General features: G+C 66.4%; 57 protein-coding genes and 1 riboswitch (2 of these 58 cut by a window edge). Of the genes, 22 read left to right on the top strand and 35 right to left on the bottom strand.

Annotated elements, in window-relative coordinates; all coding sequences use genetic code 11:
* The 3 genes in view from AC5RWO_RS07755 to AC5RWO_RS07745 are tightly spaced (each overlapping or abutting the next) and all read right to left on the bottom strand, a layout consistent with a single transcriptional unit that may run on beyond the window.
* Positions 1-1,415 carry the start of an ATP-binding protein gene (locus AC5RWO_RS07755; RefSeq protein ID WP_498730682.1) on the bottom strand. 1,891 nt of this gene lie to the left of the window's left edge, so only the first 1,415 of its 3,306 coding nucleotides appear in the window; it begins with the start codon at positions 1,413-1,415; the stop codon falls past the left edge of the window.
* Complete coding sequence (locus tag AC5RWO_RS07750; protein ID WP_498730680.1) at positions 1,412-2,188, bottom strand: DUF4194 domain-containing protein; 777 nt, start codon at positions 2,186-2,188, stop codon at positions 1,412-1,414. The genes AC5RWO_RS07755 and AC5RWO_RS07750 overlap by 4 nt, the downstream gene beginning before the upstream one ends.
* Positions 2,185-3,663: a DUF3375 domain-containing protein gene (locus AC5RWO_RS07745; RefSeq protein WP_498730678.1), complete on the bottom strand. Its 1,479-nt coding sequence runs from the start codon at positions 3,661-3,663 to the stop codon at positions 2,185-2,187. The genes AC5RWO_RS07750 and AC5RWO_RS07745 overlap by 4 nt, the downstream gene beginning before the upstream one ends.
* 82 nt (positions 3,664-3,745) lie before the next feature.
* Here AC5RWO_RS07745 and AC5RWO_RS07740 point away from each other — a divergent pair, with 82 nt between their 5' ends.
* A complete protein-coding gene (locus AC5RWO_RS07740) occupies positions 3,746-4,324 on the top strand; it encodes a dihydrofolate reductase family protein (RefSeq protein WP_498730676.1) in 579 nt (192 codons plus the stop codon).
* On the opposite strand, the gene AC5RWO_RS07735 is transcribed toward AC5RWO_RS07740, so the two are convergent.
* From AC5RWO_RS07735 to AC5RWO_RS07720, 4 genes are all read right to left on the bottom strand, one after another.
* Positions 4,311-5,156, bottom strand: a complete 846-nt coding sequence (locus AC5RWO_RS07735; protein WP_498730674.1) for an ABC transporter permease — start codon at positions 5,154-5,156, stop codon at positions 4,311-4,313. The genes AC5RWO_RS07740 and AC5RWO_RS07735 overlap by 14 nt on opposite strands.
* A complete protein-coding gene (locus AC5RWO_RS07730; RefSeq protein WP_498730672.1) occupies positions 5,153-6,184 on the bottom strand; it encodes an ATP-binding cassette domain-containing protein in 1,032 nt (343 codons plus the stop codon). The genes AC5RWO_RS07735 and AC5RWO_RS07730 overlap by 4 nt, the downstream gene beginning before the upstream one ends.
* Before the next feature lie 170 nt (positions 6,185-6,354).
* Positions 6,355-7,905 (bottom strand): MDR family MFS transporter, encoded by a 1,551-nt coding sequence (locus AC5RWO_RS07725; RefSeq protein WP_498730917.1) that lies wholly within the window; start codon positions 7,903-7,905, stop codon positions 6,355-6,357.
* A gap of 216 nt (positions 7,906-8,121) precedes the next feature.
* Positions 8,122-9,009, bottom strand: coding sequence for a C40 family peptidase (locus tag AC5RWO_RS07720; protein ID WP_498730671.1), 888 nt, complete (start codon positions 9,007-9,009; stop codon positions 8,122-8,124).
* A gap of 4 nt (positions 9,010-9,013) precedes the next feature.
* A riboswitch (cyclic di-AMP (ydaO/yuaA leader) is annotated at positions 9,014-9,189 on the bottom strand.
* Between the two features lie 233 nt (positions 9,190-9,422).
* Here AC5RWO_RS07720 and AC5RWO_RS07715 point away from each other — a divergent pair.
* Positions 9,423-9,779: a hypothetical protein gene (locus AC5RWO_RS07715; RefSeq protein WP_498730915.1), complete on the top strand. Its 357-nt coding sequence runs from the start codon at positions 9,423-9,425 to the stop codon at positions 9,777-9,779.
* A gap of 15 nt (positions 9,780-9,794) precedes the next feature.
* Here the strand turns inward: AC5RWO_RS07715 and bioD are convergent, their stop codons facing one another.
* The 7 genes from bioD to AC5RWO_RS07680 all read right to left on the bottom strand — a co-directional run bounded on the left by bioD (position 9,795) and on the right by AC5RWO_RS07680 (position 18,166).
* Entirely contained in the window at positions 9,795-10,577 is a 783-nt protein-coding gene (gene bioD, locus AC5RWO_RS07710) for a dethiobiotin synthase (protein ID WP_498730670.1), read from the bottom strand.
* Positions 10,574-11,692 (bottom strand): cytochrome P450 family protein, encoded by a 1,119-nt coding sequence (locus AC5RWO_RS07705; RefSeq protein ID WP_498730669.1) that lies wholly within the window; start codon positions 11,690-11,692, stop codon positions 10,574-10,576. Before AC5RWO_RS07705 ends, bioD begins: the two co-directional genes overlap by 4 nt.
* A complete protein-coding gene (locus tag AC5RWO_RS07700) occupies positions 11,689-12,864 on the bottom strand; it encodes an aminotransferase class I/II-fold pyridoxal phosphate-dependent enzyme (protein ID WP_498730667.1) in 1,176 nt (391 codons plus the stop codon). The genes AC5RWO_RS07705 and AC5RWO_RS07700 overlap by 4 nt, the downstream gene beginning before the upstream one ends.
* An 8-nt stretch (positions 12,865-12,872) precedes the next feature.
* Entirely contained in the window at positions 12,873-14,297 is a 1,425-nt protein-coding gene (locus AC5RWO_RS07695; protein WP_498730665.1) for an adenosylmethionine--8-amino-7-oxononanoate transaminase, read from the bottom strand.
* The gene (bioB, locus tag AC5RWO_RS07690; protein WP_498730663.1) at positions 14,290-15,429 is read right to left on the bottom strand and encodes a biotin synthase BioB; all 1,140 of its coding nucleotides are present in this window, start codon (positions 15,427-15,429) and stop codon (positions 14,290-14,292) included. The genes AC5RWO_RS07695 and bioB overlap by 8 nt, the downstream gene beginning before the upstream one ends.
* Before the next feature lie 134 nt (positions 15,430-15,563).
* On the bottom strand, positions 15,564-16,289 hold the full coding sequence (locus AC5RWO_RS07685; protein WP_498730661.1) for a FadR/GntR family transcriptional regulator: 726 nt from the start codon (positions 16,287-16,289) through the stop codon (positions 15,564-15,566).
* Positions 16,290-16,363: 74 nt separating this feature from the next.
* The gene (locus tag AC5RWO_RS07680; protein ID WP_498730659.1) at positions 16,364-18,166 is read right to left on the bottom strand and encodes an L-lactate permease; all 1,803 of its coding nucleotides are present in this window, start codon (positions 18,164-18,166) and stop codon (positions 16,364-16,366) included.
* A gap of 250 nt (positions 18,167-18,416) precedes the next feature.
* On the opposite strand from AC5RWO_RS07680, the gene AC5RWO_RS07675 reads away from it, so the two are divergent.
* Positions 18,417-18,977: a TetR/AcrR family transcriptional regulator C-terminal domain-containing protein gene (locus AC5RWO_RS07675; protein ID WP_498730658.1), complete on the top strand. Its 561-nt coding sequence runs from the start codon at positions 18,417-18,419 to the stop codon at positions 18,975-18,977.
* A 6-nt stretch (positions 18,978-18,983) separates the two neighbouring features.
* Here the strand turns inward: AC5RWO_RS07675 and glsA are convergent, their stop codons facing one another.
* From glsA to AC5RWO_RS07650, 5 genes are all read right to left on the bottom strand, one after another.
* Positions 18,984-20,798, bottom strand: a complete 1,815-nt coding sequence (glsA, locus tag AC5RWO_RS07670; protein ID WP_498730656.1) for a glutaminase A — start codon at positions 20,796-20,798, stop codon at positions 18,984-18,986.
* 181 nt (positions 20,799-20,979) lie between these two features.
* Positions 20,980-22,635, bottom strand: coding sequence for a BCCT family transporter (locus AC5RWO_RS07665; RefSeq protein ID WP_498730654.1), 1,656 nt, complete (start codon positions 22,633-22,635; stop codon positions 20,980-20,982).
* Complete coding sequence (locus AC5RWO_RS07660; RefSeq protein ID WP_498730652.1) at positions 22,616-23,419, bottom strand: creatininase; 804 nt, start codon at positions 23,417-23,419, stop codon at positions 22,616-22,618. Before AC5RWO_RS07660 ends, AC5RWO_RS07665 begins: the two co-directional genes overlap by 20 nt.
* 150 nt (positions 23,420-23,569) lie before the next feature.
* On the bottom strand, positions 23,570-24,826 hold the full coding sequence (locus AC5RWO_RS07655; protein WP_498730650.1) for an aminopeptidase P family protein: 1,257 nt from the start codon (positions 24,824-24,826) through the stop codon (positions 23,570-23,572).
* A gap of 233 nt (positions 24,827-25,059) precedes the next feature.
* Entirely contained in the window at positions 25,060-25,950 is an 891-nt protein-coding gene (locus AC5RWO_RS07650; protein ID WP_498730649.1) for a DMT family transporter, read from the bottom strand.
* 95 nt (positions 25,951-26,045) lie between these two features.
* Here AC5RWO_RS07650 and AC5RWO_RS07645 point away from each other — a divergent pair, with 95 nt between their 5' ends.
* Positions 26,046-26,813 (top strand): SDR family oxidoreductase, encoded by a 768-nt coding sequence (locus tag AC5RWO_RS07645; protein WP_498730648.1) that lies wholly within the window; start codon positions 26,046-26,048, stop codon positions 26,811-26,813.
* A 97-nt stretch (positions 26,814-26,910) separates the two neighbouring features.
* Positions 26,911-28,050, top strand: coding sequence for a zinc-dependent alcohol dehydrogenase family protein (locus AC5RWO_RS07640; RefSeq protein WP_498730913.1), 1,140 nt, complete (start codon positions 26,911-26,913; stop codon positions 28,048-28,050).
* Positions 28,051-28,057: 7 nt separating this feature from the next.
* Here AC5RWO_RS07640 and AC5RWO_RS07635 read toward each other — a convergent pair whose 3' ends face one another.
* Positions 28,058-29,254, bottom strand: coding sequence for a MinD/ParA family ATP-binding protein (locus tag AC5RWO_RS07635; RefSeq protein WP_498730647.1), 1,197 nt, complete (start codon positions 29,252-29,254; stop codon positions 28,058-28,060).
* A 139-nt stretch (positions 29,255-29,393) separates the two neighbouring features.
* Positions 29,394-30,161 (bottom strand): GNAT family N-acetyltransferase, encoded by a 768-nt coding sequence (locus AC5RWO_RS07630; protein ID WP_498730646.1) that lies wholly within the window; start codon positions 30,159-30,161, stop codon positions 29,394-29,396.
* A gap of 284 nt (positions 30,162-30,445) precedes the next feature.
* On the opposite strand from AC5RWO_RS07630, the gene AC5RWO_RS07625 reads away from it, so the two are divergent.
* Both AC5RWO_RS07625 and AC5RWO_RS07620 read left to right on the top strand, forming a co-directional pair.
* On the top strand, positions 30,446-30,838 hold the full coding sequence (locus tag AC5RWO_RS07625; RefSeq protein WP_498730645.1) for a VOC family protein: 393 nt from the start codon (positions 30,446-30,448) through the stop codon (positions 30,836-30,838).
* A gap of 35 nt (positions 30,839-30,873) precedes the next feature.
* Positions 30,874-31,449 (top strand): GNAT family N-acetyltransferase, encoded by a 576-nt coding sequence (locus tag AC5RWO_RS07620; protein WP_498730643.1) that lies wholly within the window; start codon positions 30,874-30,876, stop codon positions 31,447-31,449.
* On the opposite strand, the gene AC5RWO_RS07615 is transcribed toward AC5RWO_RS07620, so the two are convergent.
* Both AC5RWO_RS07615 and AC5RWO_RS07610 read right to left on the bottom strand, forming a co-directional pair.
* Complete coding sequence (locus tag AC5RWO_RS07615) at positions 31,446-31,889, bottom strand: hypothetical protein (protein WP_498730642.1); 444 nt, start codon at positions 31,887-31,889, stop codon at positions 31,446-31,448. The two genes, AC5RWO_RS07620 and AC5RWO_RS07615, sit on opposite strands and share 4 nt — an antisense overlap.
* 94 nt (positions 31,890-31,983) lie before the next feature.
* Positions 31,984-32,991 (bottom strand): ABC transporter substrate-binding protein, encoded by a 1,008-nt coding sequence (locus tag AC5RWO_RS07610; protein WP_498730640.1) that lies wholly within the window; start codon positions 32,989-32,991, stop codon positions 31,984-31,986.
* A gap of 135 nt (positions 32,992-33,126) precedes the next feature.
* On the opposite strand from AC5RWO_RS07610, the gene AC5RWO_RS07605 reads away from it, so the two are divergent.
* The 3 genes from AC5RWO_RS07605 to AC5RWO_RS07595 are packed head-to-tail and all read left to right on the top strand — an operon-like array spanning position 33,127 to position 36,085.
* Positions 33,127-34,197, top strand: a complete 1,071-nt coding sequence (locus tag AC5RWO_RS07605; protein WP_498730911.1) for a FecCD family ABC transporter permease — start codon at positions 33,127-33,129, stop codon at positions 34,195-34,197.
* A complete protein-coding gene (locus tag AC5RWO_RS07600) occupies positions 34,194-35,285 on the top strand; it encodes a FecCD family ABC transporter permease (RefSeq protein WP_498730639.1) in 1,092 nt (363 codons plus the stop codon). Before AC5RWO_RS07605 ends, AC5RWO_RS07600 begins: the two co-directional genes overlap by 4 nt.
* The gene (locus tag AC5RWO_RS07595; RefSeq protein WP_498730637.1) at positions 35,282-36,085 is read left to right on the top strand and encodes an ABC transporter ATP-binding protein; all 804 of its coding nucleotides are present in this window, start codon (positions 35,282-35,284) and stop codon (positions 36,083-36,085) included. Before AC5RWO_RS07600 ends, AC5RWO_RS07595 begins: the two co-directional genes overlap by 4 nt.
* A 58-nt stretch (positions 36,086-36,143) precedes the next feature.
* Here the strand turns inward: AC5RWO_RS07595 and AC5RWO_RS07590 are convergent, their stop codons facing one another.
* Positions 36,144-36,914: a GntR family transcriptional regulator gene (locus AC5RWO_RS07590; protein ID WP_498730636.1), complete on the bottom strand. Its 771-nt coding sequence runs from the start codon at positions 36,912-36,914 to the stop codon at positions 36,144-36,146.
* Positions 36,915-36,977: 63 nt separating this feature from the next.
* On the opposite strand from AC5RWO_RS07590, the gene AC5RWO_RS07585 reads away from it, so the two are divergent.
* The 4 genes from AC5RWO_RS07585 to AC5RWO_RS07570 are packed head-to-tail and all read left to right on the top strand — an operon-like array spanning position 36,978 to position 39,101.
* On the top strand, positions 36,978-37,736 hold the full coding sequence (locus tag AC5RWO_RS07585; protein ID WP_498730634.1) for a DsbA family protein: 759 nt from the start codon (positions 36,978-36,980) through the stop codon (positions 37,734-37,736).
* Positions 37,736-38,140: a cytochrome c biogenesis CcdA family protein gene (locus tag AC5RWO_RS07580; protein ID WP_498730925.1), complete on the top strand. Its 405-nt coding sequence runs from the start codon at positions 37,736-37,738 to the stop codon at positions 38,138-38,140. The genes AC5RWO_RS07585 and AC5RWO_RS07580 overlap by 1 nt, the downstream gene beginning before the upstream one ends.
* Entirely contained in the window at positions 38,032-38,604 is a 573-nt protein-coding gene (locus tag AC5RWO_RS07575) for a cytochrome c biogenesis CcdA family protein (protein WP_498730909.1), read from the top strand. Before AC5RWO_RS07580 ends, AC5RWO_RS07575 begins: the two co-directional genes overlap by 109 nt.
* Before the next feature lie 11 nt (positions 38,605-38,615).
* On the top strand, positions 38,616-39,101 hold the full coding sequence (locus AC5RWO_RS07570) for a hypothetical protein (RefSeq protein ID WP_498730633.1): 486 nt from the start codon (positions 38,616-38,618) through the stop codon (positions 39,099-39,101).
* Positions 39,102-39,118: 17 nt separating this feature from the next.
* Here the strand turns inward: AC5RWO_RS07570 and AC5RWO_RS07565 are convergent, their stop codons facing one another.
* A complete protein-coding gene (locus tag AC5RWO_RS07565; protein ID WP_498730632.1) occupies positions 39,119-39,301 on the bottom strand; it encodes a hypothetical protein in 183 nt (60 codons plus the stop codon).
* Between the two features lie 129 nt (positions 39,302-39,430).
* Between AC5RWO_RS07565 and AC5RWO_RS07560 the strand changes: the two genes are divergently transcribed.
* Positions 39,431-39,820, top strand: a complete 390-nt coding sequence (locus AC5RWO_RS07560; RefSeq protein ID WP_498730630.1) for a DsrE family protein — start codon at positions 39,431-39,433, stop codon at positions 39,818-39,820.
* Between the two features lie 7 nt (positions 39,821-39,827).
* On the opposite strand, the gene AC5RWO_RS07555 is transcribed toward AC5RWO_RS07560, so the two are convergent.
* The 3 genes from AC5RWO_RS07555 to AC5RWO_RS07545 form a co-directional block, all read right to left on the bottom strand.
* Positions 39,828-40,901, bottom strand: coding sequence for an alkene reductase (locus tag AC5RWO_RS07555; protein ID WP_498730629.1), 1,074 nt, complete (start codon positions 40,899-40,901; stop codon positions 39,828-39,830).
* A 74-nt stretch (positions 40,902-40,975) separates the two neighbouring features.
* Positions 40,976-41,683 (bottom strand): GAF and ANTAR domain-containing protein, encoded by a 708-nt coding sequence (locus tag AC5RWO_RS07550; protein WP_498730628.1) that lies wholly within the window; start codon positions 41,681-41,683, stop codon positions 40,976-40,978.
* Between the two features lie 200 nt (positions 41,684-41,883).
* Complete coding sequence (locus tag AC5RWO_RS07545) at positions 41,884-43,224, bottom strand: alpha-amylase family glycosyl hydrolase (RefSeq protein WP_498730627.1); 1,341 nt, start codon at positions 43,222-43,224, stop codon at positions 41,884-41,886.
* Positions 43,225-43,379: 155 nt separating this feature from the next.
* On the opposite strand from AC5RWO_RS07545, the gene AC5RWO_RS07540 reads away from it, so the two are divergent.
* The 3 genes from AC5RWO_RS07540 to AC5RWO_RS07530 all read left to right on the top strand — a co-directional run bounded on the left by AC5RWO_RS07540 (position 43,380) and on the right by AC5RWO_RS07530 (position 46,549).
* The gene (locus AC5RWO_RS07540; RefSeq protein WP_498730625.1) at positions 43,380-44,462 is read left to right on the top strand and encodes a ferredoxin reductase; all 1,083 of its coding nucleotides are present in this window, start codon (positions 43,380-43,382) and stop codon (positions 44,460-44,462) included.
* An 11-nt stretch (positions 44,463-44,473) separates the two neighbouring features.
* The gene (locus AC5RWO_RS07535; RefSeq protein ID WP_498730623.1) at positions 44,474-45,628 is read left to right on the top strand and encodes a fatty acid desaturase family protein; all 1,155 of its coding nucleotides are present in this window, start codon (positions 44,474-44,476) and stop codon (positions 45,626-45,628) included.
* Between the two features lie 231 nt (positions 45,629-45,859).
* A complete protein-coding gene (locus AC5RWO_RS07530) occupies positions 45,860-46,549 on the top strand; it encodes a DUF4386 domain-containing protein (protein ID WP_498730621.1) in 690 nt (229 codons plus the stop codon).
* 12 nt (positions 46,550-46,561) lie between these two features.
* Here AC5RWO_RS07530 and AC5RWO_RS07525 read toward each other — a convergent pair whose 3' ends face one another.
* Positions 46,562-47,137, bottom strand: coding sequence for a hemerythrin domain-containing protein (locus AC5RWO_RS07525; protein ID WP_498730620.1), 576 nt, complete (start codon positions 47,135-47,137; stop codon positions 46,562-46,564).
* 164 nt (positions 47,138-47,301) lie between these two features.
* Here AC5RWO_RS07525 and AC5RWO_RS07520 point away from each other — a divergent pair, with 164 nt between their 5' ends.
* On the top strand, positions 47,302-48,705 hold the full coding sequence (locus tag AC5RWO_RS07520) for a sugar porter family MFS transporter (RefSeq protein ID WP_498730619.1): 1,404 nt from the start codon (positions 47,302-47,304) through the stop codon (positions 48,703-48,705).
* 16 nt (positions 48,706-48,721) lie between these two features.
* On the opposite strand, the gene AC5RWO_RS07515 is transcribed toward AC5RWO_RS07520, so the two are convergent.
* Positions 48,722-50,518, bottom strand: a complete 1,797-nt coding sequence (locus tag AC5RWO_RS07515) for a DUF222 domain-containing protein (protein ID WP_498730618.1) — start codon at positions 50,516-50,518, stop codon at positions 48,722-48,724.
* Positions 50,519-50,655: 137 nt separating this feature from the next.
* Positions 50,656-50,958, bottom strand: coding sequence for a hypothetical protein (locus AC5RWO_RS07510; protein WP_208575718.1), 303 nt, complete (start codon positions 50,956-50,958; stop codon positions 50,656-50,658).
* A gap of 87 nt (positions 50,959-51,045) precedes the next feature.
* Between AC5RWO_RS07510 and AC5RWO_RS07505 the strand changes: the two genes are divergently transcribed.
* Complete coding sequence (locus AC5RWO_RS07505; RefSeq protein ID WP_498730608.1) at positions 51,046-51,369, top strand: hypothetical protein; 324 nt, start codon at positions 51,046-51,048, stop codon at positions 51,367-51,369.
* Positions 51,370-51,387: 18 nt separating this feature from the next.
* Here AC5RWO_RS07505 and AC5RWO_RS07500 read toward each other — a convergent pair whose 3' ends face one another.
* On the bottom strand, positions 51,388-51,948 hold the full coding sequence (locus AC5RWO_RS07500) for a DUF6328 family protein (RefSeq protein WP_498730607.1): 561 nt from the start codon (positions 51,946-51,948) through the stop codon (positions 51,388-51,390).
* A 67-nt stretch (positions 51,949-52,015) separates the two neighbouring features.
* On the opposite strand from AC5RWO_RS07500, the gene AC5RWO_RS07495 reads away from it, so the two are divergent.
* Positions 52,016-52,591, top strand: a complete 576-nt coding sequence (locus AC5RWO_RS07495; protein WP_498730605.1) for a MarR family winged helix-turn-helix transcriptional regulator — start codon at positions 52,016-52,018, stop codon at positions 52,589-52,591.
* On the opposite strand, the gene idi is transcribed toward AC5RWO_RS07495, so the two are convergent.
* The 3 genes from idi to AC5RWO_RS07480 are packed head-to-tail and all read right to left on the bottom strand — an operon-like array spanning position 52,543 to position 54,835.
* On the bottom strand, positions 52,543-53,106 hold the full coding sequence (gene idi / locus AC5RWO_RS07490) for an isopentenyl-diphosphate Delta-isomerase (protein ID WP_498730603.1): 564 nt from the start codon (positions 53,104-53,106) through the stop codon (positions 52,543-52,545). The two genes, AC5RWO_RS07495 and idi, sit on opposite strands and share 49 nt — an antisense overlap.
* Before the next feature lie 26 nt (positions 53,107-53,132).
* On the bottom strand, positions 53,133-54,641 hold the full coding sequence (locus tag AC5RWO_RS07485) for an SDR family oxidoreductase (protein ID WP_498730601.1): 1,509 nt from the start codon (positions 54,639-54,641) through the stop codon (positions 53,133-53,135).
* Between the two features lie 14 nt (positions 54,642-54,655).
* Positions 54,656-54,835 (bottom strand): hypothetical protein, encoded by a 180-nt coding sequence (locus AC5RWO_RS07480; protein ID WP_498730600.1) that lies wholly within the window; start codon positions 54,833-54,835, stop codon positions 54,656-54,658.
* Positions 54,836-54,926: 91 nt separating this feature from the next.
* Between AC5RWO_RS07480 and AC5RWO_RS07475 the strand changes: the two genes are divergently transcribed.
* Position 54,927, top strand: a 1-nt sliver of a protein-coding gene (locus tag AC5RWO_RS07475; RefSeq protein WP_498730598.1) for a cation:proton antiporter. Its footprint extends 1,301 nt past the window's final position; only 1 of the gene's 1,302 nt is visible here; the start codon is cut by the window's right edge — 1 of its three bases falls inside, at position 54,927; the stop codon falls past the right edge of the window.

Raw genomic sequence — 54,927 nt, 5'->3', positions numbered from 1 at the left:
ATGTCCTCAGGCGCGATGCCGGTTTCGGCGCTGATCTGCCGCCGGGCGGCTGCGCTGGCGCCGTCGATATTGTTGCCGCGCCGGGCATAGGACGCGATTTCGGCGCGGAGCTTCCTCTCCCGGTCCTTGGCGTTGATGCTTGCGGCCACGGCCTCGTATTCGAGGGTCTTGGCGGCAGCGGCCTCGGCGGTAAGTTCTTCGACGGCTGCGGCGGCCTGCAGACGGGCAGACTCCAGACCGTCGGCGGACCACTCGAGCTGCAACCCGGCGTCGTCAATGTCTTGCTGCACCTGGGTCCGGACGCGCTCGCGCTGCTCCAGTTCCACCGAGGCAGCGCGGATGTCCCGCTCCAAGGCTTCGATGGCGCGGCCGCCGTGGCTGGCATGCCGTTCGTCCAGCCGCTGGACCTGCGACTCAAGGCTCTCCTTCGCGGCGGCTTCCGCCTGGATCCTCAGGGTCTTGGTCTCGCGTTGACCGGCGAGCCTGGCCGTCTCGGTTTCGAGGAGCCCGGACGCCAGTTGCTGGCGAACCCGCGGCAGCTGCACCTCGGCCAGCTCCCGGTTCCGCTCCAATTGTTCGCGCAGTTCCCGGTAGCGCAGGTGCTGCGCCGGTACCTTCGCCAGCGCGTCGCGCTGGCCGGTGGCTTCTTCCAGCTGGCGGTAGATCCCGCGCAGGTGGCTGAAGTCCTCGATGGCTCCGGCGGCCGCCTTGAGCGTGGACGGGATGTCCAGCACCTCGTAGCGGAAGAACTTATTCACACCCTTGTCCAGACCCTTGCCGTTCTGCAGGGTGCGCAGCAGACTGAAGGCCTTGTCATTATCGATCCCCAGCCTGCGGCGGAAGCGCTCGGCGAAGGCCTTGTGCACGTCGAACGCCTCGCAGCCGGGCAGCGCGGCATGAAGGGAGGTGGGGGAGAAGCGCCGGCCGCCGTGGTTTTCCAGTGCCTCGGTGTCCAGCGGCTTGGTGTGGATGACGTAGTGCTTGCCCACCTGGCCTTCCAGCCCGTTGGCTGGCAGGTCGAAGAGAGCGGAGATGGTGACTTGGCGTCCGAGGCCGTCGTCGAAGACCAGCGCAATGGCGGACCAGGTGGCGCTGGGCCGCTGGTAGGTGGTGCCGGCAGCGGTTTTGGCCTTCCGCCCGCGCATGTAGCTGAAGGTGGTGCGGCGGTCCTTGCGGTTGCTGGCCTCGTTGGCGGACTCGTTCAGCCGGGGCGCGGCATAGAAGATGTGCTGGATGCCGTCGAAAAGCGTGGACTTGCCCACGCCGGGGTGGCCGGTGAGCAGCGTGCCGGCGCGGTCCACGTACATGGTGTGCCGGCCGTGGAACGTGCCCCAGTTGATCACCTGGATTTTGCTCAGCCGGTACTGGCCGGGGTTGATCTCCTCGCCGAGCGGGAGCGTCTGGGCAATGCTCACAGTTCCTCCTCGCTTGCGGCGGTGTTGTTAGGGACGGTGCTGCCGGAAGCGTGGCCTTCGGCATCCGGGGCGGGCGGCTCAGGATCCAGCACCTCCGGATCGAGTGCTTCAGCATCCAGCAGGTCGGGGTCCAGCAGTTCCTGGGCGTCGCTGCGGGACAACGCCTCGATGTAGGCCGGGATCTGGTCGATGCTGTCGAACGGCAGCGCCATGGCCAGCGCGTTGCTGACCCGGTACACGCCGGCCAGCTCGGTGGGCAGCAGCAGCTTCAACGCCAGCAGGCGGGAGATGGAGGCATCTGTCAGCTCTTCCAGCCGCTTGTCGTCCACCGTGCCCGGCTGCCGGTGTTCTTCGAGGATTTCCCGGGCGGCGGAGCGCGAAATGGTGGCGTCGGTACCTGAGCCGGCGTGCCGGTCCAGCAGCAGCCGCAGCCGCAGGGCCAGCAGCGTCTCCTCGCGCCGCAGCGGCTTGCGCGGCTGGATGGCGGTGGTGTGCGGGGCGTCTACTTCGGCCGGGGTGAGCATGGCGATTTTCCGGTCCGGATCCACGCTGAGGACCAGGAAGATCTCGCACAGGTAGTCGGCGATGACCTGCCGGTTGTCCAGCACGGTGGTCCACAGCCGGGGATCGGCAACGCCGTCGATGTACGGCCCGCGCAGCAGGCGCACAATCGTCTGGCGCAGCTGCAGCGGGAAGGTGCCGGTGTCGCCGTCGAACAGTTGCCGCTCCGCGCGGTACCCGCTTGCGGCGATGTCAGCCTCGGTCTCGGTCATTTGCTCTCATCCTTTAAACCCGTTGAATCTTTGGTGAACGTGACAAGCGGGAGGTAGGCGGTGCGCTCGACGCCGTCGATCTGTTTGTAGGTGAGGACTTCGAACCGGTCGCCGATGTCCTGGTCCGTGTGGCGGGCCGTGAGCACCAGCCCACGGATGGAGTTGATGTGGCGGTGCTCGGGCGGCAGCAGTCCGAACGCCGCGCCCAGCGTGGCCTTGCCGTCCTTCGCCGCAGCGGTAGCTGCGGTGATCGCCTGGCGGATGGCACCGGCGTCGGCTTTTGGCGTAGTGGGCGTGCGGTGGATGTCCGCGTCGCTGAGCGCTGGCGGCTCCGCTAGCCGCGGCGGCGGGACATGGTCCTCGGGGTTGAAGATCCCGATGCCGGCCAGCGTTTCGAACTCCGGCAGGTACACGTTGACGGGAACCGCCGGCGTCCTGGTCTTCAGGTCCGGCGAATGGGCCACGGCCAGCTCGGCCGAGCGGATGGCCTTGCGCAGCAGCATGGACTCGCGGAACTCGTCGCTCTGGACGTAGGTGTGCAAGCTCTCGGAGAGACGGCCATAAATGGCATGGACTTCGGAGGCCTGGCGGCGCAGTTCCCGCACCAGATTGGCCAGGGTGTTGCGCTCGTCGGAGCTCAGATCGGACACGAAATCGCGCTCGAGCACTTCGCGGACAGCTTGGCGGAAGCGGGCCTGCTGCTGCGGATTGTTCAGGAACTCCGTGAAGCCGCGGAAAGTCTCGCCCTCGGCGGTGCTACGCAGCTGGCGGTCGCCCTCGAGGACCTGGCCGACGGCGACGCCCTTGGCCACGCTGGACTCCATGATTTCTTGCCGGATGGTGCGCAGCATGGCCTCGACGCCGTCGCGCATCCGCTTGAAGTCCGCCGGCAGGGTGGAGGCCAGGTCGAGGATGCTCCGGGCCGCGGCAACGGAGGTTTCGTGCGGGAGGACCGCGGGTTCCTGGCCGGTTTCCAGCGCCTGGATCTGCGCCTGCCGTTCGGCGATTTCCGCCTCGAGCTGGCTGATCCTGGCGGCCGGATCCGGGTCCGACTCATGGGCGAGCGATTCGATGCTGTTCAGGAGGGCGCTCAGCCGGGAGCTGTTGAGGTTGGTCCGCTCCTGCGTGAAACCGTCGATGAAGTTCAGCACCCGCTGGGTCTGCGCGGTGGGCTCGTAGACAAACTGGCCGTCCACCATCGGCCGGGCGAGGAACTGGTTGCGCACCCAGGAATCGGCATAGTTGGCCGCCTGCCACTGCTCGTTGAGATTCAGGTTCTCGTGCCGGAGTTCCTTTAGGAAGGCAGCCAATGCCGCGTGGAATTCCTCGAGCGCAATCCGCGGCCGGTTCGAGGTGAACTCGGCCCGGAAGAAGGCGATGGTCCACGGTGCCGCGGAGAGCAGCTTCCAGGCAGGGCTGAGCCTGAAGTCCTTCTGGGTGTGCCAGTTGGAGACAGCTTGTTCAGTGGAGCGCATCAAGAACTTTCTGCCAGTGCCTGGCTGCGAAGGGGACCCATTGATCTTAAGGGATGCAGCTCCGGGTGGCAGAATTTGCGCCATGGCCAAGTTGATCTACTCCGGCATCACCTCGTTGGACGGCTACATCGCGGATGCAGAGGGCAAGTTCGACTGGAGCATGCCGGACGAGGAAGTGCACGCCTTTGTGAACGACCTGACGCGCCCGATCGGCACCTACCTTTTAGGTCGCCGGATGTATGAGGTGATGGTGGTGTGGGAGGAGCTGGCGGATGATCCGGACCTGCCGCCCGTGGAGCAGGACTTCGCCCGGATCTGGCTGAACGCGGACAAGGTTGTCTACTCCACCACCCTGGAAACCGCGCCATCGGCCAGGACGCGGATTGAACGCAGCTTCGACCCGGAGGAGATCCGGCGGATGAAGGCGTCGGCCGAGCGGGACCTGATAGTCGACGGAGCCGAACTTGCCGCGCACGCGCTCAGGGCCGGGCTGGTCGACGAGTGCCACCTGTTGGTCTCGCCGGTGATGGTGGGCGGCGGCAAGCGGTTCCTGCCCGACGGTCTCCGGATGCAGCTCGAACTGCTGGAGGAGCGCCGATTCGGCAACGGGGTGGTGTTCCTGCGCTACAGCACGGCGGGTGGGGCGGTCACCGGGAGCTAATGGACTCGAACTTCCGGATGGCCAGCGGCACGAACACCAGCAGCATCACCGCGATGCCGATGAACACGGTGACGAACGGGTGCTGCAGCGTCCACGCGGTGGGCTCCGGGAATTCCGCATAGGTGTTGCCGAACAGCTGGCGGGCCGAGGCCACCAGTGCCGAGACCGGGTTCCACTCGGCGATGATGCGCAGGATATCCGGCATGGTGTGGATGGGCACGAAGGCGTTGGAGATGAACGTCAGCGGGAACAGGATCATGAACGAGGCGTTGTTGATGATTTCCGGGCTGCGGACGCTCATGCCCAGCAGCGCCATGACCCAGCTGAAGGAGTAGGAGAACAGCAGCAGTATGGCGACGCCACCGATGAAACCCCAGAACGACGTCGTCACCCGCCAGCCGACCGCCCAGCCGGTTGCCATCATGATCAGCATGGAGATGGAGTTGATGGCCAAGTCGCCGTTGGTGCGTCCCACCAGGACCGCGGCCGGGCTCATGGGCAGGGTTCGGAAGCGGTCGATGATCCCGTCCTTGAGGTCCTGCGCCATCGCCGCGCCGGAGAACGTGGAGCCGAAGATGACCGTTTGGGCGAAAATGCCGGCCATCAGGAACAGCGTGTAGTTGTCGATGGCCATGGCGCCGCCGTAGACCTGGCTGAAGAGCAGCACGAACATGATCGGCTGCAGGATGGTGAACACCAGGATTTCCGGCACGCGCTTGATCTTGACCAGGTTCCGGCGCGTGGCGATCCAGCCGTCGGAGACGAACTGGCCGAAGCTGCTGCCGGTGCTGGCCAGGGCGGGCGTGGAATCCGGGCGGGTGAGGGTGGTCATTTCGCATTCTCCAGTTCCGTCTTATTGCGACCTGAGCCGGCGCTGGTGCCCGCACCGCCGTCGTCGTCGTCTGCGTCGGTTTCCGCCTTGCGGCCGGTGAGTTTGAGGAAGACATCGTCCAGCGTGGGGCGGCGCATGCCGGCGTCGTGCAGTTGGATGTTGGCCTCGCCGAGGTCCGCGAGCACATACTGCAGCGCGCGCGGCCCGTCGGTTACCGGCACTTCCACCACGCGGCCGTCACCGGAGACCTGGGCCTCGCCCTCGCCGTGCCGGGCGAGAATGCCGGAGGCCGCGCCGGCGTCCGCCTCGTCCACCAGCGTGACAACCACACGGTGGCCGCCGATCTGCGCCTTGAGCTCATCCGCGGTGCCCTCGGCGATGACCCTGCCGCCGTCGATCACGGCAATGTCGTCCGAAAGCTGGTCGGCCTCCTCGAGGTACTGCGTGGTCAGCAGCAGGGTGGTGCCCTCGGCCACGAGGTTCTTGATCACTCCCCAGAGCGCGAGCCGGCTGCGCGGATCCAGCCCGGTGGTCGGCTCGTCCAGGAACAGGATCTTGGGGTTGATCACCAGGGCGCCGGCGAGGTCGATCCGCCTGCGCATGCCGCCGGAAAACCCCTTGACCGGACGGTTGCCGGCTTCGGTCAATTCGAACTGGTCGATCAGTTCCTGCGCCCGGCGCCGGGCCGTCTTAGCGCCGAGATGGGAGAGCCGGCCGACCATTTCCAGGTTCTCGAAGCCGGTGAGGTTCTCATCAACCGCCGCGTACTGCCCGGCGACGCCGATGATCCGGCGCACTTCCTTCGGCGCGGCAGCGACGTCGATCCCGTCGATATGCGCGGTGCCCCGGTCCGGCTTGATGAGCGTGGTCAGGACCTTGACGGCCGTGGTCTTGCCGGCACCGTTGGGCCCGAGCAGGGCCTTAACCGTGCCGCGCGGGATGGAAAGATCCAGCCCGTCCAAGGCATGGACTGCGCCGGTTTTCGTCTTGTAGATCTTGGTCAGGCCGCGGGCCTCGATGATCGTCATGGTGGCATCTTAGAAAAGGCCGGGCGGCTTCGGAAAGGGAATTGAGGACAGCTCCGGTCCTCATGCCGACCGGAATCAGTGGTGACGCCTTCACGCTATGGTGCGGTCCGCCGTCGTACGCCCTTGCTCTTTCTACGGGCTGCCGGCCAGTGAAGCCTCCGGAGCAGACCTCAGCGGCCGTCGGCCAACGCGGCCACGGACTCCGCCGGTGACTCGGCGTGGTCGTCCGCGGGCTTGCGGACGAAGAAGGCTGCCACCACGGCGAAGACGGAGATGATCGCGCCGGCCATGAACGCGGCACGCACTCCGCCGGCCACCGCCACGGTACCCGCCGAACCGTCCGCGGCCAGGGCGGCGGACTGGATGGACATCACGGTCACGAACAAGGCGGTCCCGACAGCACCCGCCACTTGCTGGACCGTGCCGATGATAGCGCTGCCGTGCGAGTACAGCTCCGGCTTTACCGCGCCCAGTCCCGCGGTGAACAGCGGGGTGAAGAGCAGGGCCAGGCCGATGCTCAGGACGATGTGCGCGGCCAGCAGCGTGAACGGGGAGGTGTTCTCGGTGAGCGTGGACAGGAACCACAGCACCGCGCTGACCAGCATGGTTCCCGGCACCAGTAGGACGGTCGGCCCGAACCTGTCGTAGAGCCGGCCCACAAACGGCGCCAGCAGACCCATGAGGAGGCCGCCGGGCAGCAGCATCAGGCCGATCTGGAACGGTTCGAGCGCAAGCACCTGCTGCATATAGATCGGGAGCAGGATGATGGTGCCGAACAGGGCGGCCATGCTGATGACCATCAGGCCCACGGTGACCGCGAAGGTGCTGGAGCGGAAGGTGCGCAGATCCAGCAGCGCGCGGTCCCGCCGCTGGAGCCTCAGCTGTCGCAGGATGAAGGCGGACAGGGCCACGAGCCCCACGGTGAAGGAGATCCACATCGGAACGGCAGAAACAGCCTGGCCGGCCTCGCCGGAACCCTGGCCGACCAGGCTCAGGCCATAGATCAGGCCGCCGAAGCCGAACGCGGAGAGCACCACGGAGAACAGGTCCAGCGGTACGGGCCTCGGTTCGGTGACGTTGTCCACCCGCCGGTTGCCGATGATCAGCATGGCGACGGCGATCGGCAGCACCAGCCAGAACATCCATCGCCAGGACAGGGCGTTGAGGATGATGCCGGAGATGGTCGGTCCGATGGCTGGCGCGACGGAGATGACAATCGAGACGTTGCCCATGGTCTTGCCGCGCTCGGCCGGAGCCACCAGGGTCATCAGGGTGGTCATCAGCAGCGGCATCATGATGGCCGTGCCGGTGGCCTGGACAATCCGGCCCAGCAGCAGGAGTTCGAATCCGGGCGCCATAGCGGCGATCAGCGTGCCGGCGGAGAAGAGCGACATGGCCGCGGTGAAGACCGGCCGGGTGTTGAAGCGCTGCAGGAGGAAGCCGGTGATCGGAATGACCACCGCCATGGTCAGCATGAACGCCGTGGTCAGCCACTGGGCGGCGCGCGCGGTGATGCCGAGGTCGTCCATCAGTTCGGTCAAGGCGACGCTCATGATCGTCTCGTTGAGGATGACCACAAACGAGGCAGCCAGCAGCAACCGGATGACCCGGTTGTTCCGGCGTCGATGGTCGGCGCCGTCGCTTCCCGGTCCGGGTACTGGCGCCGCGCCGGAATTTACGACGGCGGGTTCGGCCGGGGACTGTTGGCTCACGGAAGGTATCCTCAATGGTTTTGGGGGGAAGCGGTGCCTGCGCGAGGCGACGATAGCAAGACTAACCAGCATAGTGGAAGCAGTATTCCCGCCGGTCCCATAGAGGGGTGAGCCTCACATAAGATGCCCCACTTAACGCGGTATGCACCGCCGGAAAATCCGACGGTGCATACCTATATATAGGAGCATACCTCTATATACTGTGCCGCTGTGCGGCCGCAGGGCTTACTTGGTGAAGTAGCCGTCTACGGGCATCCAGCTGGTGGGGTGCACCTTGGTGCCCTCGCCCGGGTTCAGGGCGCTGATCATCTGGCCGTCGCCGAGGTAGATGCCGATGTGGCTTCCACCGTTCTGGAGAACCAGGTCGCCCGGCTTCGGGTTGCTGGTCGGGGTCAGTGCGCCGGCCTGTGCGGTGGTGACGCGGGGCAGGTCGATGCCGTGCTGGGCGTAGACCCACTGCACGAAGCCGGAGCAGTCCCAGCCGCTGGTGGAGGTGCCGCCCCAGACGTACGGGGTGCCGACCATGGACTTGGCGGTGGCGACGATGCCCGAGGTGCTGGCCGTGCTGACGGAAGCGGGCTCGATGTTGGCGCTTGCAGCGGCAACGGTGAAGTCTTCTTCCTGCGGCGCGGCCTGGGTCGCCGGTGCCTCGGCCGGAGCAGCATGCGCAGCGTGGTCGTCGGCCGGAGCCTGTGCGGCGCCGGCGAGCTGGATGACGTCGCCCGGGTAGATGACCGATTCCCAGCCGAGGCCGTTGGCGGCGAAGACGTCGTTCAGCTCGATGCCGTGCTGCGCGGCAATGTTGCCGAGGGTGTCGCCGGCCTTGACGGTGTGGGTTGCAGCGTCCTCCGAGGAGGCCGGCGCGGGTGCCGGAGCTGCGGCCGGAGCGGCAACAGTCTCAGCCTGGGCCGATGCGGCGAAGTCGCTGGAGGATACGTCTGCTGCTGCGTTGGCAGGCAGGCCGGCGCCGAGCATCAGGCCACCGGCAGCGGTGACAACTGCGGCACTGCGGCCAACGGTACCTGCGTGGGACGATACGGCCTTCGAAACTCCGCTGAACGGGTTGCTGTGGACCGCGGTGGCACGATGGCGTGCGGAATTGTTCTTGAACAAGGTTGTAGCCTCTCCCAATGCCTGCGAGGTAAGCTGTCGGGTTCGGATGGGAGTCACCCGGCCGCGTTCCACCTCGGAAAATCGCTCCGTGGTGAACTGCGGCTTAACCCCAAGGGCTCTGGAGGGAGCCCGGTAAACGTGGGTCCCCCGCCTCTGCCGTCTGTCTAGCGAACGGACTCGGAACGGTGGCAGAGTTAGGCAAAGCCATTCCGAGGGGGCCGGCCCAGGAAGCGCCGACGTGGTTGCCACCCTACATAACGGATTGATAACTCCGCAAAACGGACACGCCGCGAATGGCAGGTTTCGGGGTGGTTCAGTGCTAGTGGACGGCCGGTGGATTGCGTTCGGGTGGTGGTGCCGTTCCGTAGTAATCTTGCCGGATGATCCGTCGAAGCTTTGCCCTCGTGTTTGTAATGTTTGCCCTGCTCATCACGGGGTGCGGCCAAGTTGAACAGGCCGCCACCGATGCGGCCAATGATGCCGTTTCGGGCGCCAAGGATGCGGCCAGCCAGGCCGCGTCTGATGCTGTGTCAGGAATCACATCGGCTGCCGTCGATGAAGTGCTGCAGCAGGTCTGCAAACCTGTGGCGGACGGCACGATCAGCGCAGGGGAGAAGCAACTGCTTTCCGGCCTCGTCGATGCCGCTGAACAGGCCGGTGTGCCAGCCGAAATTACGACGCCGATGGGTGACATTGCGCAGTCCGGAGACCGGGTGCCGGCCGAGTCTGTGAACGCCCTGCAGGACGCCTGCGCCAACGCCAGCAGCTAGCGCCAACGCCGGCTCCTAGTGCTGGCGCAGCCGGAGCCACTCCCGGGCGCCGGCCTTGAACCCGGCCGGGTGAAGCGCGGCAGCGTCCTGCGGGATGGCGCCGAGGAACGGCACGTCCAGATTCTGCAGGTACCGCAGGTTGTCCTCTTCCACCGCGTTAGGTTCCGCCGGCCAGGAGCCGATGACCAGTCCGGCGGCCGTGAGGTTGCGGGCCATAATGGCCTCGAGCGTAAGCAGGGTGTGGTTCAGCGTGCCCAGTCCGCTGCGGCAGACAACGACGACGCCGGCACTGCAGCCGCCGGAGCTGCGGCTGGCGGCACCGCTGTCACTGGCACTGCCGAAGCCGGAGTTCTCCACCCGGGCCGCGAGGTCTGCGAGGGTCCTGCCTTCGCTATCGAGTTCCACCAGGAGCCCGCCGGCGCCTTCCACCAGGACATGGTCCGATCCCGCAGCGAGCTTCTCGATGTGCCGGACATGGTCCGCTAGGGGAGGCAATGCCGCGTCTTGCCGCGCGGCAGCCGCCACCGGGGCCATCGGCTCGAGCAGCCGGATGCCCTCGGAGACACCAGCCACGCCGGAGAGCCGGCGCACTTCGTCCGCGTCGCCCGGTTCACGGTCGGCAACCCCGGTCTGTGCCGGCTTGTAGACCGAAACGGTGCCCGGTAAAGCGGTGGCGAGCGCCGCCGTCGTTATCGTCTTGCCGACCCCGGTGTCGGTGCCGGTGACGAAGATGACCCGCGGCAGTTCGGAGGGACTGGCCGGACCGGCCAGGCTGCGCAGGGCGGGATCCTCGGTCACTGATCCTCCTGTTCCACCGTTACGGTGAGCGGGGTTTGGAAGGACAGCAGGCGCAACCAGTCCGGCTCCGGCCCGGTGAGCCTTACCGCCGGCAGTGCCCGAGCCGTCTCCTCAAGCACCAGCACGGTTTCGAGCTCGGCCAGTTTGGCGCCCAGGCAGCGGTGCAGGCCGTGCCCGAACGCCAGCGAATAGGCGGTTCCGGCGGTGTCCGGGGGATGGTTGCCGCTGAGCTCGAGCAGGATTTCCGCGCCGGCGGGGAGCTCGGTGCCGCCCAGTCGCGTATCGCGGGGGACGGCCCGCCGCCAGGTATGCACGGAGGATTCGGTGGCCAGCACCTGCCGCACGAAGGACGCGGCTCCGGTGGTAGCCGCAGGGGCGACTCCGTTCCCGGTCTCGGCTCCGGCCCCTGCCTTGGTGCCGGCCGCGAGCTGCTGCCAGCGTCCCGGTTCCTGCAAGGCGCGGTAGAAGGACGTCCCGATCAGCTGCGCGGTGGTTTCCTGCCCCGCGATGACCAGGAAATAGCCCAGCGAGCAGATTTCCGACGGCGTGAGCCCGGCGGCGTCGAGCACGCCGAAGAGTGACGCGTTGCCGCGGCTGGCGGCTACTTCGCCGCGCAGCCAACCGTAGAATTCCGCGGCGCTCTCCGCCAGGACCGGCTGGCGGTCTTCAGTTGGCCAGCCCCAGAACAGCTCGAGCGAGTCCCGGCTCCAGCGCTTGAGGATGTCCAGGTCAGGGCATGGGATGCCGGTCAGCTCCGCCATGATGATCGGCGGAATGTGCTTGGCCACCGCGTCGGCCAGATCTACCGGCCCCTGATGCAGCAGCTCGGCGGTCGCAGCGGTGCGTACCCGGGTCAGCTCCCGCACCTGCGGCCCGATAGCAGCCACTTTCGCGGGGGTGAAAAAACCCGCCACCAGTTTGCGGACGTGGCGGTGCTTGGCGCCGGTGGCCGACGCCAGCACCGGCGGCAGGGCAAAGCGGGCGCGGCTGAGGATGCGCAGGGCGGCCGGGGCCAGGGGCACCACGGAGGTCAGCGCGTTCGTCGGCAGGAAATCCTCGGTCCGGCGCATCACCTCGCGCACCTCCGCCGGATTCGAAACCACGTGGAAGCTCATCGCGCTGCCACCCTTGAAGCGTCCATTCCGGCCACCATGCCGGCGACCAGCCCGGCGGCCTGCCGCACCTGTTCCGGCGCCAGATCCGCGCGGGCCGTCAGCCGCAGCCGCGAGATGCCGTCCGGCACGCTCGGCGGCCGGAAGCATCCGATCAGGACCCCGGCATCCTCGAGTCGGACGGCGAGTTGGGCGGCGTCTTCCGGCCGGCCCACGGGAACGGACTGCACGGCGCCGGCGGCCTGCTCGATTCCGCAGACCTGCGCAATGATGGCCGCATTGCCGAGCACGGCCTGCGCCAGCGAAGGCGCGGCGGCTATGATCCGGCAGGCTTCAGCCGCCGCGGCGGCTGCGGCCGGGGCCAGCCCGGTATCGAAAATGAAGCTGCGGGCAGTGTTGACCAGGTGCGTGCGCAGGGCGGCCGGACCGAGTACCGCGCCGCCTTGGGCCCCGAGCGCCTTGGACAAGGTCACCGTGAGCACCACATGCTCCGCGCCCGCCAGTCCGGCCGCGTGGACGGCCCCCCGTCCACCGCCGGCGACGCCGATTCCGTGCGCCTCGTCCACCACCAGCAGAGCGTCGTGTCTGGCGCAGATGCGCGCGGTTTCCGTCAGATCACTGGCGTCGCCGAGCACCGAGTAGACCGATTCAACAACGACGACGGCGCGCGGCTGGCTTCGGCCTGCCAGCAACCCGTCCAGCGCGGCGAGATCGCCATGGGCAAACACCTCCACGGGCGAGCGGGAGAGCCGGGCGCCGTCGATCAGCGAGGCGTGGCAGTGTTCATCCCGGACGATCAGTGTGCCGGGGCCGCCGAGCGCGGTGAGGATGCCGAGGTTCGCCGTGTAGCCGCTGGAGAACGCCAGGGCAGCGGGCTGGCCGGTCAGCCTGCAGAGTTGTTCTTCGAGCTCCGCGTGCACCGGCTGCGTGCCGGTGACCACCCGGGAAGCGCGGGCTCCAGTGCCGTAGAGCGCAATAGCGTCGATGGCGGCGGCCTTGAGCCGGGGATCGGTGGACAGGCCCAGATAATCGTTGGAGGCCAGGTCCAGCAGGGCGTCATGAACGCCCGAGCCCCTGGCGGCCGAGTTGCGCTCGGTAATGTTTCGGGCGGTTGTGCTCCGCACCGTGCCGCGCCGGGTGCGCACGTGGGCCTTGTCCGTGAGCCACTGCTGCATGGCGCCCATCAGCCGTGGACCCGGGCGACGGCGGCGGTGATCCCGGCGCCGATGGTGGCGATATCCTGCGCCGAGGAGATGTAGGGCGGCATGGTGTAGATCAGGTCGCGGAAGGGCCGCACCCACACACCGTGCTCCAGTGCGGCGCGGGTGATGGCGGGAATGTCCACCGGCCGGTCCAGCTGGACCACCCCGACGGCGCCAAGCACACGTATATCGCAGACGGAAGCCAAGCCGGCAGCCGGTGCCAGTGCGGCGGACAATCCTTGCTGGATCTGCTGCACCTGCTTCCGCCAGTCCGCGGAGTCCAGCAGTTCCAGGGATGCCGTGGCCACCGCACAGGCCAGCGGGTTGGCCATGAAAGTGGGACCGTGCAGCAGCGCGCGGAACTTTGAGGCCGTGATGGCGGCAGCCACCTCGCCGGAGCAGAGCAGCGCGGCGAGGGTCAGGTAGCCGCCGGTCAGTGCCTTGCCCACGCACATCACGTCCGGCACGACACCGGCCCACTCGGACGCGAAAAGCCGGCCCGTGCGGCCGAAGCCGGTGGCGATTTCGTCGAAAATCAGCAACAGTCCGTACTCGTCCGCCACCCGGCGCAGCGCCTGCAGGCATTCAGGGGCGTAGCTGTACATGCCGCCGGCGCCCTGCAGCACCGGCTCCACGATGATGCCGGCCAGCCCGCCGGCATGCCGCGCCGCAGTCTCTTCCAGTTGGGCGATCCAGCCGGATACCTCGGACGCATCGGCGACCAGTTCGCCGTCGTTGTTCAGCCGCGCCGCGGGCGGACGCGGCAGGAAATGCTGCTGCGCGACGAGGCCGGGGAACGCTGCGTGCATGCCGTCCACCGGATCGCACACGCTCATCGCCGCGAACGTGTCGCCGTGGTAGCCGCCGCGCAGGGCCAGGAACTGCTGGCGGCCGGGCCGGCCCACGGCTGCTTGGTACTGCACAGCCAGCTTCAGGGCCACCTCCACCGAAACAGAGCCGGAGTCCGCGAAAAACACGTGCTCCAGCGGATCCGGCGCCAGCTCCACCAGCTGCTCGGCGAGCCGGACAGCCGGTTCGTGGGTGAGGCCGCCGAACATGACATGGCTGAACTGCTCCGTCTGCCGGCGGACCGCCTCGTCCAGCACCGGGTGCCGGTAGCCGTGGATCATGGACCACCAGGAACTCATCGCGTCCACCGCCTCGAAGCGCTCGCCGTCCGCAGGCTGAAGCCGGAGCCGGACCCCCGACGCTCCGGTAACGGCGTAGGGATCCGGCCCGTCCAACGGGGCATAGGGATGCCAGAGCAGTCCGCGGTCGCGGGCGATGAGCGATGGCGCAGCGGAGGCTGTCTTGTCCAGAGTGCGGGCATCTGCGGGTGTTCTGGCCGGAATTTCCGTCGGGCTCGCAGGCGACGGGGCCGCGGGCGCGAGGACAGTCTCAGACATTGGGGGCGAGTTCCGTACCGGCGCCGCGGCGGCGGATGGTGACCTGGCCTGCGGAAGCCGGGGCGCCGCCGTCGTTGTTTGCCTGCAGGTTGCTGGAGACGGCGGACGCAGCCGACACAGCGGACCCGATGGACCCGAGCGAAGAATCCGGGCCGGCGCCCAGGACCACGAAGCCGTTGTCCGCGATCATGTCCAGATCCGCCTTGGCCTCCTGGCCCTCGCTCGTAAGGTAGTCGCCCAGGAACAGCGAGTTGGCGACCTGCAGGGCCAGCGGCTGCAGCGAACGAAGGTGCATCTCGCGGCCACCGGCCATGCGCAGTTCGGTGGCGGGGCAGGCGAAGCGGATCATCGCGAGGATGCGCAGGCAGTGGGCCGGCGTCAGCAGCCAGGTGCCTTCCAGAGGCGTGCCCTCGAACGGCATCAGGAAGTTGACCGGGATCGAGTCGCTGTCCAGCTCGCGTAAGGCGAAGACCGCGTCGATCAGCTCATCGTCGGTCTCGCCCATGCCCACGATCAGGCCCGAGCAGGGGGAGAGGCCAGCGTCCTTGGCATGCTCAACAGTGCGCACGCGGTCGGCGTATTCGTGCGTGGTGCAGATGTCGGCGTAGTTGGACTCGCTGGTGTTGAGGTTGTGGTTGTAGGCGTCGACGCCGGCGTCCTTGAGCTTGGAGGCCTGGCCGTCCTTGAGGATGCCGAGGCAGGCGCAGACCTCCACCTGCGGGTGCTCGTCCTTGAGTCCCTCCACCATGGAAGCCACGCGGTCGACATCCCGGTCGGTGGGGCCCTTGCCGCTGGCCACGAGGCAGACGCGGGAGGCGCCGGCGCGGATGCCGGTGGCGGCCTGCTGCACGGCTTCCTCGGGTTTGAGCCAGGTGTACTTGAGGATCTGGGCGGCGGAACCGAGCCGCTGGGAACAGTAGGTGCAGTCTTCGGGACACAGGCCCGATTTGAGGTTCACCAGATAGTTGACCTTGACGGTGTTGGCGAAGTGCGCGCGGCGCAGCCGGCCCGCGGCGGCCACCACGTCGAGGAGTTGCTCGTCGGGGGCGTGCAGGACGGCGAGGGCTTCCTCGCGGGTCAGGGTGCCGCCGGCCAGTTGCCGATCGGCCAGGTCTTGAAAGTAATTGAACACCGTTCAAGTGTGTTGAGACGCGGAAGCTGTGTCAACAGTATTGAACAGTGTTCAGGATTATGACGTGCCGCTTGGCGTGCGTCCACGAGCCGCGGATCCCTTGGGCCTTGCCCCCCCTACCGGCGGGCAGGGTCTCAGCGCTGGGTTTCGGCGTAGAACCATTCGATGTGCTCGCGGAGCAGCTGTGAGGCCCGCTTGCCCTCGCCTGCCGACACCGCAGCCAAGATGCCGTGATGTTGGGTGCGCAGTATATCGGCGACAGGTTCCCACGCCTCGTCGCTACGGATCGACTCCGCAACGTAGTCACTGATGGACAGGCGCAGCGACTCCATCATCGCCTCGATGACCGCATTGCCGGCGAGCGAGGAAAGCAGCACATGGAAGCGGGCATCGAGCGCATGGAAGTCCGCTCGGGCGAGCTTCGGGTTGTCCATCAACTCCAGCAGTTCCGCGGCTTCGTCAAGCTTGGCCCGGGTCGCCTCGTTCTCCGGATCGATGGTAGCGGCCTCGGCGGCCCCGGTCTCGAGCAGGATGCGTGTCTGCACGATCTCGCCGACAGTCAACTGGCGGGTTGCCACATGCAACCGCAGTGCGGCGGCCAGCCCGGAGGCGGGCTGGGACACGATGACCGCGCCTGCATTGGGGCCGGAGCCGGTGGAAGTACGCACCACCCCGAGCACGTCCAGGATGCGGATGGCGTCGCGTACGGAGGCCCGGGACAGCCCGTGTTTTTCGGCCAGCGTCCGTTCGCCGGGCAGCTGATCGCCGAGCTTGAGCGCCCCGGAGTGCAGCTCCGCCTCGATACTTTGGAGCACCGCCTCATAGGCGCGCGGTGCAGGTTTAGCTATCTTGCTGGTCACGGCTTTATCTTCGCATGCGCACGCGGCCGGGCACGCCTTGCGAGGCATGCCCGGCCGCCGGTGGACTCGGCGCCCTAAGGCAGCATCCAGCCCAGGACCGGTGTCGACTGCAGGTAGACGACGATGCAGAGCACCAGCAACATGCCCACGCTCCAGCCAACGACCTTGCGCAGGATGAGGGACTCCTGCCCGTCGAGCCGGACTGCGGTGGCGGCAATGGCCAGGTTCTGGGGACTGATCAGCTTGCCGACCACACCACCGGAAGTGTTGGCGGCCACGAGCAGGTTGGGGTCAATCCCCGCCTTCAGCCCGGCGGTCTGCTGCAGCTTGGCGAACAGGGCATTGGCCGAGGTGTCGGAACCGGTGACGGCGGTGCCGATCCAGCCCAGCATCGGAGAGAGGAAAGCGAAGAACGCCCCGGTGCCCGCCAGCCAGGTGCCGATGGATACAGTCTGCCCGGACAGGTTCATCACGTAGGCCAGGGCGAGCACGGTGAGGATGGTCAAACCGGCCCAGCGCATGCGGTGGATTGTGCGCGGGATTTCGGCCAGCGCCGTTCCCACCCGGAGCGGGTAGCGGCCGGCGCCGTCGAAACGTGAATAGACGACGGCGACAAGCAGGCCGGCAATGAGCAGCAGCGTGCCCGGGTTGGACAGCCAGGTGAACTTGTAGATTGTGGAAGACACCGGTTCGCCGGCGGCGTCGACGATGTTCCCGTACAGCAGCGGCCACGGCACGGCGATGTCAGTGGAGGCCAGCCATCCCGGGACGTCCATGCCGAAGGTCCACAGTTTGGCTATACCGAAGACCACGATAACGAGGAAGTACGGAAAGAGCGCGAGCCAGGTACGGACCGGGGTCAGCCGTTCCGCGGCAGTGTCTGTCCCGGTGGCGCCGGACCCGCCACTCTGTACGCCGGAACCGCCACCCTGCACGGCGTGGCCAGCGGCCGGCACACCGCTACCAGCGGCCGGCACACCGCTACCAGCGACCGGCACGCTACTCGCGCCGACCGGAACCTCGGCGCAGATGCGTTCACGGGCAGCCGTCCTGCCGCGCGGTTCCCAGACCCGGAGGAACGCCACGGCGGCACCCATGGCGACCAGTGCGGCCACCACATCGGTGAGTTCGTAGGAGAAGTAGTTCGAGCAAAGGAACTGTGCAATGCCGAACGAGGAGCCGATGACCAAGGCGGCGGGCCAGCAGTCCTTGAGCCCCCGCTTTCCGTCTAGGATCAGCAACAGGATCAGGGGAACGACGAACGCCAGCAGCGGGGCCTGCCGGCCGACTACGGCGCCGATGTGGTCGGCGTCCAGCCCGGTCAGTCCCGCGGCGGTGGTGATCGGGATCGCCACCGCACCGAAGGCGACCGGGGCGGTGTTGGCGACCAGCACGGCGGCGGCGGCACGCAGCGGAGCCATGCCCAGCGCGAGCAGCATCGTGGCGGTAATCGCGACGGGCGCCCCGAACCCGGCGAGCGCCTCGAGCAGGCCACCGAAGCAGAAAGCGATGAGGATGGACTGCAGCCTGACGTCGCCGCGGCCGATCACATCGAAGACCCGCCGCAGGTCTTCGAAGCGGCCGCTGATGACCGTAACTTGGTACAGCCACACGGCCATCACGACGATCCAGACGACGGGGAACGCGCCGAAGACCGCTCCGAGCCCACCGGACATCAGGGCCAGACCGGCGGGCATCTGGAAGGCCAGAATGGCGACCAGCAGTGCCACGAGCAGGGACACCAGCCCGGCCACGTGCGACTTCGTCTTGACGACGGCGAGCAGCACGAAGAAGGTCAGCAGCGGTAGCAGCGAGACTACGGCCGAAAGCGCGACGCTGCCGGCTAGTGAATCAGTGGTGGGGGTAAATGTCTCCACAGGTTTTCCTTCGCATGGTCGGGGCGGAACCGGGGCGGTGGTCGGACCACTATGGTCTGACCACGCAACGATAGCGCATTTTGGTGACTTTTGTGAGGGGTGTCACGAAAAAGGGCTGTGACCTGCGACGTTGGACGGGAATCATGGGCAATGACAGTAACGGGGCAGCGGTGCGCACCGGTCAGCGGCCGTTACGGCATGATGGAACAGGACTGTGTTTTGACCTCGGCGTATGGATCAGGAGGAACGGATGAGCCTCACCAGGCGGCAGATTGTGGATGCAGCCATGGACATCCTGCGCAATTACGGCCTGGGCGATCTGTCCATGCGCCGGCTGGCGCGTGATCTGGGTGTCCAGCCCGGGGCGCTGTATTGGCACGTGAAGAACAAGCAGGACCTGCTGGGCGTGCTGGCCGAACAGATTTTGGCGCAGGTGGACGCGGAGGCGGTTGACCTCGCAGCGGTGGACGGCGATCCCGTTCGCCGGCTGGCCGCGGACATCCGCGCCGCGCTGCTGGCCGTTCGGGACGGTGCCGACGTGGTGTCGCTGGCACATGCGCTGAACCCGGAGGCGCTTCCGGCGATCGCCACCCTGCGCACGCTTCTGCAAGACGCCGATATGACCGAGCAGCAGACGCGCTGGGGCGCACGCACGCTGACCCATTTCATTCTTGGCGCCGTGGCGGAGGAGCAGACCCACGCCGAGCTGGCCGCAGCCGGATTGCTGCCGGAAAACGTACGCCAGGATAACGACGACGAGGCCTTCCTCTTCGGCGTGGATGCGGTCCTGGCCGGACTGCGCGCCCGCTAGGAGCAGTCAGTCCCGGATGCGGACGGCGGTTTCGCGCAGGTACTGGTCCACCCGGATGTAGGCATCGCGGGTCAGCGCCTTCCACAGCTCCAGGGCCAGCCGCGCATCGTCCTCTTCGAGCGCGAGGATTTTGTCGGCGCTGAGCACCATCAGCTCCACGGGGCCCACGGCCTTGACCGTGGTTTCCTGCCGGTTCTCGCTGCCCAGGGCCAGTTCGCCGAAGGTCATGCCCGCGGAGAGGGTGCTGAGTTTGACCCGCGTTCCGTTCGGCCCGGGCACGGACGTGGTGATCTTGCCCGAGACAATGAAGAACACGCCGCCGAACCGCTGCCCAACGCGGCGGATAACGTCGCCGTCGTCGTACGTTTTGGGTTCCATTCGCTGCTCGAGCGCCGCAGCATCGTCCTCGCTGAGGGAGCTGAGGGCGGGGCTGTCCGACGGCCGCACCGCATCCGGGAGCTCAAGGTCGCCGCCGTACCGGGCGATGAGCTGGTTTTCGGACCACTCCACCGCAGCGCTGCGGGTGGTGAAGGTCGGGACTTCGCCGTCGACCTCCATAAACGACGCCGCCAGCGTGCCTTCGCCGTCGATCAGCACCAGTTGGCGCCCGGCAGCCGTGAGCTGTTCGCGGACGTCGGCGAGCATGCGCAGTGCCACGGCGGCCACCTCGTCCACGCGGCGCAGGTCCAGAATGACGTGTTCGACGTCGTCGCTCAACGCGCTGAGTTCGCGCACCACGGATTCGGAGCCGGCAAAGAGCAGGTCCCCGTTCAGCTCGATGACCATGGCGCGGTGGCCGTGCTCGCGCAGTACATCCGCGGCCTCGTCGGTGCGGCGGATGCCGGAGGGGGAGTCCGTGATGTCGTAGCCGGCGCGGATGGCGGACTTGCCGGTGCGCCCGGCCCGGACAAAGTGCAGTTCCATGTCGTCCGAGAGCCGCTGGCAGGTTTCGATGCCGCGCACGCTGGTGCCGTGCGCGTCCAGCGGCGGCGAGTACACCGCCAGACCCACCTGGCCCGGCAGCACGGCCAGGATGCCGCCGGCCACCCCGGACTTGGCCGGCATACCCACCGAGCTCATCCACGCCCCGGCATCGTCGTACATCCCGCAGGTGGTCATGACCGACAGCACGCGCTCCACCTCGCCGATCTCCAGCAGGTCCTCGCCGGTCAGCGGGTTGGTGCCGCTGTTCGCCAGCGTGGCCGCCATGATGGACAGATCGCGGCAGTTCACCAGCACCGAGCATTGCCGGAAGTAGTCCTCCACCACCGGGTCCGGGTCGGTTTCGATGATGTTGAACGAGCGCAGCAGGTAGGCCAGTGCCTTGTTCCGGTGCCCGTGCGCCAGCTCCGATTTGTACACGCGCTCGCTGACGGCCAGGTCGCGCCCGGCGAAGTCGGAGAACATGTTCAGGATCCGGCGGGAACGCGAGTACGGTCCGGCGCTTTTAACTAACGACGTCGCCGCCAGCGCCCCGGCGTTGATCATCGCGTTGGAGGGCCGGCCGCTGCCCTCGGCCAGGGAAATCTCGTTGTAGGCATCGCCGGAGGGTTCGACGTCGATTTTCTCGTCCACCGCCGACATGCCGCGGTCCGACAGCGCCAGCCCGTACGTGAACGGCTTGGAGATGGACTGGATGGTGAACTCTTCGCGCGTATCGCCGACTTCGTAGACGTAGCCGTCCACCGTGGCCAGGCAGATGCCGTAGTTGTCCGGATCCACATCCGCCAGCGCCGGAATGTAGCTGGCGGGTTCGCCGTCCTTAATGCGCGCGATCTCCTCGTGGATGTGCGTCAGGTAGCGCTGGATAGGGGAGTCCATACCGCCAGCCTATGTGCCCGGCCGCTGTTCCCCGATATCGCCACCTCGCCGTCCAGGTTCAGCACGGTGCGCCGGTGGTCGCGCCTCGTCAACTGCCTTGGCTCCGGCGACCGCAGACAGGAGGGGCTGCCGCGGCAGCCCCTCCTGGTGTCAGTGTTGGCCGGTCAAGCTGCCGGCACTGCTATTTGGTTAACTGCTCCTCGATTGGTTGCTCCGCCGCTGCTGCCTCAACCTGTGCGCTTTCGCGGTTTCGTAGCCGCTTCACGAAGTTGACCACCATGATGATGATGACGAAGGCGAAGGGGAACGCGCCGATGATCGTGCCGGTTTGGACGGTATCGATCACGGAGGTGCCGCCCAGGGTCAGCAGCGCCACGGTGATGGCCACAATGCTCGCCACCAGGACCACCCGGAAGAGCTTGCTCGGCGTCCGCCCCGAGGAAACGAACTCTGCCAGGGCATGCACGCCCGAATCCAGCGAGGTGATGTAGTACGTTGCCACGAGGATGGTCGCCATGACCAGCAGGATGGTGCCGACAACGGGGATGTACTCGAGCATCACGAACAGCCCCTGCGAGGTGTCTTCGGCAACCGCAGCCGCGATGGACCCATTGGTCCCGTTGTCGTAGTACAGCGCGGCGCCGCCGATGATGCCGATCCAGATCATCACGATCAGGGACGGAACAACTGTGACGCCCAGGACGAATTCCCTGATGGTCCGGCCCCGCGAGATGCGGGCGATGAAGGCTCCCACAAAGGGGGAGAACGCGATGACCCAGCACCAGATGAAGACCGTCCACCAGCCGTTCCAGCTGTCCTGCCAGGAACCGATGCCTTCGGCCGCGACGCCGGAATCCGTCCAGAGGCTCATCGCCAGGAAATTCTGGAAGAAGGCGCCGAAGGTCTGCGACAAGGTGGACGCCAGGTAGATGATCGGACCGAACGCGAACACGGCGACCAGGAGCACGATGCTCAGCACAGAATTGATCTCGCTGATCCGCTTCATGCCCTTGCTGATGCCGAAGAATACCGACCCTGCCGTGAGGACCCCTAATGCCACGATGATCGCAATCCACAGCGGGGCGCTGGCATGAATGCCGGTGATGGCGCTGATGCCGGAGGTGAACTGCAGCGTGGCAAAACCAAACGAGGTAGAGAGGCCGAGCACCGTGGCGAGGATCGCGAGCAACTCGATAACCATGCCGGCGCCGCGGCGGGACTTGCGCGGGAAGATATCGACGACGGCGTCGCGGAACGTGAGCTTCTTGCCCAGGTTGTGGTGCGAGTAAGCCAGGCAAATGGCTACGATGCAGTACATCGCCCAGGCCGTCAGGCCCCAGTGGAAGTAGGACCAGGCCATCGCCCCGTCCACCGGGCTGGCGGAACCGGCAGGGAACAGCGGGTTCTCGTCCTTGAGCATGATCGGTTCGGCGACGGACCAGAAGATCAGTCCAATGCCTTGACCGCAAGCGAAGAGCATGGAGTACCAGGCGAACTTGCCGTATTCGGGCTTGGCATCCGGCCCGCCGAGGCGGATGTGGCGGAACCGGCCGAACGCCAGCCACCCGCAGACGCCCAGCGCCAGCGCGGAGAAAGCGACGAAGAACCACGTGAAGTATTCGGTGACAAAGGTCCGTGCCGCACCGATGGCGGTAGCGGTCGCATCCGGAACGGCCACGGCGAACGTGAGAATCGAAACTACCAGGACGATGGCGGCGGTCTTGATGACAACGTCGTCGACGCGCCGCTTCTTATCTTCCCGAGGCTCTGGCGGGTTCAGATCAGCGCGGTATTCCACCGGTGCTGCGGGCCTTGTCTCATTTTTGCTCAACGTCATTGTCGATCACATCCTGGAACTCGGCATCGAGGGCGGCCGACATAGCGACGCTTGCACGCTTGAGCAGGATTTCGCCCTTGTTTGCGGTGGCTTGGGCGGCGGAGGACAGGCATCCCGACGCCGGCGTCAGCTCGGGACGAACCGGCAGAACGTCGTAATTCGGCAGGACCGCCGGCGGCAGATCTTCGACCTTGTCCATCTCAACCTTCTCCGGGTATAGGTGAAGCATGAGTGATGTTTCGAGGACGCCGCCGTGTTCCAGATCCCAGCCGGTGAAACCGTCGGGGTACAGCTCTGCAATGGTTGCTTCGTCGACGAAGTCCCAGTAGGACAGCAGCATGACCTTCACATCGTTGATCCCGGCCCGCTGCAGTTCAGTGACGGCCAGGTCAACACCTTCATACAAGAACTGGTAGTTCTCGAAATGGCCGTTGATGAAAGCGATTTTCCGCACGCCGTGCCGGGCAAATTCGAGGGTCAGCGTCCGGGCAATGGAAATGACGGTGGACGCATCGAGGCTGGTGGTCCCGGGGATGTGGTTTCCGCCGCCGGAACGCTGCTGGGACTTGTAGCCATAGGTGATGGGCGCAGCGACCAGTCCGCCAACGGCTTCGGCTACACTGCCTGCCATGGCGCGGGAGAGCAGGACATCCACGTTGAGCGGCATGTGCGGTCCATGCTGTTCGATGGAGCCGACAGGGACGAGGACGGCCGCCTTGCCGTCCGAAATCTTTTCGCGGTAGGTGAAGGAGTCCAGCTCCTCCATGTAAACACTGTTGCGCATCGTCTCTCCGATTCGTTGCAAGCTGACAGGATGCCCGCCCCCTAAACGTCGCTGCCCGCGTGGAATACACGCGGGCAGCCACGTTTACGGGGCGAGGATCTGGGTGCGAAGAGGCGGTGCCGGTCCGGGACCGGCACCGCCCGAGGCAGGCTAGGCGTTGATGATGTTGTTTTCGGGGCCGAAGCCGAATTTGGTGATGTTTTCGACGCCGCCGTCTTCGCCGATGACGAGGATGTCGTGTTCGCGGTAGCCGCCGGCTCCGGGTTCGCCGTCTTGGACGGTGATCATCGGTTCCATGGAGACGACCATGCCGGGTTCGAGGACGGTCTCGATGTCTTCGCGTAGTTCCAGGCCTGCTTCGCGGCCGTAGTAGTGGGAGAGGACGCCGAAGGAGTGGCCGTAGCCGAAGGTGCGGTTCGGGAGCAGGCCGTGGCCGATGTAGATTTCGTTGAGTTCGGCGGCGATGTCCTTGCAGACGGCGCCGGGCTTGATCAGTTCCAGGCCGCGGCGGTGGACTTCGACGTTGACGTTCCACAGTTGCAGGGAGCGTTCGTCGGGTTGGCCGAGGAAGAGGGTGCGTTCGAGGGCGGTGTAGTAGCCGGAGGTCATCGGGAAGCAGTTCAGGGAGAGGATGTCTCCTTGCTGGAGTTTGCGGGTGGTGGCCCAGTTGTGGGCGCCGTCGGTGTTGATGCCGGATTGGAACCAGACCCAGGTGTCGCGCACTTCGCGGTGCGGGAAGGTCTTGGCGATCTCGTGCACCATCGCCTCGGTGCCGATCAGGGCGACTTCGTATTCGGTGATGCCCTCGCGGATGGCGGCCTTGACGGCCTCGCCGCCCAGGTCGCCGATGCGGGCGCCGTGCTTGATGACCTCGATCTCCTCGGCGGATTTGATCATGCGCTGGCGCATCGCGTCCTGCGAGACGTCGAGCAGGGTCGCGCCGTCGAAGGCGGCGGCAATGGACTGGCGGGTCATCAGCGGCAGGGCGTCGTCTTCGACGCCGATGCGGGCAGCCTTCACGCCGTCGCGCTTCAGGGCCTCCTGCAGGCCGTAGTAGAAGTTGTCACGGCGCCAGTCGGTGTAGACGATGTTTTCGCCGTAGCTGGTGCGCCACGGCATGCCGGCGTCGATGTTCGCGGTGATGGTGGTCGAGTTGTTCGCGGTGACCACCAGCGCGTAGTTGCGGCCGAAGGTGGTGTAGAGGAAGTCGGAGTAGTACTTGATGCCGTGGTAGCTGGTGAGGATGACGGCGTCGAGTTCCTTCGCGGCCATGATCTGGCGCAGTCCGGTCAGGCGGCGTTCGAACTCGGCGTCCGAGAACGTCAGCTTCTGCTTGGTGCCGTTGTGGAGGGTCTTCAGCCGTTCGAGTCCGGCGACGGAGTTGGCGGGAGCAGCTGCGATGGTCATTGAATCTCCTAAAGAATTACGAATTGCGGTACCAAGGCGACTGACAGACAGGTGCAGCCGAAAGGTGATTGTGGGAGGCAGCCCCGAAACTGCGATGTGTTCCCGCTGCCCTTACGGACTAGATTATGTGCCCTGCATCACAAAAAGTATGGGTAGAACGTCAAGGAATTAGTTGACTGCAGTGGACAGTCTGTAAAGAGCTTCGTCCCGCCGTAGAAAAACGGCCGTCGAAATCAGCTCCCGGCAGCAGTCCGCTTGGCCCGGGTGGTGAACAGGACGCCCGCAATCACCAGGCCCGCGCCGAGGATCTGCATCGCCGTGATCGTCTCGCCGAGCAGGAAGTAGGCGCCCAGCATCGTGCCCACCGGCAGGAAGTTCAGGTACACGGAGGCCTGCGAAGCACCCAGGATTGCCACGGCGCGGTTATAGAGGATCAGCGCCACCACGGAGGGGAAGACGCCCAGGTAGAGCAGCCCCCACCAATGGCCGCTGCTGTCCAGATCCGGCACCCCCAGGATCAGCCACTCGCCCACCATGAACGGGAGCAGCATCAGCACGGACAGCCCGGTCATGACCAGCACCGAGCCGTAGGACGGGAACAGGTGCAGGTACTTGCGCACGCCGATCGAGTACAGCGCCCAACTGGCCACGGCTCCGACCATCAGCGCGTCGCCGGCATTCCAGCCCAGATCGCCGAGCTGGAAGACCTGCCCTTCCAGTACCACCCAAACCGATCCGAAGAGCGAAAGCGCCACCCCGAAAAGCTGGATCCACCGCAGTTTCTCCCGCAGCAGCCAGGCACTGAGCGCCACCGTCACCGCCGGGATGGCCGCCTCCAGCACCGAGACATTGGTGGCCGAGGTGAACTGGAGCGCGGCATACAGGAAGGTGGTGAAGGCGGCCACCCCGGTGACCGTCATGAACAGCAGCGGCTTGAAATGCTGCCGGAACAGCGGCACGGCCTGCCGCGCGCCGCGGTACCCGAACGGCAGCAGGACCACGAACGCAACGGCCACCCGCAGGAACGCGATGGTGAAGGGCGGCAGGTCGGCCAGCGCCTTGCCCACGAGAATGTTGCCCGAGTAAAAAACCACCACGAGAATGCACATCAGGTAGGCGCGCATCACGTGTCCTCTATGATCAGCAGCAAGGGGCAATCTCAGCATCGCCCGTTGCCGCCGTCCGCGCCAAATCGTTCCACCAGGAAGGAGCATGACCAGTGGCATCAGTACTGCTGACCGGCGGAACAGGAACCCTCGGCCGTGCCGTCGAACCCGCCCTGCTCGAGCGAGGCCACACGGTCCGCATCCTCAGTCGTCGCGAGCAGCCGGCCGGACGCGAGCCGGGCACCTGGGCGCGCGGCGACCTGCAAACCGGGGACGGCATCGACGCGGCGGTCGACGGCGTCGACACGATCATCCACTGCGCAACTTCCAACGGCCGCGGCGACATCACCGGCACTGAAAACCTCATCGCGGCGGCCCGCAAGGCCGGCAACCCGCACCTGATCTACGTCTCGATCGTCGGAGTGGACAGCATCCCGATGTTCTACTACCGGGCCAAATTCGAAGCCGAGCAGCGGATCGAAACCTCCGCGCTGCCGTGGACCATCCTGCGCGCCACCCAGTTCCACAAGCTCGTCTTCGCCCTGTTCGCCGCCCAACGCCGGCTGCCGCTGGTCATCGCCCCGGACCTCCGCTTCCAGCCCATCGACATCCGCGATGTCGCAACGCACCTGGCGGAACTGGCAGCCGCCGCCCCCGCGGGCAAGGCCCCGGACATCGGCGGCCCGGAAATACTTTCCGCCGAAGAAATCGCCCGCCTGACCCTCGAATCCCTCGGCGTACGACGGCGGGTGGTTCCGTTGCGATTCCCCGGCAAGATGTTCGCCGCGTACAAGGCGGGCAACCACCTCGTCCCCGGCAATCCGACAGGAAAGCGGACCTTCGCCCAGTTCGCCGCTGAAGAGACCAGCGGCGGACGATGACCGCGACGCCTGCCGCGGACCTAACCCGCGGCGCCCGCCGCGAACGTAGCACCCACCGTCCGGAATGTGCCCGTCCTGATCTACCCAAAGGAGAATGATGTTCGCAGCCATCCTGCACTCAGCCATGCCAGCCGGAGAGTCCGGACAAGCCGGGCCAGCCCGCTATGCCGAGTCCAAGCCCCTGGTCATCGAAGAACTGGAGCGGCCCGAACCGCGCGCCGGCGAGCTGGGCGTGTCCATTACGTATTCCAGCCTCTGCCACTCGGATCTTTCCGTCGTCGACGGCTCCCGCGTCCGCCCGCTGCCGATGGCGCTGGGGCATGAGGCCGTAGGGCGGGTAGTTACTGCGGGGGAGGGCGTCAACGACGCCAAAGAGGGAGACCACGTGGTGCTGGTTTTTGTCCCCAGCTGCGGAAGCTGCCGCGCCTGTGCCGCTGGCCGGCCCGCCCTCTGCCACCGCGCCGCCGAGACCAACGGCTCCGGCGACTTGCTGCACGGCGAAGCCTTGCTGAAAACTGCTGAGGGGAAACGGATCAACCACCATCTGGGCGTGTCCGCCTTCGCCGACTACGCCGTAGTTGCCCGCGAATCCGTCGTCGTCATCAACGATGATGTACCGGACACCGTGGCGGCCATGTTCGGCTGCGCAGTGCTGACGGGCATGGGCGCGGTGCTCAATACGGCAGCGGTCCAAGCCGGGCAGTCTGTTGCCGTGTTCGGCCTCGGCGCCGTGGGTCTCTCGGCCGTCATGGCGGCCAGCCTGGCCGGGGCGAGCGACATCATTGCCATTGATCCGAATCCGGGCAAGCACCAGCTGGCCTTGGACTGCGGGGCCACCGCCGTGGGAACGCCGGATAACGCCGGGGCGCTGATCGCCGAAGCGACCGGCGACGGCGTCGACGTCGTGGTGGAAGCGGTCGGGTCCGCCAAGGTCATCGCCTCCTGCCTGGAGCACGTCACCCGCGGCGGCGCCGTGGTCTCCGTCGGCCTGCCCCACCCCTCGGCCGAGCTGACGGTTCCGGCCCTGCAGTTCGCCGGAGCGGGCAAACGCCTGCTCGGGTCCTACATGGGCGACGCGGTGCCGGAGCGCGACATTCCGCTGTACCTGGAGCACTGGCGGGCGGGAAAGCTGCCTGTGGAGCTGCTGTACACGGACACCAAACCGCTGCGCGAGATCAATGAAGGCCTGGACGCGCTGGCATCGGGGCAGGTGGTCCGCCGCCTCTTCCAGGCGTGACCGCTGCCTAGAAACCCCTCGCTACTGCGGCGGCCGCGCGGAGCCAGGCACGCTGGGTCTCCGGCTGCAGGGCGTTGAACCGGATGGGCCCGTTGACCAGCGCAGGGTCGTACGGAATGCGGACTACCTCGCGCACGAATTCGCGGAAACCGGTCTCGATCCTGTCCGCCTCGATCTTCGCGCGCTTGCGGGTCTCGCCAGTCATGCCGCGGCCGGCGTCGGTTGATTCGGACACAATAACGACGGCGTTGCGCGCCAGTTCCGCTTCATGGTCGCCGCGCGCCGCGAGGGTCTGCAGGGTGAGCCGAGCGGCCTCGGCCCGGTCTTCCATCGCGGTCACCGGCACCACCAGCTGGTTGGTGTGGTCGATCATCCGGCGCCAGTTGGCGGAGCGGGAAGTGTTCCCCGAGTCCATAACGATCAGCCGGTAGTACTTGCAGGCCACCCGGTGCGCGATGTCCACTTCCTCCGCGGTCACCTCGTGGTCGCCTTCCTCATTCTCGTCCGAACGCAGCACATCGAACTTGTCCGCAGCCTGGTGGTGGACGTAGTGGGCAAGATCGGCAGCGTTGGATTCGGGGGAGAGGAGCTTGCTGGACGAGTCCACCAGATCCAGCACGCTTGAGGCATGCGGGCCTTGCTCGGTGCGCCAGCCCAGCGTGCCCTGCGATTCGTTGTTGTCCCACGCCAGTACCGGTCCGCCGCCGTAGCGGGCCAGAATGGCGCTGAGCATGACCACTGTCGGTGTCTTGTTGGCCCCGCCCTTGCGATTGACGACGGCGACCGTCCGCGGCCCCGGCCAATGCTGGCTGACGAGCTGTATGTCCGCCCGCTCGGCGAGCTCCTCCTTGGACGGTTCCACCCGGACGCCCATTTTCGCCAGCACGCCGCGCCAGCCCTTGGTGGCCGGCTCCTTGGCCGAACCGGTGACCAGGAACGACGTCTCGCGAAGATCCCGCCGGCGCCGGGCCTGCACACCCTCCTGCGGCTGGGGCTCCGGCTCGCCGCCCGTGGCCCGCGGCTCTTGGGTGCTGCCCGCGTCCCGCGAGGACACCGGTTCGCCGTCGTTCTGTTGCCTGCGCAATCGTCGGCTGGGCGGCTGGAACTCGTCGACGCCGGTTGTGTCCGGATCAGAACGTTCTCCGGCGTCGTTGATCCGATTGGCAGCAGCAGCTGCCGGAAAGTCCGGAACTTGCCTGGTCATAGCCGTCCTATCATCCGGGGAGGTGAAATGATTTACTACTGATCATCTCCGGCCAGCTTCAGATGAACAAATGAAAACGGCACGAATGCAGCATTTGTGGATAGTTCTGCCCATGGAGGGCCCGGCGGGTCTGCGGCGCTTACTGCCCGTTGTCGCCGAGGTCGTAGCGGTACGTGCGGGCGCGCATGCCGTCCCGGGTGGGATGCTCGTCCACCGCGCTCCAGTTTAGGCGTTCATAGAAGGGCGCTGCATTGCCCTCGCCGAGCAGCGTGACCAGCTCCGCCCGCGTGGCGCCTGCAGTGCGCGCATCTTTTAGGAATCGGTTGAGGAGTTCCTGGCCGGCGCCGGTGCCCCGTGCCGCGGAGTCAACGGCAATGGCAGTAACGACGGCGATCTGCCCGCCGGACGCAGCATTGGCCGCAGCCCCGGTGGTTGCTCGGGACGCAGCACTGGACTGAGGGCGCGCAATACTGGACTCAGTGCTGGCGGCCGGTCCGGCGGCGGGGGTGCGGCGCCACTTCGGGGTGAGGATGCGCTTGAGGTAGGCCCGTCCGCGGGTACGGACGAAGTGGGCGCCGAGCCGGGGCCGCTGGGCCAAAGCCAGCAACCCGGCCAAGGCCAGACGGAGGCGGTGGCGGCGAACGACGTCGTCAATATGGCGGAACTGATCGGTAGAGCCCACGAGGAAGCCGACGGCCTGCGTGCCCTGGGCATCAACGTGTTCGGCAACCAGCGCAATGCCAAAGGGCGAGTCGAGGAAGCTCGCATGCCAGCGGCGGACAAAGCGTTCGCCCATCTGCGGGAACAGCCCGTCGGGCACGTAACGGCACTGCCAAGCCGCCATGGTGGTGAGGTCGGTCGGCGTGGCCGGGCGCACGGTTACGCTCGGAACGTCTGGGGCAGGCAAATTAACTCCTGGGACGGGGAGGTGGCCAGCACCGAACGCGGTTGTATCAATTGTCGACTGCAGACGGCCCACTCCTCTTTCTTTGATGACGTCTCATCTAATGTCTGTGCACAGTGTAAACGACCAACCTTTCCGCAAACTGACAGGCTGGGCAAGGCGGCCGGACCTTGGCCCCGCACACCCCTCCCCAAGCGGTGCGTCCGCTCCTAGACTTAACGCTTGGGGCGTGGACCGCCCGCGCCTTTCAGTAATCGGGTTCATTTACCAGGATGCAGGTGAGCGCAATGACTGGACGTGTAGTGCATTTCGAGATTCCCGCGGAAGACGAGGAACGGGCAAGGAGCTTTTACAACGCGGCCTTCGGCTGGAACATCCAGCCCATGCCGGAGCTGAATTACAACATGGTCATGACTACGCCGACGGATGACCAGGGCATGCCGAGCGAACCGGGCGCGATCAACGGCGGTATGTTCCGGCGCGAAGGTGAGCTGAAGACACCTATTATTACGCTCGACGTCGAGGACATCGATGCTGCGCTGGAGAAGGTGGGCAGCCTGGGCGGGTCCACGGTGGAAGCCAAAATGGCCGTCGGCGACATGGGGTTCGCGGCCTACTTCCGGGACAGCGAGGGGAATCTGATGGGCCTGTGGCAAACAGCCGCGCCCTCCGGCGGCTAGGGGGCAATCCGGCCGTTGCTCTTGCGGGAACTGCCATGAATGGCAGAATCGCACTCATGAAGCTCCACCTGCCGCTCGCATGGCCTGCGTCGCCGCCATCGCACGCCGGCGTGGTGCTCCGCCCGTTCCGCGACTCCGACGCGCACCTCGCCGCCGAGCTCACGCAGGATCCGTACATTCGACTAATCAGCACCATTCCGGCCAGGCCCACCGCGGAAGAAGCGATGGAGTGGATCCTGCACCAGAACGGGCGCTTCACCGAGGGGATGGGCTACTCCTTCGCCATCGCCGACGCCGCGACGGACCGGGCGCTCGGCCAGATCGGCATGTGGCTGAAGGCGATAGAAACAGGAAGAGCGACGGCGGGATATCTGGTTGCGCCGTCGGCACGCGGCCGCGGCGTGGGCGCCGCGGCATTGTCAGCACTCACCGCCTTCGCCTGGACCCTGCCCGTCCTGCACCGGGTGGAGCTGTACATCGAACCGTGGAACACCGGCTCCATCCGCACGGCCGAAGCCGCCGGCTACCAGCGCGAAGGACTGCTGCGCAGCCACCAGAGCATCGGCGGCGAGCGTCGTGACATGCTGCTCTACGCCACCATCCGGCCCTAGCGCGGGCGTGCCTCGTGGTGGGCGCGCCCATGGGAGCGCCGGTCCTCTTTCATTTCGGCCTCGAACAAGTGCCGCTTACCCTCGGCGAGTTCATCCCGGGCGGCCTGCTCCACTGACTTGAACGCGGCGTAGTAGTTGTCGTCGTAGTCTTCGACGATCTGGAACGTCCACCGTCCAGCAATCACATTCCGCCCCACGACGTCCTGCTCGACCCGGTCGGCCAGCTCGCCGTGTCCGGCCTTGCGCAGGAGCTCCGCGGCCTCACCCAGGGCGAGGTCGGCCTTACCTGTCAGGCGGTGGAAGCCGTACAGATAGCCGCGGGCGTGTTCAACGACCTCCAACGCCTCGGACAGCTTGCCCAGCGCTTCAACCGTTGCGTCACTCGTGCCCTCGGGGCGGCGGTGGGACTGGTCAGGACCGTCATGCGGAATGCTCGTCATGGGGAAATTATTACCGTTGGATCCGCAAAGTGCGACGCCGGCGCCCAACTTGGCACCGACGTCGCACTTGGTATTTTTGGTTTTGGTGGAGGGACTACGGCAGTTGCGGGTCCACGCCGTAGTGCTCGGCCAGATCGGTGATCACAGCGTGCGCGCCCTGGATGCTGACGGAGGCGACGAAGGTTTCGTCGTCGACGTGGACAACGTCGCCCTTCAGACGTTCCCACAGCGGGTTGGACTCGAAGGTCTTCTGCTGCTCGCGCGACGCATCGCCCTCGGCGCCCGAAGGAGTCCAGGCGCTGACCATGACCAGGCCGGCGTCGGCCTTGAGGATCTGCTCCTCGGAGAGCGGGACGAAGATGGACTCGGTGGTATCCGGCGCACCTTCCGGGCGGGGGATGTTCATGTCGGCCATGATCTCGCCGATGAACGAATCGGTGGAGTACAAGCGCGCGGTGTCCTCGCCGGCGAAGCGCAGCAGGGAGTAGGTGGCTTCGGGGTTCTTGGCGAGGATTTCCTCGCCGACCTTCTTGGCGCGCTCTTCATAACCGGCCACGAGCTCTTCGGCCTTGTCCTTCTTGCCCAGCGCCTCGCCGAGGAAAACCACGTTTTCCTTCCAGGTGGGCCCGGTGCTGACCGAGAAGATGGTCGGCGCGATCTTGGAGAGCTGGTCGTAGAGCGCCTCGTGGCGGACCTGCGCGGAGACGATGACGTCCGGCTCCAGCTCGAGGATTTTCTCCAGGTTGGGCTCGGCGAGGGTGCCGACGTTGACCGCGTCAGCGGTGGCTTCGTCCACGTCGCCAAGGTAGTCGGCAAACGGATCGCCTGGATCCTGCCGGTACTGGACGTAGCCGACCAGATCGGCCTCAAGCAGCAGGGCGGCATCGATGTAGCTCGGGTCCAGCGCGACGACGCGCTTCGGCTCGGATTCGATGGTGGTTGAACCCATGGCATGTTCCATGGTCAGCGGGTAGCCGGAGCCGCCCGCGGGAGCGGAAGCGGCGCTGTCTTCGGTGGCGGCCGGTGCGCCGCAGGCAGCGGTGCCCAGGAGCGAGGCGCCGGCGACCAGTGCCAGCAATTTGGTCAGAACGGGTGTTTTCATGCGAGTCTCTTTCACGGTCCGAACGGCCTAAGCCGCGTCACTTAGGTAAGGCTAAGCTTGTCCCCGTCGTAGACTGTAGCAGTCGAAAAGACCGACGTTCCAAACCTCCCGTAATAGAAGGCGCTCTTGAAAACTGTGGATGCACCGGCCACGGGCACATACTCCATTCCGGCTGCCGAGCTGCGCGAAACCGCGCTGCGGCTGCCCGTGCGCAGCGGAAAGGTGCGGCTGCGCTGGTTGGCCGCGGCCGTCGTCGTACTTTGTGCCGCAGTGGTGGCCAGTGTTTGCATCGGTAGCCAGCCTTCGTCGCTGGCGCAGGCGTGGCATGCGGTGGTGACGCCCACGGGAACAAACATGGACGTAACCATCCTGCAGCTGCGCTGGCCCCGGACGTTGACCGGTATTGCCGCCGGCATCTGCCTCGGCGTGGCCGGAACGCTCTCGCAGGGGCATACCCGCAATGCCGTGGCGGATCCGGGTCTGCTGGGCATCAACCAGGGGGCGGCGCTGGCCATCGTGGCCGCGACCGCCATCGCCGGAACAATGCTGCCGCTGACCCAGGCCGTGCTGGCGTTCGGTGGCGCGCTGCTGGCCAGCGTGTTCGTGTTCCTGATCGGTACCGCCGCCCGGCACGGGTCCACGCCGATCACGCTGGTGCTGGCCGGCGCCGCCGTCACCGCCCTGTGTACTGGGCTGGTGACCGGGATCGTCCTGCTGAACGAGGCGGCCCTGGACACCCTGCGCTTCTGGCAGGTGGGCTCCATTGCCGGGCGCAACGACATCCTGCCGGCCATCTGGCCCTTCCTGCTGGCGGGCCTGGTGCTGGCGGCGATGAACATTCCGGCGCTGAACGCGCTGGCGCTGGGCGAAGACACCGCCCGGTCCTTGGGCATCTCGGTGCTGTGGGCGCGCTGCGCCGGAATCGCCGCGATCACGCTGCTGGCCGGATCCGCCGTGACCATGGCCGGCCCGATCGCGTTCGCCGGACTGCTGGTTCCGCATATCGCCCGGGCCATGGTGGGGGCCGACTACCGCTGGCTCCTGCCGGCTTCCGCGGTGACCGGCGCCGCGCTGCTGCTCCTGGCGGATACCGCCGGACGGGTCATCGCGCGTCCGGGGGAGCTCTCCGTAGGCGTGGTGCTGGCCGTTATCGGCGCGCCCTTCTTCGTGTTCCTGGCCCGCCGCCGCAAGCTGGTGACCGTATGAGCACCGTGACCCGCACCGGCGGCAACCCGGTCCGTTCCCTCCGCGTGCTGCGGGCCGGGCCGGTCTCCATCCGGGTCAGTCCGCGCGGGCTGTCCGTGGGCGGAGTGCTGATCCTGGTGCTGGTGGCGGCCATGGTCATCCACGTGGCCAACGGCGGCACCCCGCTCGCCCTGCTGGACGTGCTGCGTGCGCTGCTCGGCGACACGTCCGATTCCAAAGTCCATCTGGCCGTGACTGAGTTCCGCGCACCGCGGATGGTTGCCGCCGTCGTCGCCGGGGCCTGCCTCGCCGCCGCCGGAGCCATCACGCAGACCGTGGCCCGGAACCCGCTGGCCAGTCCGGACGTCCTGGGCGTGACCGCCGGGGCCTCGCTCGGCGCCGTCACCGTACTGGTGGTAGCCGGCGGCGGGAATGCCGGCCTGAGCGGACTGGCGGCAACGCTGGGCATGCCGCTGGCTGCCTTCGGAGCAGGCGTGCTCAGTGGCGTCGCGGTCTACCTGCTGGCCTACCGCGGCGGGATCGACAGCTACCGGCTGGTCCTGGTGGGGCTGGGCATCAACGGTTTTGCCGTCAGCCTGACCACCTGGCTGCTCACGCTCGGCGACGTCAGCAGCGCGGCCCAGGCCCTGACCTGGATGACGGGTTCGCTCAACGGCAAGGACTGGGCGCTGGTGCAGCCGATGGGGGCCATCGCCGTGGTGCTGGTGCTGGCCGCCGTCTTCTGCGGGCGGTGGCTGCTGCTGACCAGCCTGGGCGAGGACACCGCCGTCGGACTTGGTACCCGGGTTGGCGCGGTGCGGCTGACGGCCCTGACCATCGCCGTGCTGCTGGCCTCGGTGGGCACCGTGGTCGCCGGACCGCTGGTTTTCGTGGCGCTCGCCAGCCCGCAGATTGCGCGCATCCTGACCGGTTCGGTGGTGCCGCCGGTGGCAGTTTCCGCGTTGGTGGGCGCCGTGTTTGTGCTGTTGGCCGACACCGTCTCCGCCAACGCCCTGAGCGTGGCGCTGCCCGTGGGGGTTGCCACCGCCGTGGTCGGCGCACCCTATTTGATCTACCTGATTCTGCGCTACCAACGGAGGCTCACATGAGCGCGCCCAGTACCGGCGGGCGGCTTCGCGCCGACGCCCTGACCCTCGGTTACGACGGCCCCGACATTGTCCGGGAACTGTCGCTGACCGTGCCCGATGCCGCCGTCACCGCCGTGATCGGACCCAACGGCTGCGGCAAGTCCACCCTGCTGCGCGGGCTCGGCCGGCTGCTGGCGCCCCGGTCCGGAGCGGTGACGCTCGACGGCGAACCCCTGGCCAGTCTGTCCACCCGCCATGTTGCCACCCAGTTGAGCGTGCTGCCGCAGACGCCGGTCGCGCCGTCCGGGCTGACCGTGGCGGACCTGGTTTCGCGCGGGCGGCACCCGCGGCAGAAGTGGTACCAGCAGTTCTCGGTGTCGGACGAGGCCGTGGTGCTCGACGCGCTGGCGGCCACGGACAGCCTGGAGTTGGCGGACAAGCCGCTGGAGGATCTGTCCGGCGGCCAGCGGCAGCGCGCCTGGATCTCCATGACGCTGGCCCAGGAGACCGACATACTGCTGCTGGACGAACCCACCACCTACCTCGACCTGGCGCACCAGGTGGAGGTCCTGGAGCTGGTCCGCCGGCTCAACCGGGACCGCGGCCGCACCGTGGTGATGGTGCTGCACGACATCTCGCTCGCCGCGCGCTACAGCGACCACATGGTGGCCATGAAGGACGGCCGGATCGTCGCGCAGGGAACCCCGGCTGAAGTGGTCACGCCGGAACTGCTGCTCGAGATCTTCGGGCTGGCCGCCCAGGTGGTGCAGGAACCGACCGCCGGACGGCCGCACGTCATCCCCTTGGGCGCCGGCGTCTAACCACACTCAACCGCCGCACCCCGTCGGACCCGGCGCACCCGCCGCCCGTACTGATTCCCTATGGTGTCCGCGCGCCGAAGGAAGTGGAGACTGCGAAGTCCCCGCCGACAATGTAGCTGCGGCGGTACTCGATCGGGCGGCCTCCCGCATAACCCACGCGGTCGATCAGGAGCAGGGCCGTATCCGCCGCGCACTGCAGCGACCGGGCCTGTTCCGCGGTGGCGATGACGGCGGTGAGCCGTTCTTCGCCTCCGTCCAACGAGATCCCGCACGCTTCCTCGAGCTCCTGGTACAGGGCAGTGTTGGAAAAGTCCCGCTCCAGCAACGGTCCGACCTGTTCGGCGGGCAGCCAGACGTCATCCAGCGCCAGCGGAACGCCGTCGGCATAACGCCGTCGCGAGAGGTGGAACAGCGGTTCGTCCGCCGGAAACATCAGCCGCTGGGCTACCGCTTCGTTTTGCTCCACTTCCTGGGCCAGGACATCACTGTAGTGCTCCATTCCTGCTTCCTGCATGGTGGCGAAGAGGCTGTACACGGGACCGTAGGCTGTGCTTTTGCCGGCGACCACCTGCGGCAGGGCAACCGGCTTGCGGCCGCGTTGGGCGGTAACCAGCCCGGCCTCGCGCAGGGGGCGCAAGGCAGCGCGGATGCTGCCGCGGCTGGCACCGTATTCGTTGGCCAGAGCCAGCTCGCCGGGAAACCCGGTGCTGAATTCGCCCTTCTGCAGCCGGCGGTGCAGATCCCGGCTGATGGCTTCCCAGAGCGGAGTTCCGGGCGGGGTGCTGCCAGGCTCGGCAGCCGAAGGTTTTGCCTGGTCCTGCCCGGTCACGTAGCCTCCATTGGAGAAATGTATAAACATTTGCGGTCATTTCGGCCGCAACGAGGAGCCTGAATGCCGTCGCATAAGCCAACTGCCCCAGCCAGCACCCCCCGCAACCGCAACTTTACCGTGACGGCGACGGTCCTTGGCGTGGCCGTGCTCCTGCTGTTCGTCGGCATCTTCGCCTACCGAGGGGGTAAATCGCAGCAGGCGGCCAGCGCCGGACAGGGTGAACAAGCCGGACAGAGCGCCCAGCAGGACAGCGCAGGCGAACTGGACATGTCCCGGCGGATAGCCGACGACCCCACTGCCCTGGGCGTCGTGGACGCCCCGGTGGTCATGGTCGAATATTCGGACTACCGCTGCCCCTTCTGCGGACTCTTCGCCCGCGACACGCTGCCCGCCCTGGTGGAGAAGTACATCGACAGCGGAGACCTGCGCATCGAGTGGCGCGATCTGCCGGTCTTCGGGGACGAGTCCATGGAAGCAGCACTGGCGGGGCGTGCGGCGGGGGAGCAGGGCAAATTCTGGGAGTTCAACAAGGCCGTCTACGCCGCCGCACCTGAACGAGGGCACGCGGACCTGAACCGGGAGCGCCTGATCGGGTTCGCCGAGCAGGCAGGGGTGCCGGACATGAAGAAATTCGAGGCGGACCTGGACTCGAAGCAACTGCGTGAAGCGGTGGTCAAAGACGCGCAGGAAGCGGCCTCCCTCGGTGCCACCGGAACACCGACATTCCTGGTCAGCGACACTCCCTTTGTCGGTGCCCAGCCGCTGGAGGCGTTTGAAAAAGCGATCGACGCCGAGCTGAACGAAGCGGGAAGCAAGTAATGGAAATCGGATATGCCGGCGCCTTCCTCGGCGGAGTCCTCACGCTGCTCAGCCCGTGTTCGGCCTTGCTGCTTCCGGCGTTTTTCGCCTATGCCTTTTCCACCAAGACGCGGCTGGTCGCCCGGACGGCGCTGTTCTACGCGGGCCTGCTCTCTACCCTGGTGCCGCTGGGGGTCTTCGCCGGTGCGCTCGGATCCCTGGTCACCCAGCACCGCCACGTCCTGGTGGCGGTGGCGGCCACGCTGGTCATCCTGCTCGGGGCGGCGCAGATCCTCGGAGTCCGGCTGCCGGCGCCATCCGGAACAATGCGCAAGCAGGCTCTTCCGGTCTGTCTGTCTTTGTCCTCGGGACGGTCTACGGCGTCGCCGGGGTCTGCACCGGCCCGATCCTCGGCTCCATCCTGACCGTGGCGGCAGTCGGCAGCAACGCCATCTACGGCGGCGTCCTGCTGTCGATTTATGCGCTCGGCATGGCGCTGCCGCTGTTCGCGCTGGCGCTGGTCTGGGACCGGCTGGGAATCAGCGGGCGGCGCTGGCTGCGTCCGCGCCCGCTGGCAATCGGCCGCTGGTCCAACTCGTGGATCATGGTCATTTCCGGGATCCTCTCCATCGGCATCGGAGTCCTGCTGCTGTTGACAGACGGAACGGCAGGGCTTGGCGGAGTGCTCAGCGTCGGAGACCAGTTCCGGCTGGAAACCACGGTCAGCGGCGCGGCATCGGGCATCTCCAACGCAGTCTTCGCCCTGATCGCGGCGGCGGTACTGGCTGTCGCCGTCGTGCTTTATCTCAGGAGCCAGCGGACCCAGCGCGCAAGTGGCGACTTCGCCTCGGTCAGCCTCGCGGCCCGGGACGAGGAGGAAGAGCGATGAGGAGCGGCCTCGTGGCACTGAAGGCCGCGCTTGTGCTGTGGCCGCGCCGGCGCTGGCTGGCCGCGCTCGCCGCCGCCGCCGCCACGTATGTAGTGGTGGCCGTCCCGACCGATCTGATCGACACGCCGTTTTTCGTCCGGGAGGTTCCGCCGACCTGGTGGTCCTTCCCGGTCCTGGCCCTCACGGCCGCGCTGGCCGGTTTGGTGGCCGCGACCTACGTGGCACGACTGCCGGAGGCGCCACCGGAGCGCGGGCAGCGGTTCGGCCTCACGGGCGCCATCGTCTCGTTCTTCGCCGTCGGCCGCCCGGTCTGCAACAAATTGGTGCTCCTGGCCCTGGGCACCTCCGGCGCCATGCAGTATTTCGAGCCGGTCCAGCCGCTGCTGGCAGTGGTGTCGATCGGACTGCTGGGCTGGGCGTTCTACCGGCGCGCAACGTCCGAAGACCGCTGCGCGGCGCCGCAGAAAACAACGACGGCGGAACTCCCCGGCCGCTGAACCTCCGGCGTCGGAACCTATCCCGTGACGCCCTGCTTTTCGGGGACGGCGATGGCATGGACAGTCCGTTCCTTCGTCGGGAACAGGGCCGTTCCATCGGGCAGCATGGACACCGGGAGGACAAAGTCGCCGGTGTCTAGAATGGCGCCGGAGTCTGTATCGATCCTGGCCGCTACGCAGTCGAGCTCGGCGTAGGCCACACCCGGGCCGGCCGCTGTGAGGTTCGCCGTCGTGAATGTCTATACATTTCGATGGCCACGCTACCATGCACAGGGAAGGCTTTTCCCGCCCGCGCATCGCGCCGGCTCAGAACGGAACGAGGAGGAACCATGCCCACAGTGGACAGCCCTATGCAAGATGCCCGTGCCGAGCCCAAGGCAGTGGGGCTGCTGGTTCACGGGGCAGGGCAGGGCGCCCAGGACTGGCTCCCGGGGGTGCTGCGTAGCGCAACCAACGCGGCAGACGCGCTGCCGGCGGGGACCGCCATCGAAGTAGTCATCCAGGGCCCCGGGGTGGCCCTGCTCTCTGGCGGATCCGGGTTCGCAGCCGAAATCACCGCCACGCTGGAGCGGCAAATCCGCGTTCTGGCGTGCGCAAACAGCCTGCGTTCAGCGGCCGTGCCGTCCGACCAGCTGCTGCCCGGCGTCGCCACAGTTCCGGCCGCCATCGCCCACCTGGCTGGCAGGCAATGGGCAGGCTGGGCCTACGTCCGGCTCTAGGAGCAGCCTAGTTCGCCAGGTACGGGTAGTCGGTGTAGCCGGGGGCGCCGTCGGTGTAGAAAGTCTTCGAGTCCGGATCGTTCAGCGGGAGGTTTTCCTGCCAGCGGCGGACAAGATCCGGATTCGCGATGGCCGGGCGGCCCACCACAACGCCGTCGGCCAGGCCGTCGTCGAGGATGGCCAGTGCTTCTTCGCGGGTGGTGATGACGCCGAAGCCGTTGTTGAGCAGCACCGGACCGCCGAAGCGCGCGCGCAGTTCCTGGACCAGTGAGCCGGCCGGTTCCTTGTGCAGGATGCTCAAGTAGGCCAGGCCCAGCGGGGCAAGGCCGTCCATCAGCGCGGCATAAGTTGCCCGGGTCTCTTCGGCGTCCAGCTCCAGGGCACCCTGGACATTGTGTTCGGGGGAGATGCGGATGCCCACCCGGTCCGCACCGATCTCGGCGGCAACGGCTGCGGCAACCTCGATGACAAACCGTGCGCGGTTCTCCGGCGATCCGCCGTACTGATCGGTGCGCTGGTTCGAGCTCGGGGCAAGGAACTCATGCAGCAGGTAGCCGTTGGCCGAGTGCAGTTCCACTCCGTCCAGATCCGCTTCCACGGCATTCCGCGACGCCAGCACGAACTCGTCGATGATGCCCGGCAACTCATCGGTGTCCAGGGCGCGGGGAACCGGGAACGGCTTTTTGCCGTCATAGGTGCGGGTCTCGCCGTCGATGGCAATGGCGCTGGGCGCAACAACTTCGTGGCCGCCGGTGGTGGCCTCGTGCGTGACGCGGCCGGCGTGCATGACCTGGGCGACGATCCGTCCGCCGTCGTGGTGGACAGCGTCCGCGACCGCCCGCCAGCCGTCGATCTGTTCCGGTGTGACCAGGCCCGGCTGGCGCTGGAAGCCCTGTCCCGCGTAGCTGGGGTAAGCACCCTCGGTGACGATCAGGCCCAGCGAAGCGCGCTGCCGGTAGTGCTCGACAACCAGCGGGCCCGGAACGCCGTCCACGCCGGAGCGCATGCGGGTCAGCGGCGCCATGATGAGGCGGTTGGAGAGGTCAAGGGCGCCGACGGACAGCGGGGTAAACAGGCTCACAAAAGTCCTTCTTCTCAGTAATGCTTCCGCAGGAGGCAACCGAGCGGGCCGAAAAGTTATTCCGACCCGGCCGGCTAATCCTCGTAGAAGGTCTTCGCCGGCCCCTGGTCCAACGAGGTTACGATTCCCGCCGCGACCTCGCGCAGCTTGATGTTCCGGGTGCTGGATGCGGTCTTCAGGATCTCGACAGCGGACTCCTGGCTGCACCGGTTCTGGGCCATGATGATGCCCACGGCGACGTCGATGTCCGTCCGGGAGACCAGCGCGGCCTTTAGATTGTCTGCGGTTTCGGCGAGGTAGGCGAAGCGGACCGCCAGCATCAGGCCCAGCGACGTCTGCCGCACGAACTGCTCGACCAGCTCAACGGACTTCTCGTCGAAGCGTCCGGGCCGGTGGGAGTAGAGGTTGAGGGCGGCCTTGGTGTCTTCCTGAAGATGGAACGGAACGGCAAGGATGGATCGCACACCAAGCTGGAGCACCGCCGTCGTATATTGCGGCCACCGCTCTTCCGTCTGCAGATCGGGGACGAGGACGTTGACCTGCTCACGCGAGGCGGTCATGCAGGGGCCGTCGCCGAACGCGTACTGGATCTCGTCCATGGCCTGCGCGTCTTCGCTGCTGCTGGCCACGGTGGCGGACCTCTTGTGCCTGAGCAGGGTGATGCCGGTGAGGACCTCGTCGCCCGGGGTGGAGAGGCTGGAGGAGGACAGGTTCGCCAGCCCGTCGAGGAATTCCCCGACGTCGGTGCTGTTGAGAACCAGCTCCTGAAGGTGCTGGCTCAAATGGGTATCCGCTTTAGCGGTGGACTCAGTGCTCAAGAACGTTGGCGCCGTTTCACTCATGCACTGCGCGGGCACGTCCAGCCCGTCGAAGAGCAATCCAAAGCGGCCCGCTGCTGAACCGTACCGAAAAAGTATAGGCCAACGGCAACGCTTCCGGCGGCATACTGCCCCGTGGCGGGAGTAATGCCAGACACATGCGATCAACCGTCCTCGCTGGTGAGCACAGCCCAGGCGAAGGAGCCCAGCTCCAGCCCTTCGCCGCGCACCTGAACGTCGCCGCCGCTGGCCAGAACCGCGCGGCTACCAGACGCATCGATGCTCACGTGACTGTCGGCGAGGTTTAGCGCCACCGTCAGGGAGCGCCCGTCGGCCGCCGCTTCATACACAAGGTGTGCGTTGGCCAGGGCCAGAACCCGGGTGCGCGCGCGATGGAGCCAGGGATGACGACGCCGGACGCCGATCAGCTCCTGGTGCAACCGGTAAATGTCCGCACCCAGGCTGCTGAGCTCCGCCGGACTGTCCGGGAAAGCCGGGCGGACGGCGTCGTCCCCGCCGGCGCGGTCCTCCTTCACGCCGCGGAACGCCTGCTCGTCGCCGGCGTAGATGGAAGGCGTGCCTCCCAGCGTCAGGAAAATAACGACGGCGTGGGGCAGCAGCGCGGTGTTGTCCAGCCGGCTGGCCAGGCGGGTGACGTCATGGTTGCCCACGAAGGTCACGGGCGCGAAGGACTTGAGGAAGCCGTTGTGCCGGTCCAGCGCGGCGGACAGTTCGTAAAGGTTGACGTCGTTGAGCGAACTCCAGATGGCCTTCCACAGCTCGTACTGGGTCAGCGAGTCGAGCCCTCCCTCCGCCACCGCGGCGGCGTAGTCCCCGTGGATGAACTCGCCGACGATGTACACGTCCGGATAGTCGGCGCGGACCGCGTCCAGCACCGGTGCCCAGAACGACGGCGGAACCGCGTACGCCGCATCCAGTCGCCAGCCATCCGCGCCGCGGGCCAGCCAGTACTTCATCACCTCGACAACGAAATCGCGCACCTGCGGCTCCGCGTGGTTCAGGGCAACCAGATGGTGGTGCCCCTCGAAGTCCTCGTAGTCCGGTTCGGTGCCCGGACTCCATTGCCCCTCGGACCAGGAGAGCTTGAACCAGGACGACGACGGCGCGTCCGGCCCCTCCCGCAGGACCTCCTGGAACCTGTCAAAGCTGCGACCCACATGGTTGAACACGCCGTCCAGCAGGACCCGCAGCCCGCGTGCATGGGCCGCGGCAATGAGGTCCTCGAAGTCGGCTTCGTCGCCGAGGCGCGGATCGATGCGGAAGTAGTCGGTAGTGTCGTAACCATGGGTTTCGGCGGCAAAGACGGGTCCAAGCGCAATTCCGGAAGCGCCCAGTTCCACCACATAGTCCAGCCACGCGGTCAGCCGCGGCAGCCGGTGCTGAACCGGACTGCCGGTCGCAGGAGCGTCCCGTTCCGCCCCGACGAATCCCAACGGGTAGACCTGCCACCATATGACGTTTTCGACCCAAGCCGGCCCGGCCATGAATGCCCCTTTCCGCTGAACGCTGCTACTGCCGGTATTGTGTCAGCAATTGGACACAAAGACTCCCAAAAGTTGTTCCCACACGGTAGTTTCAGGAGTACGATCGTAGGTCCCGCGAGGAGAATTATGGCTCAATCCGTCATAAGGGCGACGGCATGATCCGGCTCCGGCAGCTGGCGCAAGCCGCGTCCGTTCTGACTACCCCGTTGGCGCCCGAAGATATTCTGTCCCTGTTCAACCCGGTATTCTCGGCCCGCCAAATGCGCGGCGTAGTGACCCGGGTCGTACCGGAGACAGCCGGGTCAGCCACCATTTATTTCCGCCCCGGCCCCGGCTGGCAAGCCCACCAGGCTGGCCAATGGGCGCGCATCGGCGTCGAACTGGACGGCGTGCGCCACTGGCGTTCCTATTCGCTGAGCACTGCCGCCGGCGAGGACCCGGCCATCACCGTGACCGACATCGGGGCGGTCTCCGGTGCCTTGGTGCGCAAGGTCAAACCCGGCGACGTGCTGTTCCTGGCCGCGCCGCAGGGTGACTTTGTCCTGCCGGAACAGCCCCGGCCGCTGCTGATGCTCACCGCCGGCAGCGGCATCACTCCGGTTATGTCCATGATCCGCACGCTCGTGCCGGCCCGCCCGGACGCAGACGTGGTGCTCATCCACTCCGTCCGGACCCCGGAGGACAGCATCTTCGGTGAGGAACTGCATGAGCTGGCCGACCAGTTCCCGCGCCTGCACGTTCTGCACTGGTTCACCGGGGAACACGGCCGGTTCGATTTCAGCTCGCCCGCGGAGCTGGACCGGCTCTGCCCGGACTGGCGGGAACGGGCCGCCTACGCCTGCGGCCCCGAAGGCTTCCTCGATGAGGCCGAAGCGCTCTGGGCACGCGAAGCGGCAGTGTCCAAAACCGGCGTTCCTGCGGTTACCGGCGCCCTGACCATTGAACGCTTCAGTACCGGCCTTGCCGGCGGCGAAGGGCACGACGGCGGTCTGGTCACCTTCGAGGCGTCCGATCGTGAAATCGAGGCGGACGGAAACACCCCGCTGCTCGACGTCGGCGAAGAGGCCGGTATCCTGATGCCCAGTGGCTGCCGGATGGGGATCTGCCAAAGCTGCCTCGCACCACTACGCGCCGGGCAAGTCCGCGACCTGCGGACCGGCGAAGTCCTCGGCGAACCAGGCCAACTCATCCAGACATGCATTACGGCAGCCGCCGGACCCGTCAACCTGGATCTCTAAGGAGGAAAATTATGGAAAGCGTCTCCACTACGGCCACAGCCCGCAGAACCGGTGCGCTCGCCGCATCAGGGCATCCACTGGTCCGCCCGCCCGCGGCCGCCCATCTCTCCGATGAGCAGGTTGCCGAACTCGGCCGCGAGCTGGACGCCATCCGCGACGAAGTCATCGCCGAGCGCGGTGCCTCGGATGCCGCCTACATCCGGCGGGTGATCAAGGTCCAGCGCGGACTCGAGATCGCCGGCCGCGCAGCACTCCTGGCCGGGCGCAACAAGGCCGCGTGGGTCACCGGCACCACCCTCCTGAGCTTCGCGAAGATCCTGGAGAACATGGAGATCGGCCACAACGTGCTCCACGGCCAGTGGGACTGGATGCGCGATCCGGACATCCACTCCACTACTTGGGAGTGGGACTTTGTGACCCCGGCGCGTTCCTGGCAGCACACCCACAACGACCTGCACCACCGCTGGACCAACGTTATCGGCAAGGACAAGGACGTCGGATACAACCTGCTGCGCATGTCGCCGGACCAGCCGTGGCGGCCCTTCAACCTGGGCAACCCGCTGTGGAACGCGATCCTGGCGCCCGTGTTCGAATGGGGGATCGCCATCTACGACCTGGAACTGGTGGATTACCAGGAAGGCACGAAGTCCAAGGCCGCTCTCGTGAGGGACCTCAAGGCCATGGGCCGCAAGGCCCTTCGCCAGTTCACCAAGGACTACGCCGCAACGCCGATCGTGGCCATGGTCACCGGCTCCGGCAAGCAGGCGCTCTGGGGAACCCTGGCCGCCAACGCCGTCCGCAACGTCTGGGCACATGCGGTCATCTTCTGCGGCCACTTTCCCGACGGGGCGGATACCTTTACCGAGGAAATGGTCGACGGCGAAACCCGCGGTGACTGGTACGTGCGCCAGATGATCGGATCGGCGAACATCTCCGGTTCCAAATTCATGCACCTGATGACCGGAAACCTGTCCCACCAGATCGAACATCACCTGTTCCCCGATCTGCCCTCCAACCGCTACATCGAAGTGGCACCCAAAGTACGGGACATCTGCCGCCGCTACGGATTGCCCTACAACTCCGGCCCCCTGTTCAAGCAGGTCGGATCCTCCTGGGCGAAGGTCTTCAAGTACGCGCTCCCGGACAAGGCTGCGCCGGCTTCCTGACATAAGTTTCCTGACATCGGCTCCGCGTTTTCCTGACATTCCTCTCCACTTCTTGACTTTCCTTCTAAGCGGGAACAGTGTTTGTGCAGCGCTAGAAAAGCCGCAGCGTATAAACCTGCAGCAATGGGTTGCGCTGGGGAAGTGTGGCGCGTCATGGAATCCACCGGCAGGGGGCCAGGCACGGAGTTGGGCAGGCCACCCGGCGGAGGCATCCGACGGGCGACCGGAGGGTTGTTCATCATCAGCGCCCTGACATTCGCCGGGGCGGCCACAGTCCTATCGGCGACGTTCGAATGGCCGGATATCCTGCGCGAGCCGGCCGCCGTAGTACTGCCTGCCTTCTCCGCCGGAGGCCAAGGGCTGGTCTGGACCTGGTTTGCGACCGCCTGGACGTACGGCATTCTTGCCGTTCCGATCCTGCTGCTGCCTTCCGCCCTGGGCCGGCGCGAGGACCCGGTGATGCAAGCGGCAACCTATTTTGGCGCCACATCCGTGGTGCTGTCACTGATCGGATTTCTGCGCTGGGTCTTCGTCGTGCCGCAGCTGGCCGAAGCCTACGTCGGGGGCGACGCCGCTGCCAGGACCGCGGTGGACGCCGCCTGGACTGCCCAGCACCAGTTCGGCGGGGCGCTGTTGGGCGAGCATCTGGGCCAGCTGCTGGTCATCGCCTGGACTGTCGCACTCAGCGCGGTGATCCTGCGCAGCCGCGTCCTGCCGCGCTGGCTCGGCGCCGCAGGCCTTGTCACGAGTGTCCTTTATCTGCTCAACCAGGGCGACATCCTGGCCACCGCCGTGCCCGGTTTCCCTGTCTGGGATCTCGCAGGGCTGATCGGGAGCTCAACGTGGGGACTGTGGGTTGCCGCCCTCGGCGCCGTCCTTCTGCTCAAACGAACGACGCCGCCGGCTCCTATCCCGCAATAAGCACGACCGCAATCAGCCGGTGTGCCGCCCAGTGAGCTTGTCCCGGAGCCGGTCGACCATGCCCACGCCGGGGCCGACAGTCTTGTGGAACAGCTCGGAGTGCGGCGCATGCGGATGCGGTCGGGTCGGTGCCAGTTTCTTGGCGTTCTGCACCTTTTCGCCCAGTTCGACGAGTTTCTCGGCTGGGATGTGGGCGCGTAGCTGGGGGAATTGCTCGGACTCTTCGTCCTTCGCGTGGTGACGCAACTTCGCCTCCAGCTCGCGGATGAGTTCCATGAATTCCGGGTCAGCGGCGTCGACGTCTTCAACCTGCTTCATCAGGTGGACTATCTCGTCGTGCTCTTTCTTGTCGTGCTCGACCTCTTTGGCGCCGTTCGGCACGTGTTCTTCTACCGCCGGGTAGACGAACATCTCTTCGGCGACGGCGTGACGCATCACCTCTGCGATCACGGTGTCGGCCAGATCCCGGCGCTGGCTGGGATCGGCTGTGCTCTCGATCCGTCCGATCAGCGCGACCATCTCCTGATGGTCGGTCGTGAGGATATCTACGACATCCGTGCTTGTTCCACCACTACTGGACTCGGTCATGAGACGTCCCTCCTTTGGGCCGGTGCTCCCGTACGTTTGGCAGGAACCGCCAACGTACCACCGCCCAACAGCAAGATCTATGCCCCGGCCCGATATGGGTGTTCGCCTGCGAAGCCAGGTTCCCACGGGCGAGGATAAGTTTACTGAGCAGTAGGCTGAGTTCCATGCAGAAGCCCCTGGTCCACGAAAAGACTCCGCTCAAAGTCGTCATGGTCGCCATCGTTGCGGCGCTCGGCGGCTTCCTGTTCGGCTTCGATAGCGCCGTGATCAACGGCGCCGTCGACGCGGTGCAGCAGCAGTTCGGACTGGGCAGTGTACTGCTCGGTTTTACTGTCTCCTGCGCACTGCTCGGCGCAATGATCGGTGCCTGGCTCTCGGGCCCGCTGGCTGATCGCCAGGGCCGGGTCCGGGCGATGCTGGTGGCTTCCGTCCTCTTTACGATCTCGGCCGTCGGTTCCGGCCTCGCCTTCGGCGTGACCGACCTGATCATCTGGCGCTTCATCGGCGGCATCGGCGTCGGCATGGCCTCGGTTCTTGCCCCGGCCTATATTGCAGAGGTCTCGCCCGCTCACAGCCGCGGTCGCCTCGGTTCGCTGCAGCAGTTGGCCATCGTGCTCGGTATTTTTGTGGCATTGCTGACGGATGCGTTCCTGGCCGCAGTGGCTGGCGGGGCAGGGGAGCCGATGTGGTTCGGGCTGGAGGCCTGGCGCTGGATGTTCCTGGCCGAAACCGTACCCGCTGTGCTGTACGGGCTGCTGGCCCTGCAGGTACCCGAGTCGCCTCGGTATTTGGTGGCTAAAGACGAACTGGTTGGCGCCGCCAAGGTGCTGCGCGACGTCGTCGGTCTTAACGGCAAGCAGGCGGTGCAGGACAAGATCCAGGCCATCCGCGAAACGATCCACAGTGAGGAACGGCAGGGACTCAAAGACCTGATAGGCGGCAAGGGCTGGCTGCTGCCGATCGTGTGGGTCGGCATCTTCCTGTCTGTCTTCCAGCAGTTCGTTGGCATCAATGTGATCTTCTACTACTCCACGAGCCTGTGGAGGTCCGTGGGCTTCAACGAGTCCGACTCCTTTAGCATTACTGTCATTACCTCGGTGACCAACATCATGGTGACCGTGGTGGCCATCATGCTGGTGGACAAGGTGGGGCGCAAGCCGCTGCTGGTGGCCGGCTCGATCGGCATGTTGCTCTCGCTTGGCGTGATGGCCCTGTGTTTCAGCCAGGCCGTCGGGACCGGCGAAGACGTCACGTTGCCGCAGCCGTGGGGCGTGGTGGCGCTGATCGCGGCCAACCTGTTTGTGGTCTCTTTCGGCGCCACCTGGGGTCCGGTGGTCTGGGTCTTGCTGGGGGAAATGTTCCCGAACAGGATCCGTGCCGTGGCGCTCTCCGTTGCCGCGGCCGCACAGTGGCTGGCCAACTTCGCGATCACCACAAGCTTCCCGTTCCTCGCAGATATCGACCTGACCCTGGCGTACGGACTGTATGCGTTCTTCGCGCTGTTGTCCCTGGTATTCGTCTGGAAGTTCGTGCCTGAAACCAAAGGCAAGGAACTCGAGGCTATGTAGCTTGGCCCATGTATGGTCACCACGGTGGCTCGTTTGGCTGCAGCGGCCATTCATCAAACGGCCGGTTCCAATTATCCTTTCCCTCTCCAATCAGCGGCTGCTTGGAAAGCGTGGACTCCTGCGGCACATCTGACGCGATACGCCTTTTGGGTGGTTTAGGTTGACCCTTGGCCATGGCGGTTTCAGGCTCCTTCAGCGGCAACAGGGTCTCTACCTGTTGGCCCGGGGGACCGGACCTTGGTATCAGTGAGAGTTCGGCCGGCTGAGGTGCAGGTTTCGCTGCGGTCCCGTTCTCGACAAGCGGGGCCTGGGCCCGGGCGCCGGGCAGGGGTGTGCCGGCGAATCGGTATCGGTTGCGCCGGGGTTTTTGATCGGGGTCAATGTAACGGGGCGGGATGAACCAGGGGATCCCGTCCCGGACTTCGATCTTCCAGTTTTCATCGTGCAGCAGGTGGTGGTGGTAGCTGCACAAAAGGCAACCGTTGTGGACTGATGTTGGGCCTTTGTGCTTTTCCCAGAACTTGATGTGGTGCGCTTCGGTCCAGGGTGCGGGCATGGTGCAGTCGGGGAAGGCGCAGCCTTTGTCGCGGGCCACGAGGGCGCGGCGTTGGGCGGGGGTGAACAGTCTTTGGGCGCGTCCGATGTCGAGGATTTCGCCTTTGCCGCCGAGGACGAGGGGGATGAGGTCGGCGTCGCAGGCGATTTTGCGGACGGTTTTGGGGCTGATCAGTCCGCCGAATACCGCGTCGGCGGAGGCGCCGATCTGGTTTTCCAGGTCCTGGTAGTCGATGGTGATCATGATCTGGGGGCGGTGGCCGCCGCTGGAGGGGAGCTTGTCCGTGGAGAGGGCGATTTTGCAGGCACCGACGAGGCCTTGCAGGAGTTTTTGCGGACGTGTCGGTCCTTGCCATTCCTGTTCCGGCGGTTCCCCGGCCGTGTCAGGGGCGGCGAGAGCTTGCGCGGCGCCGGCCGGTGTGCGGTCTGCTGGTGTGCCGTTTTCCGAAGCGAAGGTGGTCTTGATGCGCGGGTTGGTTGCTGTGTTCATGACGGTAACGAGGTATTCGTATTGTTCCGACGTGGCGGCGATTTCCAGCCGGTGGAGGCCCTGCCGCTTGCCGCGGAGGAACACGCCCTGTTTGGCGCGCAGGAGTTCATCAGTGGGCTCGAGTCCGTCCGGGTCGAGTATTGCTTCCCAGCGTTTGATGATTTCGCGCAGGCCGTCGATGTCTGATTCGGAGGCCTGCTGGGTCAGTTGGTTTTCCATGGCGGCCAGGTTTGTGGCGGAGGCCAGCGGGCGGACGCGTTCCATCGCGTCGCGGATGAGGGTTGCGGCCTGGCCGCTGATCTTTGACGAGGTCAGTGCGGCGCCGAGACGCTCGAGCTTCGGCGGCGCCTGTTCTCCGGTCATCAGGGTCGAAGGCATGGTGCTGGAACCTACGCGGAGCCTGCGTTTGGCTTCACCGCGGCTGATCTTGAGTTTCTGGCGAAGGTATTCGGCGGCGTCCTTGTGTTCGGGCTTTTTCGGTTTTCCGTCCGCGCCGAGTCCCTGCACCGGGTCCGCCCAGGGAATGCGCTGGTCCGTTTCACCGATCTGGGCGATGTTCTGCTGGTCGACGGCGTGGGCCCCCATGACCTGCAGCTGTTCGACCGATTTGGAGATCTCTTCAATACCGGCAACGGTGGCGGCCAGCTCCTTGGGAGACTGCAGGAGGCAGTCCTGCTGGAACGCGGCCGAAAAATCCTGAAGGGCAGCCTGCACCGAAGCGAGGAAGCCCACGGGCTCCTGATGCGCTTCGAACGGTGCGATTGCCATACCTCCACGCTATAGAACACGTCTTCGAATAGCACGGAAAAAGGGGCAATGTGGAGGAGTAGTGGCTTGTGTAGGAGGGAAGCGCGGGGCCGGCCGCGTTCGAAGGCGGCCGGGCCGGGCCGCTGATCTGGTCTCGGTCAGGCCCGGCGGCGGCCGAACACCAGCGAGGCTACCGCAGTACCGGCGGTGACCGTGTAGACGGCAGGCCAGGCGCCCATCTTCTTCGCCAGCGGGTGGGAGGCGCCAAACGCAGCCAGATATACGCCGGTCAAAGCAGCGGCAGTGCCGGTGCCGGCGTCGCGCTTCCACATCGCGAAGGCAGCCGCACCTGCGGCGGCGAGCACGGCGCCGCCGAGCGGACGGTTCTTGGTGGCGCGGGCGGTCTGGAAGCCGCCGATCAATCCGGCGCTCGTGACCAGCGGGGTTAGCAGGGAACTCATGAAATCTCCTTGTCTGGGGCGATGTCCTCTAGCCTATCTGGAGCATAGACTGCCCCTATCTAACGGAAACTTTCCAAAGGACCCGATATGGGAACCGTCAGACGCCTGGCCGCAGACCTGAGGCTCGCCGACCTCGGCCGCGCCGTGAGTATCGTCGGCTTCAACCATGACGTCCACGCCGGCACGCTGTCCGGCTTCATCATCCGTCAGACCAGGGACGTCGTGGATATCCACCTGGACGGCATCCCCGAAACGGTAGCCGTGCCGCACGACGCGATAGTCCTGATCATGGAGCCGGACAGGGAGCGGGAAACCGCGGCGGTGCTGGAGCCGGACAGGGAGCGGGAAACCGCGGCGGTGCTGGAGCCGGACAGGGAGCGGGACACCGAGGCCGACGGGGAGCAGCGCTAACCGGCCCGAACGCAAAGGTTACTCGATGGCGTCGCTGTTCATGCCGGCGTCGTTGTTCTTGTCGCCGTACTGGTGCTTCGGCTCGTCGGGGTTCACCGCGCGTTTGAGCAAGGCCGGGATCACCCACAGCAGCGCGAGCATGACCAGCAGAACGCCGCCGCCCACGTAAATCGCCACCTGGTCGCCGGCCACGACATCGAGAATGAAGGCGACGCAGCCGGTGGCCATGAGTCCGATCCCGAGCACGGCCATTTTCACGATGCGGTGCCCGTGCGCCACGGTGGAATCCTTCACATGCAGGCCGAAAAGCTTGCGGTGGATGGCCACGGGCGTGAGGATCAGGCAGGTCAGCAGGCCGGTAAACGTCAGCAGCGCGACGTACAGGCCAACCTGGTACGGCGCCAGGTCCTCGAACCGGGCCTGGAACGGCAGGGTCATGAGGAAAGCGGTGATGATCTGCGCGCCGGTCTGCATGACGCGCAGTTCCTGCAGTAGATCGTTCCAGTTGCGGTCGAGTTTCTCCTCGAACGTCTCGCGACGGCCCACCGAATCTTCGTACACCTGATCGTCCGTAGCCATCTCTCAAACTTACCGCCAAAGTACGACGGCGGGAGGCTAAGTTCCAGCGAGGATTACCATTGGCGTTATGCCAAGTTCTGATTCCGAGGGTTCGTCCACGCCTGTTGCCCGGGCTGAGGCCGGGCAGGTGCCGCCCGGCGCCGACTACCCGGGGCGGGAACTGATGATGCTGCTGCAGAGCTTCACCATGGAGACGGACCGCTACATCGACGCGATGGGGCGGCGCTACGGCATGCACCGGACGGATCTGATGGCGTTGTCGGCGGTGCTCGAGGCGCAGCGTGAGGGCCGCACGGTCACGCCCGGCATGCTCAGCACGCAGCTGTCGCTCAGTTCGGCGGCGACTACGGCGCTCGTGGACCGGCTGGGCAAGGTGGGGCATATGGTCCGCGAACGCAGCGGAACCGACCGCAGACAGGTGCAGCTGGAAATCACCGACAGCGCCCGGACCACGGGGGCTGAAATCTTCTCGCCGATGGTTGAAGAACTGATCCAGGTGGTCTCGCGGCATTCACCCGAGGAGATCGAGCTGCTGTCCACTTTCATGGGGGAGCTGCGCGACGGTCTGGTCCGGGCGCGGGAGAAAGCCGTGGGTCAGGAGCGCAGCAGCTCGGGCTCGGCCGCGGCCAGCAACGGCAGCTGAAGCACCAGCCAGGGGCTGAAGGCCCACGGCGCGGCGTCCACCGCGCGGACCAAGGCGGCCGGATCCGTCCACCGCCACTCGCACACCTCGTCCGGCGTCGGCTGCGGATCGGTTTCCAGCAGGGCTGTGTAGACCGGGCAGATTTCGTTCTCCACCACGCCGGAAGCGTCCAGCGCCCGATAGCGGAAGTCGGGCAGGACCGGCTTCAGCCCGGTGACGGCGACGCCGAGTTCCTGGGGTGCGCGCCGGATCACCGCTTCTTCCGTGGTCTCGCCCGGCGCCGGATGGCCGCAGAAGGAGTTGGTCCAGACACCCGGCCAGGTCAGCTTGGTCAAGGCCCGCCGGGTGACCAGGATCTGGCCGTCCGGGTTAAAGAGGTGGCAGGAGAAGGCGAGATGCAGCGGGGTGGCAGCCGTGTGCACTTCGGACTTGTCGGCCACGCCGATGGCGGCGCCGTCGTCGTCAACCAGGACAACCTGTTCCACAGTGGACTCGCGGGACGGAAGATTGTTCATACGGGCCATCTTCCCATCTTTCCCAGTCATCCAGAGATGGGCGTGCCGCTCTGATATGCCGCCGCCCGCTGGATGATGTTGCGTGCCATGGACGGGAAGATCAGCCCGTGGAACGGAAGCACCAGCCACCAGTAAAGCTTGCCGGACAGGCCGCGCGGGAAATAGATGGCGCGCTGGCGGTAGGTGGTTCCGGCGCCGGCGCCGTGATCCGACCGCTCTGCCAGCGCGGAAAGTTCCAGCCAGGCCTCGCCCGGCACCCGCATCTCGGCGCGGAGCCGCAGCACCTTGCCCGTGGGGGAGTCTTCGATGGCTTCCACCCGCCACCAGTCCACTGCGTCGCCCACGCTCAGCCGGTCGGCATGCCGCCGCCCGCGGTTGTGCCCGGCGCCACCCACCAGCTTGTCCAAGACGCCGCGGATCGCCCAGGCAGCCGGCCAGGAGTACCAACCGTTGGCCCCGCCGATGCCTTCGATCACCCGCCACACGTGCTCCGGCGCCACATCGGTGCTGCGCGTGCGCTCGTCCACGAAAACCGTCTGCCCGGCCCACTCGGGATCGCTGGGCAGCGGATCCGACGGCGGGGCCTGCGAGGCGTTGGTCCAGCTGGTCTCCACCTCGCCGCTGGCCATCTTGCCCAGCGCCAACTGAACCGCCGAGAGGTAACCGGTCAGTCCGCCGTCGGGCGTTGGAATGAAGTTGTCGATGTCGTGCTCGGCGGCCACTGCGTCGTGCTGCAGGGATTCCACCAGCGGCACGGCCATCGAGTGCGGGATCGGCGTGGTCAGCGCCACCCACCAGCCGGCCAGCTTCGGCGCCGGGATGGGCAGCGAGTAGACGCGCCGCCGCGCCAGCCCCGCCTGGTGCGCGTAGCCGTACATGATGCCCGCATAGGTCAGCACCTCGCCTGAACCGATGTCGAAGGTGCGGTTCAGCCCTGCCGGCAGTTGCGGCGCGTGGACAAGGTAATGCAGCACGTCGCGGATGGCGATCGGCTCGATTTTCCGCCGGACCCAGCTCGGCGCGGGCATGACGGGCAGGTTTTCCGTGAGGTGGCGGATCATCTCGAAGGATGCGGAGCCGGAGCCGATAACGACGCCGGCCTGCAACACCACCGCGGGCACGTCACCTTCCAGCAGCACCCGTCCGACGGCGGTGCGCGAGCGCATGTGCCGCGAGAGTTCCACGCCCTCGGGGTGCAGTCCGCCCAGATAGACAATCCGCCCGACCTTGGCGCGGGCAGCCGCGTCCGCCACCGTCCGCGCCATCTCGAGTTCCTTGCGCTCGAAGCCCTCGCCGGAGCCCATCGAGTGGACCAGGTAGAAAAAGGTCTCCACGCCGTCGCATGCCCGCGCCACGGTTGCCGCATCCCCGAGATCACCTTCGACGGTCTCCACCTGGTCATGCCATGGGACGGCCTTGAGCTTCGGCGGGGAGCGCACCAGCACGCGGACCGTGTACCCGGCGTCGAGCAGCCGCGGGACCAGCCGCCCGCCGATGTAACCAGTGGCGCCGGTGACCAGCACGCGTTGTTTCATACGGAGCGTCTCCTTCAGTCGTCCACGCCTTTAGGGGCGTCCAGGTCCTTGTCGGCTTCCATGTCCTGGATGCGGCGGGAGACGGATTCCAGTTCCTCGCTCAGCTCCGCGAGCCGCTGACTGGAAGTTTCGACAGTGAGTTGGCGCACCAACTCTTCCTGACGGGACCGAAGCTGGGCAATTGATTGAGTCATTCCACCAGTATGGCTGAGCGGCCAGGCCAGGCGCTAAGCTTGCTGACTAGTTCCGGACAGTTAGCCGGGCGAGGCAGAAAGAAGCCCATCAG

This window comes from Arthrobacter sp. B055-34 (assembly GCF_059090425.1).
The sequence above is the reverse complement of the archived record's forward strand: the minus strand, read 5'-3'. Positions and strand labels throughout refer to the sequence as shown.

Coding starts and splice junctions, on each gene's coding strand:
- AC5RWO_RS07750 (WP_498730680.1), bottom strand. CDS start 2,188: ATGACCGAGACCGAGGCTGACATCGCCGCAAGCGGGTACCGCGCGGAG.
- AC5RWO_RS07745 (WP_498730678.1), bottom strand. CDS start 3,663: ATGCGCTCCACTGAACAAGCTGTCTCCAACTGGCACACCCAGAAGGAC.
- AC5RWO_RS07740 (WP_498730676.1), top strand. CDS start 3,746: ATGGCCAAGTTGATCTACTCCGGCATCACCTCGTTGGACGGCTACATC.
- AC5RWO_RS07735 (WP_498730674.1), bottom strand. CDS start 5,156: ATGACCACCCTCACCCGCCCGGATTCCACGCCCGCCCTGGCCAGCACC.
- AC5RWO_RS07730 (WP_498730672.1), bottom strand. CDS start 6,184: ATGACGATCATCGAGGCCCGCGGCCTGACCAAGATCTACAAGACGAAA.
- AC5RWO_RS07715 (WP_498730915.1), top strand. CDS start 9,423: ATGTTTGCCCTGCTCATCACGGGGTGCGGCCAAGTTGAACAGGCCGCC.
- AC5RWO_RS07705 (WP_498730669.1), bottom strand. CDS start 11,692: ATGAGCTTCCACGTGGTTTCGAATCCGGCGGAGGTGCGCGAGGTGATG.
- AC5RWO_RS07700 (WP_498730667.1), bottom strand. CDS start 12,864: ATGCAGCAGTGGCTCACGGACAAGGCCCACGTGCGCACCCGGCGCGGC.
- AC5RWO_RS07695 (WP_498730665.1), bottom strand. CDS start 14,297: ATGTCTGAGACTGTCCTCGCGCCCGCGGCCCCGTCGCCTGCGAGCCCG.
- AC5RWO_RS07675 (WP_498730658.1), top strand. CDS start 18,417: ATGAGCCTCACCAGGCGGCAGATTGTGGATGCAGCCATGGACATCCTG.
- glsA (WP_498730656.1), bottom strand. CDS start 20,798: ATGGACTCCCCTATCCAGCGCTACCTGACGCACATCCACGAGGAGATC.
- AC5RWO_RS07665 (WP_498730654.1), bottom strand. CDS start 22,635: ATGACGTTGAGCAAAAATGAGACAAGGCCCGCAGCACCGGTGGAATAC.
- AC5RWO_RS07660 (WP_498730652.1), bottom strand. CDS start 23,419: ATGCGCAACAGTGTTTACATGGAGGAGCTGGACTCCTTCACCTACCGC.
- AC5RWO_RS07655 (WP_498730650.1), bottom strand. CDS start 24,826: ATGACCATCGCAGCTGCTCCCGCCAACTCCGTCGCCGGACTCGAACGG.
- AC5RWO_RS07650 (WP_498730649.1), bottom strand. CDS start 25,950: ATGCGCGCCTACCTGATGTGCATTCTCGTGGTGGTTTTTTACTCGGGC.
- AC5RWO_RS07640 (WP_498730913.1), top strand. CDS start 26,911: ATGTTCGCAGCCATCCTGCACTCAGCCATGCCAGCCGGAGAGTCCGGA.
- AC5RWO_RS07635 (WP_498730647.1), bottom strand. CDS start 29,254: ATGACCAGGCAAGTTCCGGACTTTCCGGCAGCTGCTGCTGCCAATCGG.
- AC5RWO_RS07625 (WP_498730645.1), top strand. CDS start 30,446: ATGACTGGACGTGTAGTGCATTTCGAGATTCCCGCGGAAGACGAGGAA.
- AC5RWO_RS07620 (WP_498730643.1), top strand. CDS start 30,874: ATGAATGGCAGAATCGCACTCATGAAGCTCCACCTGCCGCTCGCATGG.
- AC5RWO_RS07615 (WP_498730642.1), bottom strand. CDS start 31,889: ATGACGAGCATTCCGCATGACGGTCCTGACCAGTCCCACCGCCGCCCC.
- AC5RWO_RS07610 (WP_498730640.1), bottom strand. CDS start 32,991: ATGAAAACACCCGTTCTGACCAAATTGCTGGCACTGGTCGCCGGCGCC.
- AC5RWO_RS07600 (WP_498730639.1), top strand. CDS start 34,194: ATGAGCACCGTGACCCGCACCGGCGGCAACCCGGTCCGTTCCCTCCGC.
- AC5RWO_RS07595 (WP_498730637.1), top strand. CDS start 35,282: ATGAGCGCGCCCAGTACCGGCGGGCGGCTTCGCGCCGACGCCCTGACC.
- AC5RWO_RS07585 (WP_498730634.1), top strand. CDS start 36,978: ATGCCGTCGCATAAGCCAACTGCCCCAGCCAGCACCCCCCGCAACCGC.
- AC5RWO_RS07580 (WP_498730925.1), top strand. CDS start 37,736: ATGGAAATCGGATATGCCGGCGCCTTCCTCGGCGGAGTCCTCACGCTG.
- AC5RWO_RS07560 (WP_498730630.1), top strand. CDS start 39,431: ATGCCCACAGTGGACAGCCCTATGCAAGATGCCCGTGCCGAGCCCAAG.
- AC5RWO_RS07545 (WP_498730627.1), bottom strand. CDS start 43,224: ATGGCCGGGCCGGCTTGGGTCGAAAACGTCATATGGTGGCAGGTCTAC.
- AC5RWO_RS07540 (WP_498730625.1), top strand. CDS start 43,380: ATGATCCGGCTCCGGCAGCTGGCGCAAGCCGCGTCCGTTCTGACTACC.
- AC5RWO_RS07535 (WP_498730623.1), top strand. CDS start 44,474: ATGGAAAGCGTCTCCACTACGGCCACAGCCCGCAGAACCGGTGCGCTC.
- AC5RWO_RS07525 (WP_498730620.1), bottom strand. CDS start 47,137: ATGACCGAGTCCAGTAGTGGTGGAACAAGCACGGATGTCGTAGATATC.
- AC5RWO_RS07520 (WP_498730619.1), top strand. CDS start 47,302: ATGCAGAAGCCCCTGGTCCACGAAAAGACTCCGCTCAAAGTCGTCATG.
- AC5RWO_RS07515 (WP_498730618.1), bottom strand. CDS start 50,518: ATGGCAATCGCACCGTTCGAAGCGCATCAGGAGCCCGTGGGCTTCCTC.
- AC5RWO_RS07510 (WP_208575718.1), bottom strand. CDS start 50,958: ATGAGTTCCCTGCTAACCCCGCTGGTCACGAGCGCCGGATTGATCGGC.
- AC5RWO_RS07505 (WP_498730608.1), top strand. CDS start 51,046: ATGGGAACCGTCAGACGCCTGGCCGCAGACCTGAGGCTCGCCGACCTC.
- AC5RWO_RS07500 (WP_498730607.1), bottom strand. CDS start 51,948: ATGGCTACGGACGATCAGGTGTACGAAGATTCGGTGGGCCGTCGCGAG.
- AC5RWO_RS07495 (WP_498730605.1), top strand. CDS start 52,016: ATGCCAAGTTCTGATTCCGAGGGTTCGTCCACGCCTGTTGCCCGGGCT.
- idi (WP_498730603.1), bottom strand. CDS start 53,106: ATGAACAATCTTCCGTCCCGCGAGTCCACTGTGGAACAGGTTGTCCTG.
- AC5RWO_RS07485 (WP_498730601.1), bottom strand. CDS start 54,641: ATGAAACAACGCGTGCTGGTCACCGGCGCCACTGGTTACATCGGCGGG.
- AC5RWO_RS07480 (WP_498730600.1), bottom strand. CDS start 54,835: ATGACTCAATCAATTGCCCAGCTTCGGTCCCGTCAGGAAGAGTTGGTG.